This is a genomic window from Mesorhizobium sp. L48C026A00 (genome assembly GCF_000502375.1).
GTDB classification, from domain to species: Bacteria; Pseudomonadota; Alphaproteobacteria; order Rhizobiales; family Rhizobiaceae; genus Mesorhizobium; species Mesorhizobium muleiense.
The window spans coordinates 1-57,671 of the sequence record NZ_AYWU01000026.1; the positions used below are offsets into that span (position 1 = coordinate 1).

At 59.3% G+C, this 57,671-nt stretch carries 49 protein-coding genes and 3 pseudogenes; 29 read left to right on the plus strand and 23 right to left on the minus strand.

Annotation, left to right across the window (positions count from 1 at the left end; translation table 11 throughout):
• The 6 genes from X738_RS86680 to X738_RS72620 all read left to right on the plus strand — a co-directional run.
• A partial coding sequence (locus tag X738_RS86680; protein WP_210163895.1) for a hypothetical protein occupies positions 1-248 on the plus strand: 248 nt, incomplete at its 5' end.
• A 123-nt stretch (positions 249-371) separates the two neighbouring features.
• Positions 372-851, plus strand: coding sequence for a DUF6878 family protein (locus X738_RS0143420; protein WP_023802419.1), 480 nt, complete (start codon positions 372-374; stop codon positions 849-851).
• The gene (locus X738_RS72605) at positions 844-1,488 is read left to right on the plus strand and encodes a hypothetical protein (RefSeq protein WP_023802420.1); all 645 of its coding nucleotides are present in this window, start codon (positions 844-846) and stop codon (positions 1,486-1,488) included. The genes X738_RS0143420 and X738_RS72605 overlap by 8 nt, the downstream gene beginning before the upstream one ends.
• A gap of 84 nt (positions 1,489-1,572) precedes the next feature.
• Positions 1,573-5,928 carry a strawberry notch-like NTP hydrolase domain-containing protein gene (locus X738_RS72610; protein WP_023802421.1) on the plus strand — a complete coding sequence of 1,452 codons (4,356 nt, stop codon included), beginning with the start codon at positions 1,573-1,575 and terminating at the stop codon, positions 5,926-5,928.
• Positions 5,925-6,953 (plus strand): DUF7146 domain-containing protein, encoded by a 1,029-nt coding sequence (locus tag X738_RS72615; RefSeq protein WP_031256304.1) that lies wholly within the window; start codon positions 5,925-5,927, stop codon positions 6,951-6,953. Before X738_RS72610 ends, X738_RS72615 begins: the two co-directional genes overlap by 4 nt.
• 286 nt (positions 6,954-7,239) lie before the next feature.
• On the plus strand, positions 7,240-8,157 hold the full coding sequence (locus X738_RS72620; protein WP_031256306.1) for a DUF2493 domain-containing protein: 918 nt from the start codon (positions 7,240-7,242) through the stop codon (positions 8,155-8,157).
• Between the two features lie 41 nt (positions 8,158-8,198).
• Here the strand turns inward: X738_RS72620 and X738_RS86360 are convergent, their stop codons facing one another.
• Complete coding sequence (locus X738_RS86360) at positions 8,199-8,663, minus strand: hypothetical protein (protein WP_023802424.1); 465 nt, start codon at positions 8,661-8,663, stop codon at positions 8,199-8,201.
• 939 nt (positions 8,664-9,602) lie between these two features.
• Between X738_RS86360 and X738_RS72630 the strand changes: the two genes are divergently transcribed.
• The 4 genes from X738_RS72630 to X738_RS72645 all read left to right on the plus strand — a co-directional run bounded on the left by X738_RS72630 (position 9,603) and on the right by X738_RS72645 (position 12,053).
• Positions 9,603-9,929, plus strand: coding sequence for a DUF736 domain-containing protein (locus tag X738_RS72630; RefSeq protein WP_023802426.1), 327 nt, complete (start codon positions 9,603-9,605; stop codon positions 9,927-9,929).
• Between the two features lie 160 nt (positions 9,930-10,089).
• The gene (locus X738_RS72635) at positions 10,090-10,374 is read left to right on the plus strand and encodes a hypothetical protein (RefSeq protein ID WP_156942693.1); all 285 of its coding nucleotides are present in this window, start codon (positions 10,090-10,092) and stop codon (positions 10,372-10,374) included.
• Between the two features lie 119 nt (positions 10,375-10,493).
• Positions 10,494-11,474 (plus strand): Fic/DOC family protein, encoded by a 981-nt coding sequence (locus X738_RS72640; protein WP_031256311.1) that lies wholly within the window; start codon positions 10,494-10,496, stop codon positions 11,472-11,474.
• A gap of 318 nt (positions 11,475-11,792) precedes the next feature.
• A complete protein-coding gene (locus X738_RS72645) occupies positions 11,793-12,053 on the plus strand; it encodes a hypothetical protein (RefSeq protein WP_023802430.1) in 261 nt (86 codons plus the stop codon).
• Between the two features lie 51 nt (positions 12,054-12,104).
• On the opposite strand, the gene X738_RS81170 is transcribed toward X738_RS72645, so the two are convergent.
• Entirely contained in the window at positions 12,105-12,770 is a 666-nt protein-coding gene (locus X738_RS81170; RefSeq protein WP_023802431.1) for a hypothetical protein, read from the minus strand.
• A 19-nt stretch (positions 12,771-12,789) separates the two neighbouring features.
• Positions 12,790-13,065, minus strand: a complete 276-nt coding sequence (locus tag X738_RS72655) for a hypothetical protein (protein WP_198032892.1) — start codon at positions 13,063-13,065, stop codon at positions 12,790-12,792.
• Positions 13,066-13,515: 450 nt separating this feature from the next.
• Between X738_RS72655 and X738_RS72660 the strand changes: the two genes are divergently transcribed.
• From X738_RS72660 to X738_RS72695, 8 genes are all read left to right on the plus strand, one after another.
• On the plus strand, positions 13,516-14,751 hold the full coding sequence (locus X738_RS72660; RefSeq protein WP_031256312.1) for an MFS transporter: 1,236 nt from the start codon (positions 13,516-13,518) through the stop codon (positions 14,749-14,751).
• Between the two features lie 6 nt (positions 14,752-14,757).
• Positions 14,758-15,195, plus strand: coding sequence for an NUDIX hydrolase (locus X738_RS0143430; RefSeq protein ID WP_198032893.1), 438 nt, complete (start codon positions 14,758-14,760; stop codon positions 15,193-15,195).
• Positions 15,196-15,875: 680 nt separating this feature from the next.
• The gene (locus X738_RS72670; protein WP_156942694.1) at positions 15,876-16,142 is read left to right on the plus strand and encodes a hypothetical protein; all 267 of its coding nucleotides are present in this window, start codon (positions 15,876-15,878) and stop codon (positions 16,140-16,142) included.
• Between the two features lie 1,144 nt (positions 16,143-17,286).
• Positions 17,287-18,054, plus strand: a complete 768-nt coding sequence (locus X738_RS72675; RefSeq protein ID WP_023802438.1) for a ParA family protein — start codon at positions 17,287-17,289, stop codon at positions 18,052-18,054.
• Positions 18,054-18,494 carry a hypothetical protein gene (locus X738_RS72680; protein WP_023802439.1) on the plus strand — a complete coding sequence of 147 codons (441 nt, stop codon included), beginning with the start codon at positions 18,054-18,056 and terminating at the stop codon, positions 18,492-18,494. Before X738_RS72675 ends, X738_RS72680 begins: the two co-directional genes overlap by 1 nt.
• A gap of 4 nt (positions 18,495-18,498) precedes the next feature.
• Positions 18,499-18,894, plus strand: coding sequence for a hypothetical protein (locus X738_RS72685; RefSeq protein WP_023802440.1), 396 nt, complete (start codon positions 18,499-18,501; stop codon positions 18,892-18,894).
• A complete protein-coding gene (locus X738_RS72690) occupies positions 18,860-20,863 on the plus strand; it encodes a relaxase/mobilization nuclease domain-containing protein (protein WP_023802441.1) in 2,004 nt (667 codons plus the stop codon). Before X738_RS72685 ends, X738_RS72690 begins: the two co-directional genes overlap by 35 nt.
• A gap of 426 nt (positions 20,864-21,289) precedes the next feature.
• Positions 21,290-21,568, plus strand: coding sequence for a DNA -binding domain-containing protein (locus X738_RS72695; protein WP_023802443.1), 279 nt, complete (start codon positions 21,290-21,292; stop codon positions 21,566-21,568).
• 493 nt (positions 21,569-22,061) lie between these two features.
• On the opposite strand, the pseudogene X738_RS85300 reads toward X738_RS72695, so the two are convergent.
• Positions 22,062-22,229: pseudogene (locus X738_RS85300) on the minus strand (GTP-binding protein); the annotation flags it as partial.
• 7 nt (positions 22,230-22,236) lie between these two features.
• Positions 22,237-22,863, minus strand: a pseudogene (locus tag X738_RS87575) (helix-turn-helix domain-containing protein); the annotation flags it as partial.
• Between the two features lie 87 nt (positions 22,864-22,950).
• Here X738_RS87575 and X738_RS72705 point away from each other — a divergent pair.
• From X738_RS72705 to X738_RS72745, 9 genes are read left to right on the plus strand one after another with little or no spacing between them, the layout of a single operon-like run.
• Positions 22,951-23,382 carry a ParB N-terminal domain-containing protein gene (locus tag X738_RS72705; protein ID WP_036270231.1) on the plus strand — a complete coding sequence of 144 codons (432 nt, stop codon included), beginning with the start codon at positions 22,951-22,953 and terminating at the stop codon, positions 23,380-23,382.
• On the plus strand, positions 23,379-24,752 hold the full coding sequence (locus X738_RS72710) for a Y4yA family PLP-dependent enzyme (protein WP_031256317.1): 1,374 nt from the start codon (positions 23,379-23,381) through the stop codon (positions 24,750-24,752). Before X738_RS72705 ends, X738_RS72710 begins: the two co-directional genes overlap by 4 nt.
• Complete coding sequence (locus tag X738_RS72715; RefSeq protein WP_023802448.1) at positions 24,753-25,763, plus strand: cysteine synthase family protein; 1,011 nt, start codon at positions 24,753-24,755, stop codon at positions 25,761-25,763.
• Positions 25,760-26,899: an NAD/NADP octopine/nopaline dehydrogenase family protein gene (locus X738_RS72720; protein WP_031256318.1), complete on the plus strand. Its 1,140-nt coding sequence runs from the start codon at positions 25,760-25,762 to the stop codon at positions 26,897-26,899. Before X738_RS72715 ends, X738_RS72720 begins: the two co-directional genes overlap by 4 nt.
• On the plus strand, positions 26,899-28,788 hold the full coding sequence (locus tag X738_RS72725; protein ID WP_023802450.1) for an IucA/IucC family protein: 1,890 nt from the start codon (positions 26,899-26,901) through the stop codon (positions 28,786-28,788). Before X738_RS72720 ends, X738_RS72725 begins: the two co-directional genes overlap by 1 nt.
• Positions 28,785-30,014, plus strand: a complete 1,230-nt coding sequence (locus X738_RS72730; RefSeq protein WP_023802451.1) for an MFS transporter — start codon at positions 28,785-28,787, stop codon at positions 30,012-30,014. The genes X738_RS72725 and X738_RS72730 overlap by 4 nt, the downstream gene beginning before the upstream one ends.
• Positions 30,011-31,183 (plus strand): ABC transporter substrate-binding protein, encoded by a 1,173-nt coding sequence (locus tag X738_RS72735; protein WP_023802452.1) that lies wholly within the window; start codon positions 30,011-30,013, stop codon positions 31,181-31,183. The genes X738_RS72730 and X738_RS72735 overlap by 4 nt, the downstream gene beginning before the upstream one ends.
• Positions 31,180-32,247: a FecCD family ABC transporter permease gene (locus tag X738_RS72740; RefSeq protein WP_198032894.1), complete on the plus strand. Its 1,068-nt coding sequence runs from the start codon at positions 31,180-31,182 to the stop codon at positions 32,245-32,247. The genes X738_RS72735 and X738_RS72740 overlap by 4 nt, the downstream gene beginning before the upstream one ends.
• Complete coding sequence (locus X738_RS72745) at positions 32,241-32,993, plus strand: ABC transporter ATP-binding protein (protein WP_023802454.1); 753 nt, start codon at positions 32,241-32,243, stop codon at positions 32,991-32,993. The genes X738_RS72740 and X738_RS72745 overlap by 7 nt, the downstream gene beginning before the upstream one ends.
• Positions 32,994-33,020: 27 nt before the next feature.
• On the opposite strand, the gene X738_RS72750 is transcribed toward X738_RS72745, so the two are convergent.
• A complete protein-coding gene (locus X738_RS72750; RefSeq protein ID WP_023802455.1) occupies positions 33,021-35,171 on the minus strand; it encodes a TonB-dependent receptor in 2,151 nt (716 codons plus the stop codon).
• A 700-nt stretch (positions 35,172-35,871) separates the two neighbouring features.
• Here X738_RS72750 and X738_RS72755 point away from each other — a divergent pair.
• A complete protein-coding gene (locus X738_RS72755) occupies positions 35,872-36,234 on the plus strand; it encodes a DUF6176 family protein (RefSeq protein ID WP_023802456.1) in 363 nt (120 codons plus the stop codon).
• A 328-nt stretch (positions 36,235-36,562) separates the two neighbouring features.
• On the opposite strand, the pseudogene X738_RS72760 reads toward X738_RS72755, so the two are convergent.
• The 4 genes and pseudogenes from X738_RS72760 to X738_RS86365 form a co-directional block, all read right to left on the minus strand.
• A pseudogene (locus tag X738_RS72760) lies at positions 36,563-37,098 on the minus strand (ISNCY family transposase); the annotation flags it as partial.
• Between the two features lie 389 nt (positions 37,099-37,487).
• Positions 37,488-38,189 carry a hypothetical protein gene (locus X738_RS72765; protein ID WP_156942695.1) on the minus strand — a complete coding sequence of 234 codons (702 nt, stop codon included), beginning with the start codon at positions 38,187-38,189 and terminating at the stop codon, positions 37,488-37,490.
• Positions 38,173-39,642, minus strand: coding sequence for a PIN domain-containing protein (locus X738_RS72770; RefSeq protein ID WP_023802459.1), 1,470 nt, complete (start codon positions 39,640-39,642; stop codon positions 38,173-38,175). Before X738_RS72770 ends, X738_RS72765 begins: the two co-directional genes overlap by 17 nt.
• Positions 39,643-39,751: 109 nt before the next feature.
• Positions 39,752-39,982, minus strand: a complete 231-nt coding sequence (locus X738_RS86365; RefSeq protein ID WP_023802460.1) for a hypothetical protein — start codon at positions 39,980-39,982, stop codon at positions 39,752-39,754.
• Here X738_RS86365 and X738_RS72780 point away from each other — a divergent pair.
• Positions 39,981-41,036, plus strand: coding sequence for an AAA family ATPase (locus X738_RS72780; protein ID WP_023802461.1), 1,056 nt, complete (start codon positions 39,981-39,983; stop codon positions 41,034-41,036). The genes X738_RS86365 and X738_RS72780 overlap by 2 nt on opposite strands.
• A gap of 813 nt (positions 41,037-41,849) precedes the next feature.
• On the opposite strand, the gene X738_RS72785 is transcribed toward X738_RS72780, so the two are convergent.
• The 13 genes from X738_RS72785 to X738_RS81190 all read right to left on the minus strand — a co-directional run bounded on the left by X738_RS72785 (position 41,850) and on the right by X738_RS81190 (position 56,592).
• A complete protein-coding gene (locus X738_RS72785; RefSeq protein WP_031256326.1) occupies positions 41,850-42,113 on the minus strand; it encodes a hypothetical protein in 264 nt (87 codons plus the stop codon).
• A gap of 748 nt (positions 42,114-42,861) precedes the next feature.
• Positions 42,862-45,072, minus strand: coding sequence for a type IV secretory system conjugative DNA transfer family protein (locus X738_RS72790; RefSeq protein ID WP_245277798.1), 2,211 nt, complete (start codon positions 45,070-45,072; stop codon positions 42,862-42,864).
• The gene (virB11, locus tag X738_RS72795; RefSeq protein ID WP_023802466.1) at positions 44,996-46,033 is read right to left on the minus strand and encodes a P-type DNA transfer ATPase VirB11; all 1,038 of its coding nucleotides are present in this window, start codon (positions 46,031-46,033) and stop codon (positions 44,996-44,998) included. Before virB11 ends, X738_RS72790 begins: the two co-directional genes overlap by 77 nt.
• Positions 46,030-47,400: a type IV secretion system protein VirB10 gene (virB10, locus tag X738_RS72800; RefSeq protein ID WP_023802467.1), complete on the minus strand. Its 1,371-nt coding sequence runs from the start codon at positions 47,398-47,400 to the stop codon at positions 46,030-46,032. The genes virB11 and virB10 overlap by 4 nt, the downstream gene beginning before the upstream one ends.
• A gap of 8 nt (positions 47,401-47,408) precedes the next feature.
• Positions 47,409-48,254 (minus strand): TrbG/VirB9 family P-type conjugative transfer protein, encoded by an 846-nt coding sequence (locus X738_RS72805; RefSeq protein ID WP_023802468.1) that lies wholly within the window; start codon positions 48,252-48,254, stop codon positions 47,409-47,411.
• On the minus strand, positions 48,251-48,988 hold the full coding sequence (locus X738_RS72810; protein WP_023802469.1) for a virB8 family protein: 738 nt from the start codon (positions 48,986-48,988) through the stop codon (positions 48,251-48,253). The genes X738_RS72805 and X738_RS72810 overlap by 4 nt, the downstream gene beginning before the upstream one ends.
• 117 nt (positions 48,989-49,105) lie before the next feature.
• Entirely contained in the window at positions 49,106-50,191 is a 1,086-nt protein-coding gene (locus tag X738_RS72815) for a type IV secretion system protein (RefSeq protein ID WP_023802470.1), read from the minus strand.
• Between the two features lie 221 nt (positions 50,192-50,412).
• The gene (locus X738_RS72820) at positions 50,413-51,204 is read right to left on the minus strand and encodes a hypothetical protein (protein WP_023802471.1); all 792 of its coding nucleotides are present in this window, start codon (positions 51,202-51,204) and stop codon (positions 50,413-50,415) included.
• Positions 51,205-51,237: 33 nt separating this feature from the next.
• Positions 51,238-52,404 carry a lytic transglycosylase domain-containing protein gene (locus tag X738_RS72825; RefSeq protein WP_023802472.1) on the minus strand — a complete coding sequence of 389 codons (1,167 nt, stop codon included), beginning with the start codon at positions 52,402-52,404 and terminating at the stop codon, positions 51,238-51,240.
• Complete coding sequence (locus X738_RS72830; protein WP_031256330.1) at positions 52,397-54,901, minus strand: VirB4 family type IV secretion/conjugal transfer ATPase; 2,505 nt, start codon at positions 54,899-54,901, stop codon at positions 52,397-52,399. Before X738_RS72830 ends, X738_RS72825 begins: the two co-directional genes overlap by 8 nt.
• A 3-nt stretch (positions 54,902-54,904) precedes the next feature.
• The gene (locus X738_RS72835) at positions 54,905-55,231 is read right to left on the minus strand and encodes a VirB3 family type IV secretion system protein (protein WP_023802474.1); all 327 of its coding nucleotides are present in this window, start codon (positions 55,229-55,231) and stop codon (positions 54,905-54,907) included.
• 3 nt (positions 55,232-55,234) lie between these two features.
• Entirely contained in the window at positions 55,235-55,525 is a 291-nt protein-coding gene (locus X738_RS72840; protein ID WP_245277799.1) for a TrbC/VirB2 family protein, read from the minus strand.
• A 77-nt stretch (positions 55,526-55,602) separates the two neighbouring features.
• Positions 55,603-56,592 (minus strand): lytic transglycosylase domain-containing protein, encoded by a 990-nt coding sequence (locus tag X738_RS81190; RefSeq protein ID WP_084833873.1) that lies wholly within the window; start codon positions 56,590-56,592, stop codon positions 55,603-55,605.
• Positions 56,593-57,671 lie beyond the last annotated feature (1,079 nt).

The following is a 57,671-nucleotide window of genomic DNA, read 5'->3' on the forward strand; positions in this document are numbered from 1 at the left end:
ATTATGAGGCCGGACACGCGACGGAACTCGACCGCATTGCTCATCGCCAAAGTGAAAGAAATCACTTGCATTCCCGGGGGCGTCCACACACGGCCCGAAGCTGCGAAAAGGGCCAACTCTGCGAGCCCACTAAACTTTACCTTGGCCCGCCTTCTGTCGGAGCGATCACGCAGGCGGCCATCATGGTCGCTTCGCTTGAAGCCACCTATTCCAGACCAGGCGTTACGCCCGACGAAACGGGCGCCTGACGGCGCCCTCCTCCCCACGCGATATCGAGAGCAAGAGGCAGGCCGGAAAGAGGTCGGACCGGCGCGGTCGAAAAGAGAGCGCCCGCCGGTTCCCCTTCATCCCGCTCTCCGGAGGCCTGCCCCATGTCAGCGATAGCCCTGCTACCGCGCGCGCCGGCGCGTGACGCCGCGTTGGACGAAGCGCTTGCCAGATACGATGCAAATTTGGCCGCGTATCGTGTCCTCTCCGCCAAGATGCGTTCCCCAAACCGCGCCGCGCTATTCGAAGCGCTCGCCGCAGCGCGCATCTCTCTCATTATCGTCGCCGTCGACCCAGACGACGATGACGGCCGCATCGAGCAATTAGCGCTCATTTCCGACGATCGATCAACGCGGCTCCCCCAGGGACCCATCACCCTCTCAATTCCGCAATGGGGATTGCCGGACCCTATCCCCCTCGAGCTGTCAATCCCTCATGCGATCGAGCGCATGGCCTATGACTGCCTGGAGCAGGCTTACGGCACTTGCGAGGTCGATCCCTCCAGCCCGGACAAACTCGTTTTCAACGTTGCGGCCCGTTCGATCGTGCTCGTGCCCCGCCATGGAGGAAAAGCCAATGCCTGATGTCATCGAGACCACAGTGTATCGCCTCGACGAACTGTCCGACGCGGCCAAGGAAATCGCGCGCGCCTGGTACAGGGAGAACGGCTTCGATTATGACTGGTTCGAATTCGTCTATGATGATTTCGAGACCATCTGCGCCATCCTCGGCATTCGCCTCAAGACCCGTCCCGTTCAACTGATGAGCGGACAATCGCGATCGGATCCCCGTATCTGGTTCTCTGGCTTCTGGAGCCAGGGCGACGGCGCCTGTTTCGAGGCGTACTACGCCTATGCCAAGGACTGCGTCCACAAAATCCGCGCTCACGCGCCGCTCGACGAAAGACTGCACCGCATCGCCGACACCCTGCAACGCGTGCAGCGTCGAAATTTCTATCAGCTCAAAGCGGAAACTGTGCATCGTGGCCACTATTACCACGAATATTGCATGTCCGTTTCGGTCGAGCGCGACAGCCCGACCTATCAGGACGTCGCCGGCGATGCAGAGGATGTGATTATCGAAGCGTTGCGGGACCTGGCGCGCTGGCTCTACCGCCAGCTCGAGCAGGAATACGACAACATCTCGTCTGATGAAGCCGTGGACGAGACCATCATCGCCAACGGCTACACCTTCACTGCGACAGGCCGACGCTTCGGCTGAGAGTTAGAGGCAGGCCGGGAAGGGCAAGCCTTCCCGCGGCCAAAGAGAGCCGCCGGGAGCTTTCCCTGAAACCCGGAGGCCTTCATGAACGTCCCCTTCAGCCATATCGGCTCCATTCCCCTCAACGCTCAGCTCGCTGCCGCCCCGCTCCTCGCGGCGGCGCGCGCCCTTCTTCCCTTTCTCGAAACCGGCAAGGCCATCACGACGGACATGCTGCGCAATGCCGTCGAATCCGCCTATGGCGACACAGACGCCAATGGTGCATGGGTCTGGAAGGACGCCTACGAAGCGCTCGAATGCGCGCAGATCCTCTTCATGCTCAAATACGGCTCGCGCATTCGCCGTCAGGCAGCCGATCCGGCCGCCGAACTGGCGATGGTTGAGCGGATCTCCGCGCTTGTTCCCACTCAAACCCGCCGTTCCGAGGAATCGCAGCGCCTGCAGCAATTCTCGACGCCGCTGCCCCTTGCCTTCGTCGCTGCCCATGCCGCCGGTCTCTCGGCCGATGATCTCGTCCTCGAGCCGTCCGCCGGCACGGGCACGCTCGCCTGCTTCGCACGCATCGCAGGCTCCGATCTTGCTCTCAACGAACTTGCTGACGATCGCGCGCAGCTCCTCGGCGACATTTTCGAGGCAGATGTCACCCGTCACGACGCCGCCACCATCCATGACCGGCTCGATGCCTCGCTTTCCCCCACAATCGTGCTGATGAACCCGCCGTTTTCGGCCGCGCCGAACGTCGAAGGCCGATTCCGTGCCGCGACCATGCAGCACGTCCGCTCCGCGCTCGCTCGCCTTTCCGTTGGCGGGCGCCTTGTCATGATCTCAGGTTCGAACTTCGCCCCTGGCTCCAGCCAATGGGGTGATTTCTTCCGGTCGATCGAGGACCGCGCCACCATTCACTTCAGCTCTGCGATCTCAGGCCGGGTCTACGCCAGTCACGGCACCACCTTCGAAACCCGTCTCACCGTGATCGACAAGGGGGCCAACTCCGGAGCGGCTGCCGCGCTGCATACGCAGCCAGCCGTTTCGTGCGCTGAGCTGCTGACGCGCGTCGCCAACGGCGTTCCCGCCCGCAGCCTCGCCATCACCCCATCCGCTGTATCGCTCCGGACGACAAAGCCGGCTGTGACCATCATGGCCTTGCGCGACAAGGCACGCGCCCAGGCCCGTGCGGCGGCAGCAGAAGCAGCTCGACACCCTCTCGACAAGGCCGAAGTCGGAGACGTCGTCTATGAGCCTCGCGCCGACAGTTCCGACACACCGACGCAGCCGGCCGGCCTCTACGAGCCCTATCGCGTTCAGGCTATAAATATTGTCGGCGCCGTCGCACATCCGACCGCTCTCGTTCAATCGGCCGCAATGGCGTCGATTGCGCCTCCTCTCCCCTATTATCGGCCGACCTTGCCGAAATCCCTCATTGCAACCGGGGCTCTTTCCGATGCCCAGATCGAGAGCGTGGTCTATGCCGGCGAGGCGCACAGCGCGCACCTGTCGGGCACCTACACAGTCAATGACACATATGACCAGCTGAAGGCCGCGCCCGAAGACGCCGACAACGCCTTCAGGGTCCGCCGTGGCTGGTATCTCGGGGACGGAACCGGGTGCGGCAAGGGTCGCCAGGTCGCCGGCGTGATCATGGACAACTTTCTCAAGGGTCGCCGGCGTGCCGTGTGGATCTCCAAATCCGACAAGCTGATCGAGGATGCCGTCCGCGACTGGACCGCTATTGGCGGCGCTGCATCCGACATCGTGCCGCTCGCCCGCTTTCGCCAGGGCGCGCCCATCAAGCTCGAGCAGGGCATTCTCTTTGTCACCTACGCCACAATGCGGACTGCCGAACGTCAGGACGGCGACGGCAACTTGAAGGCAAGCCGCCTCCAGCAGCTGATCGACTGGCTTGGCCAGGATTTCGACGGCGTGATCGCATTCGATGAAGCCCATGCAATGGCCAATGCCGCCGGCGACAAGGGCGAACGCGGCGAAAAGAAACCCTCCGAGCAGGGCCTTGCCGGCCTTCGCCTACAGAACGCCGTCCCCGACGCTCGCGTCGTTTACGTCTCAGCCACCGGAGCGACAACCGTTTCCAACCTGGCCTATGCCAGCCGCCTCGGCCTTTGGGCCACTGGCGACTTTCCCTTCGCATCCCGTGCCGATTTCGTCGGCGCCATGGAATCTGGCGGTATCGCCGCCATGGAGGTGATCTCGCGCGATCTCAAGGCCCTTGGCCTCTACATCGCCCGCTCAATCTCCTTCGAAGGCGTCGAATATGAAATGCTCGTCCACGAGCTCACGGATGCGCAGCGTGCGATCTATGACGACTATGCCGGTGTATTCCAGGTCATCCACCAGAATCTGGAACAGGCGCTTCTTGCCTCCGGCATCACATCGGATGAAGGCACCCTTAACAGGCAGGCGAAATCAGCGGCTCGCAGCGCCTTCGAAAGCAACAAGCAGCGCTTCTTCAATCATCTTATCACGGCCATGAAGTGCCCGTCACTGATCAAGGCTATCGAAGAGGACCTTGCCTCCGGTCACTCGGCTGTGATCCAGATCGTCTCGACAAGCGAAGCCCTGCTCGATCGTCGGCTTGCAGAAATCCCGGCCTCGGAATGGAACGATTTGTCGCTCGACATCACGCCCCGCGAGTATGTCATCGACTACCTCGCCCATTCCTTCCCGACGCAGCTTTTCGAGCCTTACACTGACGAGGACGGAAATCTCCGCTCAAAGCCTGCTCTCGATGCAGACGGCAACCCCATCCAGTGCCGCGAAGCTCTCGAACGACGCGACCGCCTGATTGAACATCTTTGCGCTCTCCCCCCAGTACACGGCGCGCTCGACCAGGTTCTCTGGCATTTCGGAAAAGACCGCGTCGCCGAGGTAACCGGCCGCACGCGCCGCATCGTCCGGACATCTGATGGTCGTCTCGCCGTCGAACGCCGCCCAGGGTCCGCAAATCTCAGCGAGGCGCGGGTCTTCATGGATGATGCCAAGCGTATCCTCGTCTTCTCCGACGCCGGCGGTACCGGCCGCTCCTATCATGCGGACCTCACCGTAAAAAATCAGCGGTTGCGCGTACACTACCTTCTCGAACCCGGCTGGCGCGCTGACAACGCCATCCAGGGCCTCGGGCGCACTCACCGGACCAATCAGGCGCAACCGCCGCTCTTCCGGCCCTGCGCCACCAACGTCAAGGGTGAGAAGCGCTTCCTTTCCACCATTGCCCGTCGGCTCGATACCCTCGGTGCGATCACCAAGGGTCAGCGCCAGACTGGGGGGCAAGGCATGTTCCGGCCCGAAGACAATCTGGAAAGCCCCTATGCGCGCGCAGCGCTGCGGCAGTTCTTCTCCAATCTCGTTCGCGGCAAGGTCGATGCCTGCTCATTGACCTACTTCATCGACATGACCGCCCTGAACATCGTCGATTCTGCAGGTTGCCTGCTCGACGAGTTGCCGCCGATCTCGCAATTCCTCAATCGTTGCCTCGCGCTCACGATCGACATGCAGAATGCCATCTTTGAGACATTCGAAATGCTGCTCGACAAGATCATCGATGACGCGCTGCGCGCTGGCACTCTCGATGTCGGCCTCGAAACACTCACCGCGGAGCGCTTCGATGTCATCGAACGCCGAGTCATCCATCAGCATGTGGCCAGCGGCGCGACCACACTGGCGCTGAGCATCAACGAGACGACCCGGAACAAGCCGTTCTTGCTCGACACGGTTCGTCAGATCGCCGCTTCGGATCGTTCGGCCAGTTTGCTGGTCAATGCGAAGTCCGGTCGCGCCGCATTGATGCAATCGGCCCCGAGCGTCATGGATGAAGATGGAACGCCAATCCGTCGCGTGCAGCTCACTCGGCCCATGCATCGCGAAAAGCTTTTCGAGGCGGAACTAGAGCTTTCACACTGGAATCCGGCGACCGACGCCGAATTCGAGCACGCCTGGTCGGACGAGGTGTCGCAGATACCTCAGTTTTCGACGCGTCGCCTCACGCTGATCTCCGGCCTTCTGTTGCCAATCTGGAACAGGATTCCCGACGAAAACTGCCGTGTCTATCGCCTCGAAACCAATGAAGGCGAACGCATCCTCGGCCGACTGGTGACGACGGACCAGCTTTCATCGGTCTACCGCTCACTTGGCATCGACGCCACCGTGGATATGACGCCGGCCGAAATGCTCGAAGCCGTCATGGAACGCGGTGCTACGGTCGATATTTCCGGCGGTCTCACCCTGAAACGCTCCCGCGTCATGGGTGAGCTTCGCCTTGAAATCACCGGCCATTCCGCTTCGGCGCTGCCCGCGCTCAAGGCTCTCGGTTGCTTCACTGAGATCATTTCATGGTCAACCCGGCTGTTCATACCCGCCAACAATCCGGGCGTGCTCGACAGACTGCTTGAGCGCTACCGGATGGTCGACCATTCGGAGGTAGCATGATGAACAATGCCTCCGAAATCTCACGCGCCCTCGCCGAGCACGCCGAAGAATTCTGCCGGTCCTGGCTCCCTGCCGGTCGAAAGATCGGCAATTACTGGATCGTCGGCAACAAGCATGGCGATCCCGGGCAAAGCCTTGCCGTGCGACTGAATCAATCGGCCGGCCGCCGCCCCGGCCTTTGGACGGACCACGCCACCGGCGAGTATGGCGATCTTCTCGATATCATCGGGGAGCAACTGCCCTTGCCTACATGGGGAGCCGTCTTTTGCGAAGCCCGGCGCTTTCTCGGACGGCCCGATATCGGTTCAGTGCAGCGCGCCGTTGCGCACAACGGCAACACATCGGACTCGGATCGTTCCCTCGCAGCACGCAAGCTGTTTGCCATCGGGCGCCCGGTGCAAGACACGCTTGCGGAGCGTTATTTGCGCTACCGTGGTATCGCCCGCTTCGGACCGGCACTGCGGTATCATCACGCCGTCTACTTCCGCGACGAAACCGGACAAAGCCGTCAGCTTCCTGCCCTGCTTGCCGCGATCACCGACAATGCAGGCCTGGTCACTGGTTGCTCTCGAACATGGCTGGACCCATTGCAGCCGCGCCTCGCATCGATCGCAGCGCCCAAGCGCGTGATCGGCAACCTTGCAGGCCATGCCGTGCGGTTTCAGCACGGCTCCGGGTCCGTCGATCTCATTGCCGGCGAAGGCATGGAGACGGTGCTTTCCATAGGCACGGCCTTTCCACTCCTTCCCCTCGCTTCCTGCCTGACGGCAACGCATCTCGGCCAGTTCATGCCACCAGCGCACATCAAACGTCTCTGGATCGCCCGCGATAATGATAACGCCGGCGTGCAGGCCGCGCAGCTGCTTCGTCAGCGTTCCGAAGATCTCGGGATCGCTGTTTTCGACCTATTGCCGGTGCGCAACGACTTCAACGACGATCTTCGCGAAGACGGTCTCATCGCACTTCGAGCCCGGCTGCAAGCCGCCTTCGACAATGCCCGTATCCTCGATCTGGCGAAGGTCTGAAAGGAAACAGGCGCGGCGGGAACCGGCCCGGTAAAGCAGTGGGCCGCACGGCCTGGATGAGTTCGCGACATAACCCTCCGGGTCGGGCGCAGAGGCGCCCTCGACCGCCCCGCAACGCCGCCACCTGCAAAAAATTCCCCGCCGGGCAAGCCCGGCTCCTCGCGCAACAATTTTTTGCGTGACGGCGTCCTTCGCTGCGCTGCGGCCCTTCGGGTGCGCGGCGGTCTCCTGAGGGTTGATATCGCCTCATCCCAGGCCGAGCTGGCCACAACAAAAGGACCGAACCATGTCGCAGCACCTTGCTCCCACGTCCAGCCCAACCGCCGCCCTCCTCGACGAACTCGCGCTCTACGGCGTCCGCCCCCACTCCGACGAACCCGACTTCCGTCCCCTCCCCGATGCAGACGCCGTTGAAGGAGGCGTCGCGACCATGGTCGACGCGATCCAGTCGATCTTCTCCGGAACCCGCCTCGAGGACGAAGCCGAAGAAGTGCTCTGGTCCGTCGTCAACCTCTTTCATCGCCGCCTCTCCCACACGCAGAAGCGCCTTGACGACAACGAAGGCCGTCAACGCACCGCGCTTGCCGAACAGGACGGCTCCGAGGTGAAGAGCGTCGAACTGGAAAGGCTGGTCGCGGAAGGCTTCTCGCTCACCGAATGCCGCAACGCCTTCGAGGCGATGCGCGATGTCGCCGCCGAACACTACCGCGTTGAAACCGGTTCCGCTTGGCTGCCTCGCACTGGTTCCAAGGTCTCGCACCGCGCCCTGACCGCCACCGTCATCGATAGCCGCAACTTCATTTCCGCCAAGCGCCGTTCCGAGATCGAAACCCATTGCCCGGCCGGAACGCGCATTGCCTTCACTGGCGGCGACTATCAGGACTATGACGCCATCTGGCAGGTGCTCGACCAGACCCGCGAAAAGTACCCGGACATGATCCTGCTGCACGGCGGCACACCGTCCGGCGCTGAACTCATCGCCGCCAAATGGGCCGACGCCCGTAGCGTCACTCAGGTGGCCTTCAAGCCCGATTGGAAGGCGAATCGCAAGGCTGCCCCCTTCAAGCGCAACGATGCCCTGCTCGACACGATGCCGATCGGCGTCATCGCCTGCCCGGGCACTGGCATCACCGAGAACCTGGTCGACAAGGCTCGCGCCCTCGGTATCCCGGTTAAGCGCATCGGCAACAGGAAGGCGTCGTGATCGACGCCCTCCTACAATCGCCGGGGCTATCAATGCCCCGGCTAAGCCACAGCCAAGCCGTCGATCTCCTGGCCGATGGCCATATCGCCCTCCGGCTCCTCTTTGTCATCGGCGTCTTCATCGGGCGGTGGAGGTTCAAGGTCAAGAACGCATTCCGCACACATCAGCCGGACATTGGGCTTCGCCCACGCATTCAGACCGCATGACGGACAGGTATAGCATGTCTTGCTCGCCGCCTTCTTGCGACGCGCCGCCTGCTTTTTCGCGTCGTCCCACAACTCGACATAGAGCGCGTCGAAGCCTTCCTTCTCCAGCTTGGCAAAAACGGTCCGGAAAGGTCCTCCCTGTGCAATGTAGTGCGTGACACGCTGCCAGGTCTTTTTGCCGCCAGGCTCTCCGGTCGATGACGGAGCGAGCCCCACGGAATGCATTTTCTCCGCCCATTCGCGGTTGTGATAGCCGCCGCGCGACGGCTTGCCGAAATGGTGCTGCCACAGATGCACCATCTCATGCGCGAGTCGAAAGGCTCTGTTCTGTCGTGCGAACGCTGAACTGCGAGGGGTTCAGCGCGATTCAGTCGGTCACGAGCGCGCCGTCCTTCGAGCCGAAACGACCGCCGGCGAAATAGCCGTAGGCCTTTTTCACCCGCGGCATGGTTATGAGGCACGACGGCACGTCCCCGAAATTCCGCATTGAACACCGCATAGGCATGCTCGAGCCCGTTATAGGTTTTCTTCGTCGGATTGATCTTCATCATGAGGCCAAATTGTTTCGTACGATACAATTCGGGCGTTTGAGGTCCCAGCAAGCCCCGCGCTTTCGGCCATATGGTTCAAGCGGACTCCAGTCGCAAGGATCCCAGATCGGGGAGACATCGCCATGCTTCAGGCCATGGCCGTCGCAACGATGCTGGCGAGGCTGATTCACGGGAAACACGGAATGAGCAGGATTCTGCGAACCGGCGCAGGGGCGGAAGGCAGACACAGTCGCGCAGATCGATCGCCAGCGAAATGCGACCCCCTTTGAACCGTGACCTGTGCCCGGACAGCATGGTGCTTCGGCCACACACCGGCCGCTAGCTGAGATCGGCGAAAGCCGGGCCCGTCCTACGGCCCTTCCGTTGAGAGGCAAACACGAGGAGCGGAGACAACGTTCTCCGTGTCTAATCCGAATTCATCCCCAGTGACGCCCCTTATTCGAACCGCCGCCGTCGGCCGGGTCAACCCACGCCTGACCCTAAAGGGCAAGCCAGCGGGGGGTTCCCCATAATCGCTGCGCGATCACGGCGCGCAGGCGCGCCGCCCTTCGGGTGGGTGATCCCCCTCCCCCGCTGGCACAGGCATGGGTCAAGCTCCGGGATAAATCCCGTCGTGACCAGTCCGCCGTCTGGCGCTTTGTCATGGGGCGTTCACGGGAATGATCCCGATCAGCTAAGGAGAACCGCAATGTCCGCCACCATCGCTCGCCTCACCGCCAACGAAAAAGGCTTCACCGGCACCCTCGCCACCCTCGCGATCCGCTGCCCGATTTCGATCGTCGAAAACGCCAAGCGCAGCGACGAAAGCCAGGAACCCGACTACCGCGTGGTCGCATCCCGCAACGGCTTCGAACTCGGCGCAGCCTGGGTCCGCACCTCGCAGCGCACCGGAGCCGAATACATCTCCGTCTCGCTTCGCGCCCCCGAGTTCGGCACCCTCTACGCCAACATCGCACCGGCCCCCGGTGGCAAGGAAGGCGAATACGTCATGATCTGGAACCCGCCGGCGAACTAATCGGCCCGCTCTGTAAAAACCCCCGCCCGCAAGGGCGGGGGTTTCTGCGTCGGTGCCCCTCAAACAACCGAAAGGAGTGCTCGCAATGCCCGTCAACAGGCTGCAAAACGTTGAAAATCATGGCAGAAATGTCTATATTGAGCGCCGAAAGAGAGGCGCCATGCTCGACAATGTTCCCGACATCATCACCACGCGCGAACAAGCCGACGCGGTGATCAATGCCTTCTTCCAGACCGGCGACCTCGACGTGTTTTCGCGTCATCGTCAGGCAATGCTCGATGACGACGATCGCGGCAGCCTCGCCATCATGCGCGGCTCTGGCAACGAACTCGGCCCGTTCGAGGAATTCCTCTCCGCGCTCGAGGAGCACGGCGTCCTGACCTTGGACGACGCCTTCGCCGTCGGCGATCGCTACCTCGCCTACAAACGCTCAAAAGCGGCCTGATCGGCCGCTTTTTCTTTCACGACCAGAATTTCGAGGACGATCCCCACGGCAATATTGACCGCGGGACGTGAAGCGATTCAGATCGCATCTGATTGTTCTAGTTCGATTATTCGGTGACCATGTCCTCTCAAGACCCCTATTGCTATCCCGGCACATCGGTACTGATCAACAAATTCGGCGCGCGCGATCAGGATTCGCTTGATCTGCGTGAGCAGATCACCACGAAGAAAGCTCTCCGCGATCTTGCGAGGAACCCGGTGAAGGGCAATTTCGATACCGAACACCTCATGGAAATTCATCGCCGAATCTTCGCTGATGTCTATCCCTGGGCCGGCCAACAGCGCATTTACAACATGTCAAAGCCAGAAGCGGTACTCGGCGGCCATTCGGTCTCCTATGGTGATCACAAGGACATGAAGCAGCTGCTCGATCGCGATACAAAGGATCTCGGCAGGTTCCGCTGGGACGACAACAACAAGGCTCAATCCGCGGCTCACTTTACCAAGCTGATCAGCAACGTCTGGCAGGCTCACGCCTTTCGAGAAGGCAATACCCGCACGATCGGCGTATTCATGCACCAGTTCGCCAAGGAGCGCGGTTTCGAGCTCGACCGCGAAACGATGTGGCCGGCTGCAAGCGAAACGCGTGATTTCTTGGCCAAGGCGACCGTTGGCGATGGCAAGGACTTCGCGAAACGTCTGCTGCAGGCTCACCAGATCAACAAAGATCGCAATCACCCCGCACTCGGCCGTATCACCAGCATGACCGCGCAGGCGCTCCGGATGCTGGGCAAGCCGGAAATCCAGTTCCCCAAGCAAGGCGACGAAATCAAGGGGCAAGTCCTGACCGTCAGCTACAACACCGCGCTTGTCGCCAATGCTCGCGGTATTCACGCCGTTGACGCGAAAAACTTTCCGAAGACGCCGCAATCCAATGATCGCGTGAACGTGTGGATCGAACATGCGATCCCCGCCAAAAGCAAATCAGACTGTGGCAAAAATCCTAGCGATGACAAAACGCAACGCGTTCAGGAGGACGCACCTGCCAAGACTTTCAAACTCGCTCCTCCGAAATCTTCCGACCGCGACCGCTCGCGCTGATCGATATAGATAAGCCCGGTATTGACGGGGCTACCGGTCATTGCGGCTTGTTGTCGTTGTCGGCCGTCAAAACGATCATAGCTTCATTCACGTCCGCTACAGCAACAGGTCGACGGAGATCGGCCTGGCGGCCAATGGCGATTTGCCGATTGATGTAGCGGCAGGCCACCTCGGGCTACGAAGCCCGCGTTTCCCCGGCATCTCCAAAGTGGCTGTTCGCAATCCTAACGCTGCGCACGATACCCTTGGCCCGTCCAAGCGCAACCCTTCGGGTTCTCCTCTCCGCCGCGCTTCGTTCCGACCGCTGCGCGGTGCTGCTTGGCCGTTCCATCGGTCTTCGAGCTACGCGATTGCGCACAACCACTTTGGAGGATCTACCTCATAAAAACGCTCGTAAGCTTCTGCCAGAAAACCGGTCGCCGTCTTCGCCGCTACATCAATCGGCAAATCGCCAAACTGTCCCGTAAGGGCCAGCTGAAGATTTCCGCCGCACTGTCGCTTCCGTTCATCGCCAAGCTGGAGATCAGCTACCAGCTGGGGTTTGATCGCAAGGCCGACAACGACAACAAGCCGCAATGACCGGCGATGCCTCGCCCTGCACAGGGCGAGGCTTCTTCCTTTCCACCCGCATCAACTGGCTGATCGCTCGCTATGACCGGCCTGCCGGCCGGATATGCACACGCCCGCTTGTCGCGGGCGTGCTTCCCCTCTCTCCATGATGTTCCAGTGTACTTCCCTCTCCTTGCGCCTCAAGGATGAGCGGTTCCCCCGATTTTCCGCCGCCTGCCCTCGCCTCGGCTCGGGCCGCTTCGCGAAGGCGCCAGAAAATCGGCTCCCTCGCTCCCCGCACAGCGGGAACCGCAGATACATTCGCAGGGAGCCGCACATCTGCTGGGCGCCGACGCGCGACACGGATTTCAGCTTCTCAAGCATCACCCGGTTGATCAGCGCCGCATCGTAGCCTGCGGGATCGTTGCCGAGTTGCTGCCGCAGTCGGGTGACTGCCCGGACATGGTCAAGGATAGTGCTTTCTCCGATGCCACGGTGCCGACGCAGCCAACCACGAAAGTCCCGCAGATCATCGGCTCCGGCGGCATTCTTGGATGCCACGCTCGAGAGCACGCCATTCGTGATGAGGAAGCGCACGAAGCGCTCGATCCGGAACTGGTAGTCGCGATTGCGTTCCGCTTTGTGCACGAACGTGCCGGGACAGATGCACTCGTGCGTGGCGAACCGCCGAAGGACCGTTTCGTCGATGGCGGCGAGCGGTATTCGATGCTGATGAAGCCAGATCACGAAGTGGCGGCAGCCATATTCATATGTCCTGAGGGTTGTCGATCCGGCCGCTTACTTCCAGAAACTGCACGAAGTGGAAGATGCGGCCGTTGAACGCCGGCTTGTGCAAATGGCGCGTTTGATAATGCTCGCCGGCCGGTCGCGGACCTTCGCAGCTATGTGTCAGGAACCGGCGCACCACGTCGCCGTCGATCGCTTCGAGACCTATATCGTTATTGTCGAGCCAGATCAGCAAGTGCTTTACCGGCCCGGGGAACTCCTGAAGGTAGCCTTCAGCAACGCCCGTCTTGCGCAAATGGTCCAAGAACTCCGTGACCAGCGGCCAGGATCGCCTGTTGCCGCTGTCTTCCGTAGAATCCGTAGAACATGTGTATGAGCCCGCTCAACCATTGTCATGCTCCTTTTGTGGTGAGGCGGTAGGAGCATTGTGGATTTGGGCCATGAAGGGAAACGGAGGCGCTGCTTTGCGCTGTTGAGATCAGCAATCAGACGGAACGATTTTCAACAGACATCTCTGCGGTCAGGAATCAACCAAGTTGACCGCAAGCCGGTTCCCAGCTAGCAATATCGCCATGAACATTCAGACGGTTGTTGTCGTGGTAGGAAGGCGCATGGGCAGGGCGGCATAGCTGCCCGGCGAAAGCACCCATGCGCGGTAAGCAGGCTCCTGACGGGGCCTTTTTTTATGCCCGCGTTGCGGCGTCCCCCGTCAGTCTCCCAAATTCTTACCGACCAAGGACCGACGATGACCCGCGACGAGCGCTCCCTGTCTTCAAAGCCACAAACAACCCAAGAAGACCCAGCCTGCAGGACTACCTCATCGCGCTTTGCCATTCTGGTCGCGCTGTCGGCGCTCTCAGTGCTTCCTGTGAACGTCATCTCGCCCTCGCTGCCGAACATCGCAGGCGAATTCAAAGCCGATCCCGCGCTGATCAATCTCGCTGTCGCTGGCTATGCTATCGTCACCGCTCTGGTCGAACTTATCTCCGGCGCCATTTCGGATCGCTTTCGGCGCAGGCCTGTTGCGCTGGTCTCGATCGTCCTGTTCATCGTCGCTTCGGTCGGATGCGCGCTTGCGCCCAATATCACGGTCTTTCTTGTCTTCCGCGCAGCGCAAGCTGGAATCGCCGCCTGCTTTTCGGTTGCGCTCGTGGCGATCAAGGAAACATCCGCCGACCATGAAGGCGCAAGCAGAATGGGGTATGCAGCGATGGCATGGGCACTCGCGCCGATGCTCGGCCCGACCTTTGGCGGAGTTGTGGATGAGCTACTCGGCTGGCGAATGATCTTCGTCGTTCTCGCGCTCCTTGGCGTAGCCGTCCTGTTTCATTCGATGCGGGAGCTGAAAGAAACTGGGTCGCTATCGTCCAAGCCGACCGGGACATATCTCAGTGCGTACCGACAACTTCTAGGGTCGATCCGCTTTTGGGCCTACGTCCTTTGCATGGGGTTCTCGACCGGAACACTGTACATATTGGCTGGCGCGCCTATCGCCATTGGCGGGCCAAACGCAATACTTGGTCTCTATATGGGTATGGTTCCCGCAGGCTTCATTTGCGGAAGCTACCTTACCGGCCGCATCGGGTCCAAAATACCACGCGGCGCGCTCTTGATATCGGCTCGCCTCCTGACTTGCGCCGGATTGTCGGTTGGCCTCATTCTGGCGACAACGGGCGTCACGCATGCGCTCGCATTCTTTGGTCCCTGCATGTTCATCGGCATCGGCAACGGCTTGACCATGCCTGCCGCAAACATGGGCGCGATGTCGGTGCGCGAGCGTCTTGCCGGCACTGCCGCCGGACTCGCCGCCGCCATGTCCATTGGCGGCGGCGCGGTGATTGTGTCGGTTGCAGGCCTGTTTCTGGACGGGGCGGACGCGGTCGAAACGCTCTTAAGCGTGATGCTCGGGGCCGCGCTGCTTGCATTGTTGACCGCGATACTTGCCGCCGTCACCGAGCGGCGCTCCAAGTCAGGTATATAGCAACGCTTGAAGGCCATCGATATCGAAGTGGAGACGACGATGACCCGCAAAAATGCCATCTTGGCGGCGAGCGCCGTGGTCCTTGATGAAGACACGCGCTTCCTGCTGGTCCAGCGCGCTCATCCACCCGACCAGGGGTGCTGGACACTCCCCGGCGGCCGCGTGGAGCCCGGGGAGACCCTGGAACAAGCCGTCATACGCGAAGTCCCTGAAGAGACAGGACTGGCTGTCCGCGTTGTGAGGGAGTTGGAGCAACTTGATGTGCCGGACGGCGACGGTGGCGTCTATGAGATCCATGATTTCCTTGCCGAGAGGATCGGCGGCGAGGCGATCGCTGGCGACGATGCCGCAGACATTGGCTGGTTCGCTCAGGAGCAGCTTGGGAACCTTGTTCTTACACCGGACTTGCTGCTCTATCTGAGGCGGTATGGCGTTTATCCTTAGCGCTCGCCTCGCTACAGCCCGTCAGTGACGATCATCGACGGGGCTAACTATACCGTCGGCTTTCCACACCCCTCGTCGATTTTGCCGCAGGCTCTCTGCACATTTGAAAAATGCATGCGACCAGGCCGGATTGGCAGGACGAATGCATTGCCGATCCAATCGCCGTCCTGGCGCGACTCGGCCTGACCCCGGAGGATTATCTTGCGGCGTCATTATTACAGGGCTTCTGCTCGCCCCGAGCAGAGGCCCTTTTTCTTATGTCGCCTCCTCGAGACGGGTCTTCCCTCGTCATTGCCGGCCTGCCGGCCATTTCTTTCCTTTCGCTTCGCTCAAGTAAAAGGGGGGCGGGCTCGCGGACCCCGCGCCTCCGGCGCGGCCTCCCCTCAGCCACGCAGCCCGCCCCCCTGACCGGCCTACCGGCCGGATACGGACACGCCCGCTTGGCGCGGGCGTGGTTCTCTCTCTATGACGGCCTATTCTACTGGCCCTCCTCCCGCCTCAAGGACATCGCGGTTCCCCCGATTTTCAGCCGCCTGCCCTCGCTTTGCTCGGGCCGCTTCGCGCCGGCGTCAGAAAATCGGCTCCCCCGCTCGCCGGCTCCGCCGGTCGCTGCGCGATCCTTGACCCGCTCGTCGGTTCTGCGTCGACGACTTGCGTCATAGACAAAGAAGGAGATCATCATGACTAGAGTGTACGGCGGCTGCATCGAGCCTGGTGGCATCGACCTCGACGATGACGTGGAGGTCATCGAATGCCCGCATTGCGGTGGAGATGCCTTCGAGCGCTACTGGGAGACTTGCGAGGCAGGCTCCATCGATCGCAACCACACAATCATCTGCACTGCTTGCGATCACGCCGAGGGCGATCTTCCCGACAGCTACTTCGAGCCTCACGAGGCTGAACGGTCGCCCGAAATCGAAGCGCTTCTTGATGAGTTGGGTCTGTAAGGAGTCTTCAGGTGAGAGGGCAATGTCCTCTCACCATCTTTTGCGTCCCTTCTATCGCCCCTTGCCATCGAGGCTGCGGGACGATTTGAGAGGAGAGACTAGCCGCCTCTCCCCTCAAACTCCCCTCTCCTATCGGGTGCGGGTAAACACCCGCCCGGCCTTTCGGGCCGTTAGATTGACGCTGCCGCGACTTCCCAAAACAATACGGAGAGCGAGCCTGAGCCTCCGCTTCGCCCTCATTTTTCGGGCTACGCTTCGTCGGCTCTTGCTCTCCTGCGGTGTGCTCGCCGTCTCATCCTTCGTGCGCTCCATCGGTGTCCTTTCCCTCCGGTTCAGGTCCACCTCAACGCACTCACGAGGACGGCTCGCTTCAGCATTATAGGCCGTGCGGAACGATCCGACGTGCTGTTCCTGCGCCCCGGATCACAGGCTGCGCCGTGTGATCGCTATTGCTATGTCCGAGGACTCGCAACAGCATTGGGGGCTTGGGCACGACGGATCGTTCCGCACGGCCTATAATGGCAGGATAGGCTGGCGGNATACCGCCAGCCGTTTCGCCCGAGGGGCGAGTGCGCTTCGCTGTTTTGAGTTAGCTGGAAATCGGAATGGCCTCTCATTCGGGCCAGACCGCTGAGGCACGTCGCGCGGCCTGCTCCTTCCGCGCTGTACGGGCGTTTATTGGCCGGTAAGGGAAAGGTGGAGTGCGGTGCTAAAACTAGCCGAAGTCGGAGCCAAAACAGCCGGCACTACTGGCAGACGTAGCGTCGTCCATAATGCACATCGCTACGTCGCTACGACTGCCATTCTGCCTCCTTGTCATACTGTCATAATGCCACTCTGACATATTGCCACAATGCCACTCTGACATATTGGCACAATGGACAACGCTACGACGCGATAACTGCCAGAATGGCAGTCGCCACAACGCTACAACGCCGCGATTGCACAACTGGCATACGTGCATTATGGACGACGCTACGCCTTTACGACTGCCATCCTGCCACAATGGCAGTCGCTACGACGCGACATCTGGCAATCGTCGCGACTGCCACTTTGCCACTTGTTAATCGTTGAGGGGTAGGGTGAAGCTAGGCTCATTATCCATGAGCGGGATCAAACCAGAGCGTGAACACAAGGATCAGCGATGCAACCTCTTTCACTCGCCATATCGACTTTCAAGGGTGGAGCCGGCAAGACAACGTTGTGCATCAACCTGGCCGCTGAATTTGCCCAGCAGGGACACCGCACTCAACTGGTTGATTGCGACGACCAGCAGACGGCGACCCGTTGGTACGAAGTGTCAAAAAAGCGGAAGATGCTTCCTGATGATGGACGGATCTCACATGTGCAGATTTCGTCCGAGGATGACTTCCATGTGAAAATAAAATCGGCCCCGACCGCCGACATTCGTGTGTTTGACGTTGGTGGCTACGTGCACGGCCGCGCCGTCGACGTCTATGAAGAATGCGACGCCGTCATCATCCCGATCATTCTGGAGCCCACCTCAGCGACCCAGGCGATCAACGTGGCAAATATCCTTGAAGAGATATCAAAGAAACGAGGCGGTCGCCGCATCCCGTATGCGGCAATGTGGAACAACGTCGACATGATCGCCCTAAAATCGAATCGGTCGTTAGGGGAGGTGATCAAAATCCTGAACTACGGCAAGATTCCGATAGTCAAGTCAATGGTCAAGAAGAGCAACCATTATAGTGACGTCGTGGCTGGGTATGGTTCGCTCTATACCAAGCTGGAAACTATCCAGAACAATCCTAAACTCACACCTTCGGCACGTATCCGCGCGTCGGAAAGCGTTCTGGACTCAATCGACTCGATCAAAATGGTCAACAACGAATTCATCAACCTTCTTGCTTCCGAGGAACCGGACCAGAAGAAAGCGAGTAACGCCTGATGTCCAAAGCACCCAAGGAACGCGAACCCGTTGTAGGCAACATCGTTAGCATGGCTTCATCAAGGTTTCAGGCGGCAGAACCCGTTGCCGACGATGACGCCGCTGTCGCTTTCATGCCGACCGATGTCACGATCGAAAAGGCGAGGCGCGCTACGCCGGCGCCTGCGCCCGCCGAAAAAGCTGAGCCCACCGATCAGGCTATGAGTTCGCCAGATGGGTCATCGAAAACGACGCCGAAACCAAAAGCCGCAAGCACGCCGCCGCCACGAAAGACGCAGTCGCCGACGCCCAAGTCCAAAGCCGTAACGCGCCGCGTTTCATTATTCTTTGATGATGAAATGATGCTCCGCGTTTTCAAATACGCTGTCGATGCGGGGAAGGATCCCAATAAGGCACTCCACCGCCTGATCGATGAAGCCTTGTCGGAGAGGGGGTTCTGACTTCATGCGGCAGCCAGCCGTTATGTTTCGGCTGCCAGAGCATGTGTTGGCAAATGTCGACGCATTGGCGAGCCGACTGAATTTGTCCATCAACTTGGTCGCAAAGTTGATCGTGATCAGAGAGATCATGAATGTACCAGCCATGCTTGACGAACACGACAAGCAATTGGCGAACATGCATCAGTTTCTGCGTGAGTTGGCATTTCACAATGAAGACTTTTTAGCCGAGAATGAAGATAGGCAGGATGAAGCGGCGAAAGCCATAATGGCGAAACTCAATGAAGTGATGAGCGCACTCGACTCTATTCGTGACACCGCTTTTGTGAGACCATCGACGTATATCGAGGAACTAATTCGACAGCACGATGAACGACCTGTTCAAGAGTCGCCAGGGGTCTAGACCGGAAGAGCGACGGCTACCGACATATTTCGAGCTGATAGACGACGAGCTCCGCCGCCGCGGTGGCGGGGGAGGGGGCGGAGCGCGCCGCGCTCCCAAGGCACCGAACGCGCACAGCGCCGCCGCTACCGCCCTCAGCCGAGCAACTGGCAACAATGCCGTCGTCGTCAAGGTTCTGTCCTACGGTGCTGGCTCTGGATCGGCCCGGAACGTTCTTGCCTATCAAAGCAAAGAAGAACGTGCCCACGACCAGGACGGCCGTGAAGTTTCGGATCTGAACCGAGCTGTCAGGGAGTGGGAGCGAGAATTCGGCAACCGAAAAGGCAGCAAGGATATCGTCCGCTTCAGCTATGAGCTTGAAAACACGGATTGCGAAAGTGTCGCTCGAGCCCTGGACTCATTGGCAGGGGAGGGGTTCCGTCACGCCGGCGACACCGATCGAACATACGCATTCAGTGTGAGCGCCGGCGTCAACGGACAGACCCGGCTCCACCTGGCCCTTGTCATCGCTCATGAAAAGAAAAGCCGAGCCGACCGGACCAGCGACAATCGGATCCCGGCCGAGCTCAACGACATTCACGCCATCGATGCCCGTCTAGACAGTGCCTTGCGCAAGAAGGGCATCAATCCGATTTCCCGTTATCCCGTCGACTTTGCATCAGGTCCCAAAGGACTGACGGCAACCTTGCATGCCATGCAGCGCGACGGCGCAGAAGTCACCCTGTCGACCAAAACCCATATCCAGCGGCGCGTGGGAAAAAGCGGGACCTATGAGCGATCAAACGAGCGTCGCCAAATCACGACCAAGGATCACAAGGAAATCACGACCGAAGGGAAAACTGTTGCCGCGCTCATGCAAACGCGCCAGCCTCGTGATTTCATGCACTTGTTGCTGTCCGGCCCCGCCAATGTCGATCGGGATCAATTCATCCTGGCCGGCCGGGATTTCTTGAAAGAGCAATTCGCAGGGCACCGATACGCCTATGCCGTTCACAACCGGCACGACATGCAAAAGCACCCGCACCTCCATGTCATCGTCTCATTGCGCAACGCCGGCGGGAAGATGCTCAACCCTAACATCCGAGATTTTACCGAATGGCGGCTCCGTTTTGCTGACAAGGCCCGCGATCGGGGAATTGCGATCGACAGACAAAAGCGCATCGAGAGGGCAGGGCCTCCTCCCGTCAAAAGATGGGAATGGGAAATGTTCCGGCGGATGGGTGCGACTGCACCGGGCAACGTTATTGAAAAGGTCATGTCAAAGGTCCGCGACACGCCGACAGCCCCAAAACTGGAAATGGCGAGAGAAAAATTCGACCAGACTAAAAGATCTATCACCCGGGTTATTGATATGCTCGAGGGGCTGGCGAAGGACAAAACAGCGCCGAGTACAGCCCGGGAGCTTAGCCAAGACCTGTCCGTCGCACTTCGACGGGAGTATAATCGGCTAGAAGTTGCAATTCGCGAGGGCAGGGATCCCACTCAAGAGAAAGGTCAAGACCACATGTTGCGATCCACACCCATCAACACTGGACAGGCAAAGGCCGCCAAGGAGGCTTTGGCGCAAACGGCGATCAGCGTTGCCGCAAAAATCGCGAACCCTGCCGATCGGATCATCTTTGAGCAGGCCACCAAGGTTATTGGCAAAGTTGTCGGCCTGCAGCTGGATGCGCGCGTGGCGAAGGAGAAGGATCGCGGCCAGGACAATCGGAAATCAACGGCCCTCGAGACAAAGTCCGCTGCCGGCCGCGACCACGTTGCGGAGCAGGGGACCCTCAACAAAACCTCGAACAATCGAACCATCGACGCAGCGCGCGTAGCCAGCGCCAACACCGGCCGCGATGTTGGCGAGAACGACCGCGAGGAACGCGGCCGCGATCGGCAGAAAGAGCAGCAGCGCGATCGCGAAGTCGCGAAAACCATTAAGCTTCGCCCGCCACAGGAAAAGGATCGCGACCGGAGCCGGTGAGGGGAGGGCGGTGGCGTTGAACTTAGCATGTGGGGTAGCCTGGCCCACTTCGCCATCACGTTCGTCATAGCGTTCCTGCTCTCTTTCTCAGAAGCTCTGTTTAATCCGCAATTCTCCATACCCTGCTGGCTCGATATGACCATTGACCCAATTTGAGGTCGCCGGCGCAATTGCGGTGGCACTGCTTTTCTACCGCCGCGACAGATCACGCGCAGAAGAAGAGTGTAGTAGATCAGGAGAAAACTAGAATGACTGGAATCCACCGACGGGAAGCTTCGTCATGCTTCCTTCAAAGGCGTAAAAGAGCGAGCTGACGACGTAACGGTGTATTCTCTGCTCTGAGAGGGTAGCGCGTACCTGACGCGGTAGCCGGGAGACTTCCAATCGGCTTTGGGTGCTATAAAGGCACTCAGGAGAGGACAGCTAATGCCTGAGCTAGACTCGGATGTCGCTGACGAAGTGCCGTGGTCCGACAGGATCACCCCTTACGATGAACAGCACTATGTCACCTATATGCGCCTTCCCGATGCCGAGGCGGAGGGCGCTGACTGGCAGGAAGTCGCTCGGATTGTCCTTCACCGTGACCCCGTGGCCGAACCTGAGCGCACCCGCCATTGTTGGGAAGATCATCTGAGGCGAGCAAAGTGGATGACGGAAACCGGCTACCGAAAAATCCTCACCGGTGACCACGACATCCTGCTGTGAAACCTCTGACCATCGAAACTAGGACCGGCCGACAGCCAAACTACTCAAAGCGTGGCCGGTCGGTCTGCGCAACGGTCTAGCTGGTCGCGATGGAGCCCCCTGGACTTGTGGCGTTGCCATCTGGCGGAGAAGGGTGACGATTATCTCAGGCAGGTAGGGTTGGTGATGAAGGCTGCGGTTTCCGGCAGATCATCTTGCCCTTGGGGTATCGGCCGGACGTGATAAGCACAGCAATATGGCCAGAGAGAACAAAAGCAGGCATGCACCGGCCGCGGTGAGGATTGCGGCAGTGACACCTTGCAAGCGTTCGGCAACCGAGCGGCGTGCTGCCAGACACTCCCCCTTAGACGATAACTTTTGGATATGGCTCCAATAACGCATAACATTTAGACATGCCCCCTGCAATAAATCTACCTGCGAGGGCATTGGTGTCTGGTTACAAGGGTGGCTGGCTCAGAAATACTTCGTCTCGACTTACAAGGCCGCCATACAGGAGGGGCTCAGCGATACCGGTTGACTCGATCAGCAAGTAGTCGAAACGGTCCTGCTCGGCGAGCGCCCGCACTTCCTTCAAGAGATCGTCGCGAAGCGTGCAACAGATGCAGCCATTGGTCATTTCGACAAGCTGCTCTGGCGTATGAGAGAGGTTGGCATCGCCGTCGCCGATTGCCCCAGTCCCGCAAATACGCCTTGGCCGCGTGGAAATAATCGAACGTGTTCTCCGACCCCGCAAAGCGCAGATGCAGGAGCTTGCCGGTCGCATCCTCGATAAAAACGAGCAGGGCGCATTTGGGACCGCGGTTCTCGAACCACCAGTGATGCGAGTCGTCGATCTGCACCATCTCGCCGAGACAGTCGCGCCGACCGCGCGGCGGTGCAATCGGCGCTTGCGCTCACGACGCGACCGTCCAGATCCCGGCCTCCGTCATCCACTTGCGCAGTGTCTCCTTGCTGACCGCAAGCTGATGCCGTTCGAGCAGCTTCTCGCGGGCCAAGGTCGGCACAAGGTCGATGTAGTGTTCGCGGATCAGTTCCAAGGCGAAGTCGCGGACGCCATCGATGATGCGATTGTTGGAGCGGCGGCCACGCGCCTTGTGCCTGAGAGCCGCCGAGCCGTATGCCTGGAACGTCTTCAATAGCCGCTGGACTTGACGGGCTGTAACGCCGAGCACGCTTGCAGCCTCAGCGCTGGCCATTGTGCTGCGTAGACCTCGCAATTCGTTTACGGAGTTCAACCGCGAGTGTTCGGCTACACGCTTTAGGCGCTTTGGGCGCGTTGACGGCCAACATTCAATCGACTATAGAGCCTCCGCCAGCTAATCATGACTTAAATAGTCAAGAAAGCCAGCCCGTCCCGTTTTTCGTGAAGCAGGCTGGCCAAGATGCAATATTGCCTCCTCTCTCCAACATGTTTGATTCCCACGGAAGAGGTCGACCCGGACAGGGTTGCGGAGCTGCAGGCCCAGATCCTGCAGGCCGGTTGCTGGACTGTTCCGATCGCCGCAGAGAGGGGCGCCCGCTTCGTGATGGACGGCCATCACCGGCTCACCGTTGCTCATCGTCTGCAACTCGCGTTGGTACCGGTGATCCCGCTGGATTACAGCACCGTAAGGGTGGAGAGCTGGCGTCCGGCCGAGACGATCACGCCCGCGTGCATTTTCGCGATGGCCCGCAGCGGCCGAAAATTTCCCTGCAAGACGACGCGGCATATTTTTGAGCAAAGCCTGCCCACCTGCACCCTGCCTCTGGAAAGCTTGCGCCACCCGGCTCCGGCAGCGCGCCCGGCAACAGATATGCAAGGGGCATGGGCATGACCCTTCACTGCCACAAGCTTGGCGCGGGTCTGCCCCCGGTTCTGCGGCCGTCGACGGCTGAACTGTTGGCCCGCGATGCACAGCGTCTTGCGGAATGGGTCGCGCGACATGGCTCGACGCTTAATCTGATCTGGCCCGATGAGCTGCGGAAGAATCTCGCGGCACTGAGGGGCGTGTTGACAGAAAGCGATGTGGCGCACGCAGTCTATTACGGGGCGAAAGTCAACAAGTCGCCGGGGTTGATGGAGGCGGCGCTCCGCGCCGGCGCCGGTATTGACGTCTCGAGCCTTTACGAATTGCGCGACGCCAGGCGGCTTGGCGCCGATGGTGCACGGCTTGTGGCGACAGGCCCGGCAAAGACGACGGGATTCCATAGCGAACTCGTTGGCTGCAACGCTCTGATATCGGTGGACTCGCCGGAAGAGCTTGAGGATCTTGTGAGCTGCTTGCCAGGGGGCCAAGTGGTCCAACCGATCCTGCTCCGCTTGCGCCCGACGGAACAGGGCATGAGCCGCTTCGGCATGCCAGCGGACGCTATACAGCATTGTCTGTCGCGCATTGCCGGCGAAGGCAGGCTGCGCTTCGACGGATTGCATTTCCACGTAAGCGGCTATCGCTGGGAGTCCCGCGCGGCAGCGTTGAGGGAAGCCGCCAGCTTGATTGCCGAAAGCCGGGCAAGGGGATTTGCTCCGCGCATGATCGACATCGGCGGCGGGCTGCCAGTCCAGTATGTCGATCAGCTGGCCTATCAGGCGCATCTGAAGGCACAGGTCCCCGAGGACTACCGGACCGGAAAGGTGCCGGGCTCCTTCTACCCCTATGGCGGCGCGCTTTCGGCGACTGACTGGCTGCGCCAGTTCTTGCATGCGCCGATGCCCAAAGGCCGCAGCATCGCCGGGTATTTTGCGGATGAGGGATTGGTGTTGGGAATGGAGCCGGGGCGTGCATTGGCAGATCAGACGGCCATTTCCATCTTCCGGGTCTCAAGAGTGAAGGCCCTCAGTTCCGACACTTGCGTCATTTTTGTCGAAGGCAGCAGTTTTAGCGCCTGCGAAACCTGGTTCGCATCCGAATTCCTGGTCGACCCAATCCTGGTGCCCGCCACACCGCCGTCCGCCCTGTCAAAATCCGTGCGAGGCTATCTGGCCGGTCATAGCTGCCTGGACGAAGACGTCCTTTGTAACCGGTGGCTCACCTTCCCCATCGCGCCGCGGGCAGGTGACCTTCTGGTATATGCCAACACCGGCGGCTACCAGATGGACCTCCTTGAAAACGAATTCCACCGCCACCCGATGCCGAGCCGCCTCTGCGTGGTTCAGGACGCAAATGGGCAGCCAACTCTCGTCCCCGACACACTTGGAGAGGCATGAATGCTCTGCACGACCGTAACTCAGATGATCGGTCAGACGCCGGTGATGTCGATCACCGTCCCCAACCACGATGCCATGCTGGTGCTGAAAATCGAGAAGAACAATCCCGGCGGCTCCATGAAGGACCGCATGGCACGCAGCATGGTGCTTGCCGCGCTCGAGGACGGGCGGCTCGCACCGGGCGGCACAATCGTCGAATCATCGTCCGGCAACACCGGCATAGGGCTGGCGCTGGCCGCGCTGGAGTTCGGCCTGCGCTTCATCGCCGTAGTCGATCATCATGCCGCGCCGGACAAGATCCGCATGATGCGCGCGCTCGGTGCCGAAATCCGCTATGTCGAAGGCGATTTCCGCGAGGACGAAGTGGCCGTGGTCGAACGGCAGCGGCTGGGCGCGCAGCTTGGTGCCCAACTTCCCGGCGCGCTTTTCATGAACCAGTCCGACAATCCGGCAAATCCGGAAGGCTATGCCGGTTTTGTCGACGAGCTTCTGGCGCAGCTCCCGAACGGCATCGACGCCTTTGTCGGCTGTGTCGGGACCGGCGGTTCGATGACGGGGATCGCTCAGCGGCTCAAGCGCCATAATCCTACCGTGCGCACGATCGCGGTGGAGCCGGCCGGTTCGATCGTCTTCGGCAAGCCCGGACATCCCTATTACCAGTCGGGAACGGGAACACCGGCCGGTGATGAAGTCGGCAAGGTGCTCGACTATGCATGCATCGACGAAGGTGTGCAGGTCACCGACACCCAGGCCTTTGAGACAGCGCGCTATTTCGCCCGGCGCAAGGGCTTGCTGGTGGGTGGCTCCACCGGCGGCACCATTTACAAGGCGCTGGAGTTCATTGCCGCAGGCAAGTTGTACGGCACGGTCGTCACGCCGGTGGCCGACGGCGGCGAAAAATATCTCGGTTCGGTTTTCGACGATGAATGGATGGCAAAGCGCGGCTTGCTGGATCCGATAATTGCCGACCAGCTGGATGCGTGGCTGGCCGCAAGGGCATGCGCGGCATGAAGGTGACGATCTGCGGCGCGGGCCGCACCGGGCATTTGAACGCAGTGCTCTTCAAGCAGCGTCCGGGCATCGCGGTTTCCGTCCTTACCGCCTCCGCCGCGGTCGCCGAAACATGGGCAGATAGCAACAGCGGCTGGCACGCACACACGCCTGACGGTAACGTCCTGAGCGCGCGGCCCGACCATGTCGGCACCGATCCGGGCAACGCGCTGGACGACGCGGACATGGTTATCATGACGCAGCCGGCCCAGGCGCGGCCCGCGCTTCTTCGCCAGATCGCTCCCCACCTTCCACAGAACAAAAAGGTGTTTCTCGGCGCGATCCCCGGCTTTTGCGGTTTTGACTGGCTCGCAGCCAAGGCCCTTTCGGGGCGCGACAATGTGGTGATCTGGGGCATGAAAGACGTGCCCCATACGGCCTTTGACCTGGTTCCGGGCAGGCGCGTGCGTATGGGTGGCGCCAAGGCGCAGCTCTTTGCCGCACTTCATCAGCGCGAAAGCAGCGCCGACCGCGCTGTGCTCGCCGAGATGCTCGCCCGGCTTTTCGACGCGCCCGTCGCTATGCTGCAGAATTATCTCGAAATCACGCTGACGCCGGGCAACGCTCTGATGCACCCAGCCGTGCTCTACGGCCTGATTGGCCCGGGCGCACGTTGGCAGGACAAGCCCTTTGACGAACCCATATGTTGGTGGAGCGACTGCCCGCGCGTGGGCGCCGAATTGCTGGAGGCGTGTGACGCGGAAAACCAGGCGATCCGTGGTGCGATCGAGGCGCGTCTCGGCATTGATCTAAGCACTGTAAAGGCTCTCCGGCAGGAACTGATCGAGGCTTATGGCAGCCAGATCGAGGACGACCGCACCATGTATACGCTTCTGCGGACGAATCGCGCCTATGCCGGCATTCGCGCGCCGCTCGTACCCAATCCGCACGGGCCCGGTCTTCTCATCGATCGCGAGAGCCGCGCCTTCCACGAAGATATCGCCGTTGGTCAGGCGTTGCTCGTGGAGATGGCCGCGCGGCTGAATGTGGCAATCCCAGCCATTGCGAAAACCTATCACTGGGCGCGCCACTATCACGGCGGACTGACGGAAGGCGCGCCGGCCTATATACCCGCCGGCTGGCCGGAGGCTGCCTGATGGACCAGAGGATTTCTTCAGCGACAGATGCCGAAACCCAGGCACGCGATACGCAGCTTTGGAAGAACGCATCGCGCAATGCACTCAGCCGGCTGGTTCGCTGCCTGTTCGCCGAGCGTCTTCTTGAACCGAATGCATTGCTGTGGGCGCCGGATGGCAGCCAGGCATGGTTTCCTCTCTGGTCCTCGCGCCGGGTCCTGCACTTTACCAACATGCGCCGTGCGCCTGCCGGAACATTGCAAAATCGCGGGCACATTGAAGTGCTGGACGAAACCGGCGCCCGGCGCCGGCTCGATGATCCGTCCGCCCTGATAACGGAGGTTTCGCCCGCACTGGCGGTTTCGCCCGCACCGGACGGCTTTGAGCATCTGTTGCGCGACGTCGACAACAGCATGCAAAACGAAGTCCTCGCGCGACATCACAGGGAAGGCTGGAGTGCCGAACTGCGCCAGAAGATAGCCGAAACAGGCGCGCCCGGCTTCCTCGCCTATCTCGAACAGAGTTTGCCGCCGCATTTGGCGGCCATGACCCTCGATCAATGGGGTGCGCTCGAAGGCCATCCCTTCTATCCGACATGGAAGGCCAAACCTGGCCTGCCGCCACAAGAGGTGACCGCGTTATCGCCCGAATTCGGCGCCCGCGTGCGCCTGCGCATCACGGCGCTGCGCAAGGAATGGGCCTATGTCGAGAAGATGCCGCATGTCGGCAGCTATTCGGAATGGTTTTCGCAAAACTTTCCTGACCTCTGGCGCGACTGGGCCGAAGGTTTGAAAGAGCGCGGAAAGTCGCCCGGGGACTGGCTTCCTCTCCCCGTCCACGGGTGGCATCTGGACAATTTCGTGCGCCGGCAATTCGAGTCCGAGATTACTTCCGGCGTTTTGGACCCAGAAGGCCCCGAGATCGTGACGCTGCCGTCGATGTCGTTCCGCACGATGCTGCCGGACACACAGGAGCCCAGACCCTTCATTAAACTGCCGGTGGCGATCTGGCTGACCAGTGAGCAGCGCACCCTCCAGGCCAAGTCGATCCATATGGGGCCCCGCCTCAGCACCCTCATTTCCGACATTCTGGCAAAGGAGGAGGATCTCCGCGACACGCTGGAGATTTTCACCGAAGAGTTAGGTGCAATCCTGCGCCATCCCGACACCGGTGACGAGCATCCGGGCCGTTTTCTGTCGGTGGTCTTCCGCAATACGGGCGCTCTGGCACGCAGCGACGGACTGTTGCCGGTGACTGTCGCGGCGCTTCTGACGGCAAGTCCGCTCGATGAGCGCCCGCTCATTTGCGAATTGATCGCCAGAAACGGCCAAGAGAGCGAGGCGGCGGTAGCGGCATTTTTCCGTGGCTATGCGCGCACCGTCATCCGGCCAACCCTGGCCATGTATCTGCTCTACGGGATCGCCTTTGAGGCGCATCAGCAAAACAGCCTAGTATTGTTCGACCATTCCGGCCAGCCACGAAAGTTGCTGATCCGCGATTTCGGCGACGGCCGCAGTTTTGCGCCCTTGTTCGAGGAACGCGGGCACTGCCTAAAGCCCTTCACCCAGAGAGGGATTTTGCCCACGACGTTCGATGAAGACATCAGCCTCGTGCGCTCGTTCGTGATCGATGCCTGCTTCGTCTGCCACCTCCATGAGATCGCCCTCTGCTTGACGGAGCAATATGGACTGGCGGGCAACAGCCTGTGGCGCATCCTGAGGGAGGAAACCGAAGAGGCATTCGACACGCTTCGGCCGCGCGTGCCGTCCGATGAGTTCTGGCTGCGGGAACGCGCGGCCTTTCCCGAAAATCCGTGGCCGACACGCTCGGTGCTGCGAATGCATCTGGAGCGGTATCGCGACTATCGCGTCGAACACCAACTGCCCAATCCGTTGACGGACGCGGAATGACAAACGCCTCTGCCGCCCTTCGCGGTTTCGGGCCCGTTTTCGCGCTCCTGTTCGCCCTGCAATTCGTTTCCATGGGCGCGATGGAGATGAGTGGCCCTTTCTGGCCAATCCATATCAAGGCGTTGAGCCCCTCCGACAGTGTCTTCGGCCTCGCCGGAATCGGCGTCTATATCTGTCCGATGCTCGGCGTATCGCTCACCAGCGCCTTTTGGGGACGCATGGGGGATCGCCACGGCAACCGGCTGATGATGGTTCGCGCATTAGCCGGTTTGGCGATCACGCAACTGCTCATCGCCTTTGCGCAAGATGTCTGGACAATTTTGGCTCTGCGCTTTCTGCAGGGCGCCTTTGCCGGTTACATTGCCCCGGCGCAGGCTTATGGCGTGCAGGTCACCGGTGGACGCGATCGCGCCGGCCTGTTCGCGTGGCTTCAGGTGGCGACCAATGTCGGCTCGCTTGGCGGGGCGTTTTTGGGCGGGCTGATCCTGGATGAATTGCCCTTTGCCGCCATCAATCTGACGGCCGGCGTGATCTGTGCCCTGTGCGCCGCCACCGCCTGGACAAGTCTGCCCGTGCCGCCAAACGGGATTGTTCCCGTACGGTCAGCAACGGCGACATTTACTGCCCATGCGCCCTCGGGGAGTGCGCCGGTGTCGGGGCTTCTTGTGCTGATGGGCATGCTGCTCGCAAGCCGCATGGTGCTGCAGGTTCCGTTTTCTCTTTACATGACGCAAGTTTTTGGCACCCAGCACTGGGTCACCGGCTTGAGCTACGGGCTTCTCGCGCTGGGCTTTGTCGTGGGCGCGCCTTTGTGGGTGCGGTTCTTTGGGGGGCGCACGAAATCCTATGTGCTCGGCTGGAGTGTGTTGATTTCAGCCAGTTGCCTTGCAATCACCCATTTGGCCGGGATCACCGGGTCCATAGCCTTTTTCGCAACGCTGTATTTTGTCTGGGGCGCTCTCCTGGGAGGAACAACGCCGGCTCTCCTGTCACTCATTTCGACGGCAACGCAAAACGACCGGCAGGGTTCGGTTCTGGGTCTTGCGCAAACCTGCCAGCAGGGCGCCTCGATTATCGGTATCGTCGCCGGCGTTGCGGTCACTCAGTCTTTTGGTCTCGAAGCCGCGTTCCCGCTCGTCTCAACCCTCTACGCCTTATCATTTTTAGTGGCGCTCGGCATATGGCTCAAAGCGCGCCATTCACCCGGCGAAGGAGCTCAACCATGAAGTGGTATCAGTCGCTGTTGCATGCCGCGATCACAGCTCTTGCACTGATCGTGGCTGGCTCCGCGCCGGGATTTGCCGGGGAAACGGCGATGATAGAAGCGCAATCGCCGCTTACTGTCACTGATATTGCCGGACGCAAGGTAAAGCTGAAAGCGCCCGTCAAGCGCATTCTTCTTGGCGAAGGCCGCCAGCTCTATCTGATCGCCTCGCTGGCGCCCGAAGACCCGCTGGCTCATATCGTTGCGTGGCGCAACGATATGATCGAGGCCGATCCGGCCACTTACGCGCAATACCTTGAAGCCTTTCCCGAACTGGCGAAGCTGCCTGCCTTCAAGGGCCAGGAGGACAGTCTGATCGACATTGAGTCGGCCATCATCCAGAAGCCGGATGTGGTTCTGCTAAACCTCGAAGCCATGAGGGCCAATGAGGATGCCCAATATATTGAGAAGCTAGCTGAGCTGAACATCCCCGTCCTCTATATCGACTTCCGCCATCACCCCTTGGAAAATACCGAGCCCACAATTCGCCTCCTGGGCCGGATAATGGGGCGTGATGCGCGCGCACAAGAAATCATCGCGTTCCGCCGTGAAGCTATCAAGCAGGTCACCGAAATCCTTGCCGACGCCAAGCCGGAACGCCCCAAAGTGTTTATCGAGCGTATCGGTGGTTATTCCGACGATTGCTGCCTGTCTTTCGGCGCCGAGAATTTCGGCAAATATGTCGAGCTTGCCGGCGGCCAAAATGTCGGCAGCGGCATCATTCCGGCGACTTTCGGGCAGCTCAATCCCGAACAAGTGATCACCGCCAACCCCGATCACGTGGTCATTACCAGCGCCGACTGGGAGGCCTATGTCCCCGGCGGCCATTGGATTCCCCTCGGTCCCGGCGCGGACCCGCAGGTGACGCGCAAAAAGCTCGAATGGTTCCCAACCCGCAACGCCTATACCGGCATTGCAGCACAAGAGACGCGAAATTTTCACGGCATCTGGCACCAGTTCTACAACAGCCCGTATGAATTCGTAGCAATGCAGCAATTGGCGAAGTGGCTCCATCCAGACCTGTTTGACGATCTGGATCCCGACGCGACATTTGCGGAATACCACCGCCGTTTCCTGCCCATCAAATATCAGCCTGGCTACAGCGTCAGCTTGTCCGATAGCCCGTCATGACGGATGTCCGGTCCGAGACAATGTCCCCGTCGGGACGCGGCGCTTATAAATCGCTCAGCTTCAGGCGGCAGATAATTCTCCTCATGTTGGTCGCCGGGCTTTGCGCTGCCTTTGTCGGCGACATTGCAATCGGACCGGCCAGCTATGGGCTCGGAGAGGTTTTGCGCACCCTCGTTGCGCCGGTTGAAGCGGATGCGCAAATGCGAGTCATTGTCTGGTCGATCCGCCTACCGTCGGCTCTTATGGCGATCGTGGTCGGGATGGCGCTGGCCATCGGCGGCGCGCAGATGCAGACGATACTGAACAACCCGCTGGCGAGCCCTTTCACACTGGGTATTTCGTCCGGTGCAAGCTTTGGAGCCGCACTGGCGCTCGCATTCGGCGTCGCGCTGGTTCCCATGGCGGGCGACTATATCGTCGCCGCCAACGCCTTTGTGATGGCCATGGCCACCGCCTTCCTTATCCATTTGGTCAGCCTCAGACGCGGCGCCTCCGTCCAGACCATCGTGCTCTTGGGCATCGCGCTGGTTTTCAGCTTCAACACGGCACTTGCCATCACCCAATATTTCGCCGCCGAACAGGCGGTTGCCGCCATCGTCTTCTGGACGATGGGAAGTCTGACCAAGGCGACATGGCCGAAACTGGCCATCACCGCGCTCGCCGTGGGGGTGACCCTGCCGATCTTTCTGCACCGCCGGTGGCAATTGACCGCATTGCGGCTCGGCGAGGCTCGTGCAGCGAGCTTCGGCATCCCCGTGCGCCGCCTGCGGCTCGAGACCCTGATCCTCGTCTCACTTCTTTCGGCTATTCCCGTCGCCTTTGTCGGCACCATCGGCTTTATCGGCCTGGTCGGCCCGCATATCGCCCGCATGATGGTCGGCGAAGACCAGCGCTTCCTGCTGCCCGCAAGCGCGCTGACAGGTGCGTTGATCATGTCCCTGAGCTCGGTGCTTGCCAAAATTGCCGTGCCCGGCGCGGTCCTTCCCATAGGCATCGTCACCGCGGCAATCGGCCTGCCGGTTTTCCTTTATCTGATCCTGAAAAGCGGAAGAGAGATATGGTAGTGCTGAGCACCCATCGCCTCGGCGCCCGGTTCGGATCGCGCCAGGTGCTGCGCGATGTGACTCTTCCGCCATGCCATGGCGGCGAGGTGGTGGCCGTCATCGGGCCTAATGCCGCGGGCAAATCCACGCTGTTCCGCCGTATCGCCGCTATCCTTCCGGGCCCCGGCGATTGCCGGCTGGAAGGCGTGCGCGATATCGATGGAGCCATCGCCTACATGCCGCAGGACCAAATGGGCGGCGCGGTGCTGACCGTGTTCGAATCCGTTCTTCTTGCACGCAAGCAGGTCAGCGGCTGGCGTTTGGAGCAGCATGATCTGGTGGCGGTGGACCGGACGCTTACCGCGCTGGACATCGGCGGGCTTGCCAATGAGATCCTTTCTGAGCTGAGCGGCGGCCAGCGCCAGCTCGTCGGGCTTGCCCAGTGTCTCGTACGCGAACCGCAAGTACTGCTTCTGGACGAACCGACCAGCGCCCTCGACATGCACCGCCAGTTGGAGGCCATGCGCCGTGTGCGCAGCCTGGCGCGCGACAGTGGCATGCTGGTTCTGATCGCGCTGCACGACCTCAATCTGGCGCTGAAATTCGCCGACAAGGTCGCCATCCTGTCAGGTGGAACCCTGCATGATTTCGGTCCGGCGGCCAGCGTCCTGACGCCGGAGAATCTCGCCGCAACCTTCCGCATCAGGGCACGTGTCGAACCTTGCTCGCAGGGCAATCTCCATCTGATCGTCGACGATGCGATCTGAAGTCGGACGCTTCACGCGGCTCCCGGCTCAGAAATCGGTGGTCATTGAAAGCTTCACCGTCAGCGGCGCGCCCTGCGCCAGCGTGCCGTAGCTGGCGACGCCTGCCCAGTAGTCATTGTCAAAAACATTCTCGACGGCGGCCCGGAAGGTGACCGGACGATCCTGAATGTCCGTGTGATAGCGGGCACCCAGGTCGAGCCTTGTCCAGGAAGGAATCTTCTGCGTATTCGCCGTGTCGACATATTGCCTGCCCGTGTGAATGACGTTGGCCGCCAGTGTGAGCCCCTGCAGGAAGGGCGTATCCCATTCCGCGCCAAGATTGAACTGGACCGACGGCACGCCGATAGGCGTGTTGCCGAGGGTTGCCGCACTGTTTGTCTTCGTCAACTCGCCTTCGAGCAGCGTAACGCCGCCAAGCAGCCGCGCACCCGGCGTCACTTCCCCGAAGACGTTGAATTCCAGGCCGCGGTTGCGTTGCTCGCCGCCTTCTACGAACACGAGATCGCTCCCGCGGGTTTCAAGCTGCCCAAAAGGCTTTTCTATCTGGAACGCGCTGACCGTCACGGCCAGGCGGCCCAGATCGATCTTGGTTCCAATCTCGATCTGCCTGGACCTGTAAGGCGCCAACGTTTCGCCCGCATTCACGGCCGTCGTCGGCGCCGTATCGCCTATGCTCAGCCCTTCGACATAGTTGGCATAAAGCGACACGTTCTCCCACGGCTTGACGACTAGGCCGACCAGCGGTGTGAATGCGCCTTCGTCGGAGGACGATGTGACGGCGCCGGTGGTCGAGTTGAAATTTTCCGACGCGATATGCTGCCACCGCGCTCCGACGGTTAGCTGCACCCGCTCATCAAGCATCGACAAGGTGTCGGCGATGGCAAATCCGTATAACTCGCTCTCCGATACCTTCGGCACCGAAGCCGGTGCCGGTATGTCCTGCCAGGGCCGGGCGACAGGATTGTAGATATTGGTGAGTTGAGCCGTCCCCGAATTGAAGCCCCGGCCGAGACTCTGATTGAAATGACTTGCCTGGAGCGTGACGGAATGGGCGATTGCGGCAGTGTCAAAGCTGGCGCGCAGGCCCGTTTCCGCAGTGGTCCTGTCAATATCGAAGACGTAATTCTGCGGCGTTATGCTGACGTCCCCGGCCGAGTTCAAGATGACTGGCGTCCCGAAGAGTCGCTCGATGCGCGAGTTGCCCCCGCCGGCAGCGGCAAACACCGTCACCTGGTCGGTGAGATCATATTCGACGCGTCCCAGCAATGACAGATCTTCACTCTTGGACCACTCCCACGGCTGCTGGACGTTAAGCCGGCCATCGGGCGCCTCTGGTATTGCGAAACCGGAAAGCGGAAAGAACGGGCGTTGCGGCGCCTGGAAGTCTTCCCGCTGTCCGATGACGTCGAGCGTCGCCCTGAGCCTCTCGCCCTGATAATCGAGTGCCAGGGCCCCGACCGCCACGTCGCGCGTTTGGTCGTCGATCGGCGTGTCGCCGCCGTGATAGCTGCCGTTGAAGCGGACCCCGAACTGACGCTCAGCGCCGAAGCGTCGGCTCACATCGAGATGCCCGCCGCCCTGCAGGCTCGAGGCATAATCGGCCGTAAACCGTGTTAGATCGACCTCGGCCGCGCGCTTGGGAACGATATTGATGGTGCCGCCGACACTGCTGTTCGGCGCGATGCCGTAAAGCAGCGCCGCGGGTCCTTTGAGAACCTCGATACGCTCGGCATAGTCCGTGAACAGACGATAGGCCGGCGCGACTCCGAACACACCATCGAACGCGACCTCGCCAAAATTGCCTTCGTTGATCGGAAAGCCGCGAATGTAGAAGGAATCCACTATCCCGCCGGTGGAATGGGTGCTCCGCACGGAAGGATCATTGATCATCACGTCGGCCACCGTGCGTGCACCCTGATCCTCGATGGTTTGCGCCGTGTAGCTGCCTATGTTGAACGGCGTATCCATGATGTCGCGATTGCCGAGCAGGCCCAGGCGCCCGCCTCGCGCGACTTGTCCGCCCGGATACGCTTCCGGCAGATTGCCGATCGTTGCGGTCAGGGGCACACCACCCAGCCCCTCCACCACAATGGGCTCAAGCACCGTCGTCTCCTGCGCAGCGGCGTCCTGACCCACAACCACGGCCAGCGCAGCGAACAGCCCAACAGATTTCCTCATGCAAGTCCCCTCATGCCATGGACCAAGAACGTTTTGCCTTGCCTGGCGGGGAGCTGGGTGAGGGTGGTCAGGTGGTCTTGCTAAATAACATGATTATTGCTGTCAACAATGAAACGGACATTCCACGTCGCTGAGCTCAGATGCTATGGGGGGTGAGCGACGAGGGCGCGACAACCTTTGGCGCTGTTGAAAACGACCATAAGGAGTTCCCCTATGTCGCAAGACGTGAACCTACCCGCTGGTGTGTTCCGGCCACTCGGCACCCCCAATCCTGAAGATGGCTTACGTCGAGATGAAGTAGGCGGTCCCCATCCGCGGATCCCCATACCGGCCAGCGGCAACTGAAAGGCCGTATTCAAAGGCCTGACAGAAGGCCGCACTCGATCACACGTTCATAGGTCGGAAGCTCCTTGCATAACGGGCGGCAACCACAGAAGAAATGTCGCATCGGTGCTGCCGTCATCGACGTGAGCACCCGATCGGGCGTCAGCTGGTCGGGGTTGCGCAGCCGCGGGTGCGGTCCAGCGGACACCCTGGGCTTTAACTTTCTCAGCCCGTCAGCGACATGGTGGAGAACCGGAATAACCGACCCATTGCGGCCGTTGGAATCCGTCGCGAAACCGGCCTTCTGCGACGTTGCAAAAACCAGACGCAAATCCAAAATCGAAACTTTAATCGAGATTTTTACGACAGACTGCCGATGAACTATGAAGCGAAGAAAATCCGTCTGACCTGCGGCGAGAACATCGTTCGAAAGTGGGCAGCGTTCATGCTTGCTCACCTCGATGAAGTGTCATCGGCACTCCGGCAGGAAGGCGTGCGGCATGAGATGTGGTTTATGGGAGTCGATGGCACATCGCTGTTTATTATTGGCGTCATGGATGTAGACGACAAAGCCGCTTCGGTTGCCGTTTCTGAGAAGTCGCACCTTTCCGTGGATAACGTTCATAGGCAATTCAAGGCTCATTGGGATCGATCAACCATCGAAGATTTGAAGGTCGATCCGCTTCATGCCCCAACCTTTGGTGACTGCGAATTGCTCTTTGAAGCGCGCGCGAGTTGAACGGGTCGACTTGACTTATGTCGCAAAAATCCTGATTTTCCGAGCTGCCGCACCGCCTCAGTTCAATCAAGGGCTTGGCTGTCGCAAATTCACGCGCGCTAAAGTCGGCGCTGTGCGACCGATTTTTGCAACGGCCCCGAAGGCTGGTATTCAACTCGTTGCCAGATTCTGATCTTCACGGCTCGAACTCTGCTGTGGTCATCGAGGTCGTGGCAGTCAGGATGTTGCCGCATGATCTGCCGCCTGTGATGGATATGGAGGGCGGCGGATCTCGGTCAACAGTGCAAGGACATCGCCGATCCTTCCTTTGTCAAAATCCGCCCCCTTACTTCGCGCCGCGCTTCACATAGCCGTTGTCCTGGCTACGCGTCAGCTCACGTCCGGCCTGCATCTCGGCCACCATCGCAAGCGCTTCGTCCAGGCGCTTGTTCTCGACAATTTCCGGTCTTGCCTTCTTGCCGGCTAGGCTCTTCGCAAACGGGCTCGGATCGAGGATGAACAGCACCTTGTCGTATCGAAGCGTCAAGGCCTGCGACAGTGTGCGGAACTCTTTGCGGCACATGGCGCCGTCCAGGTTCTCATGATTGGCGAGGGGACGGTGCATGTCCTTCGGATTGCGCGGCTCATTGCCGAAACGGGCATTAAAGTCGGCGGCGAACTCGGCGGCATAGGCATTCGCCGCCTCGATCGTGCTGATGCTACGCAGGCGCAACTCCTTCACAAGCCGGTCCTGCAGCGTCTAGTCGGCCCGCTCGACGCGGCCCTCGGCCTGCGGGGTGTTGGGGCGCAGATGATGTCGATGTTCAGCTCGTAGAGCGCACGGCCGAACTGCGTCAGGCCGGTCGTTCGATCCTTCGTAACCGCCCGGTTGTCACCGCCTGCCGGCTATCATCGTGGTGGCCTAAGACACGTGTTTAACGACGTCGTTTGCGACCTGTCTTAGGCGAGGTTTGCGATTGCATTCTGACTCATAAGTCTGCAATCCCCGACCATTGTTTTCAGCTACTTGGCGGGTCACCGCGACTCATAAGTTGAGCCCAATTTCGACCCGTAAGCGTGCAAAAAGAGGAAATTCGACTCGTAAGTCCGACGCGGTTCAGTCCGACCTTCCGATGCCACCTCTGTGGCTATGCCCGATCACTATGGCGGCGGGCAATCCAGCCACGAGGACATCTCACGCGTCCTGCGACCGCCGGTCTCAAGAACGAGTTCCACGTCTTCCACATAAGCGCCTGGAAGTGCTTTCCTGAACATCAGGCAGGCATCCACCCTGAAGCTTCGCTCGCCCGGCCTGTGAATTTCCCAAGCCCACGCTCGAAGCAGTTCTCTGACAAGGTTCGGGTACCCATCTTGGGCGCGCACCCAATCGATCGGAAAGAACGGGTGCATCCATCGAGGGCCTCGTCGCCGGGGATCACGAGCCTGACGAGCCGGGATTCGCCGCGAGACCTGAGGACGTTCACAAGTTCCGGATGGCCGCCGAACTGCAGCAGGCGCCGATCGAACTCCGAGCCTTCGAAGAGGTAGTCTCCTCTGAGCATCTCGGCGCGCGAGATGGCGGCGTGGACCTGGTTCTCGCGATGCCGGAGTTGGCCCTTGTGCATGGCTGCTGTCACGACCGCCTCCGTGAGGGTATCCCGAAGGTCCGGGAACGTTGATCGCAGCCACCCGATGCGATCGCCAATGGACAAGGGACGCAGCCCGTCTCGCTTCAACAGCCGGGCCTCTTCGTCGGTCAGCCTCGTCCCGTGGTATATCGAGTTCGCCCTGATCCAGTCGAGAACGTCGTCGACGACCTGGCTCAGGGATGCGTCGTCGATCAAGGCGTCGAGCGCGTCCTCGTAATACGTTACGCTGGCGGATGGTAGGGATCGCCGGGCGCTCTCGGGAACCGAACAGCGCAGCGCCTCGCCGAGCGGCGCCATCCAGTTGTTGCTGTCAAAGTTGATGATCAAGATCGGCCGTCCGGCTATCACTGAGCGAAGCTTCATCCGCATTCTCGCTGGTTTCGAGCGCGGCCAACGCCCGCCCAACCAAGCTTCGCAGCTCCTCTGCCATCAATCCGTGCGGGTCTTTCAGGAGCGCGACAACGTCTTCCTTGCCGAATTTCGACAAGACGACGGCGGATTTAACTCTGCGCACGATGGTCTGCGACAGATGGCGAGATCGCACCGACACCTCAACGACCGCCATCTGTTCGTCCTGAGGGACAAACGGGACCACGAATTCTTCCTCGGTGCCGTGCTGAAACTGTTTACACAAAAAGCGCTTCGACCGTTCCGCGGACTCGTCGGATACCTCGATGAACCGATGGTCATGCGCGTGCCGAGCCGCCAGCTGTTCCGCGAGATTCGGTATAGCGATATCGAGAGGTTTAGGCGGCGAGGGCAGATCAATGCCAAAGTCGGTCAGAGCATGAAACGTCTCTGGATCGATGAATTGTGCACGCGAACGGATGTCCAGCTCGACAACTACAGCCTCGTCGGGCTTCGTACCAACGTTTTCAACGCGTAATGCGACCGTGCTAACCATAGAAAGCGTCTCCAGGAGGCGCATTAGATCGTCAACGCGCAGAGCTTCGATTTCCCGATCGAACGTCTCCAGCTCTTCAGCGTATCGATCAATTTGCCTACCAGTCACACGCCCAAAGCCGCCGATTTCGAAGTCCAGACCAAACGGCTGTCGGACGACCTGGTGCCGCTGCGCGACCTCACGAGGTGTCGGGAGGTCGTGGCACGCCAGCAAGTTCCGTTTGAGGGCTTCAAAAAAGCCAACAGCGTCAAAAGTTTCGTCGAAACCATCGAATATCCTCTGCTCCGAGATCTCATCAATCCGGGAGATGACCGTGGAAGGATGAGCGCCAAGCCTGGCCTGCAGCTCTCTATTTTCGGCTCTCAGCCGCGCTAGTTCCGGAGTGTCTGGTTCCGCCCGGTCTTGCTCCCATGCATCGGGACGAATGCCCTGCATGCCATGTTGGCGGGCAACTCTCAGTGGCCTCGCGTCGTTCGCCACAAGCGACATACTGACCCGGCGAGCCGTTGCCGCGTGCATCAGCTGCGCAACGATCCTCGAGTCATCTTCTGTCAGGTCGAAGGCTTCGCCGTCGAGTTCTGAATCCCTCGGACGATCAAGGAACACGAATTCGACCTCCGTCGCCCCGGATCGGGAACGATGGACATAACCGTCGTCGGCTTCAGCGGATCGCAGGACTTGCTGATATTGCCTTGTCCGTTTGCGCATGTAGCCTGAGGAAGTGTCTTTGTGGTTGTCCAGTTCCTTCTGGACCTGTGCGCACACATAAACGGTTACGGCCGAGACGCCGGGGAAAAGCTTCTCCCACTTCAGGTCCTCGACGTTCCCGAAATGGAGAAAGATGTTCGTATCCGTGCCGACATGTACGTGCCCCATTAAACCGCCCATTCCCGTCATAGCAACGGTGGATGGTATACACGAAACGAGCTAACACCAAGACGGGTAGGCGTATCCGACAGCTGCGGTAAGAGCGTCCGCTTCTCTGCTAGATCTGCCAACGCAGCAGGGTCAAAGTCGCCGCTGCGTCGGCATCGATGCGAATCCTCGAAAGGCCCAGCGCCTTGGGAGACGTCCCGGCCACTCGAAGGCGCCCGTCGAGGATCGCGCTGATGAGTCCCGCGACGGGAACATCGAGCTCGCGAGCGGCAATCGGCAGCGATAACGACCGCGTGCTCGCCGCCTCGCCACCGTCGAAACGTTTCAGAAGCCTCCGCATGAGCCGGTCGGCTTCGTCTGGCGAGAAGAAGCTGTATGCCGCCCCCGTCGCCTGGGGCAGCGAGCTGGCGACCGATCTCGCGGATTGGAAAGCCGGGAAGATCGACTGGGCTGACGTCGACCGCGGCGTCCTGTTGAGCGGGCCGCGGGGCACGGGCAAGACCACGTTCGCGGGGGCGTTGGCGAGGACTTGCAAGGCTCATCTCGTCCTCGGATCGCTCGGACGCTGGCAGGCGAGGGGGCATCTCGGGGATATGCTGAAGGCCATGCGTGCAGCCTTCGACGAAGCCAACAATAATGCTCCCTCGATCCTCTTTCTCGATGAGATCGACGCGGTGGGCGATCGCGAGAAATTCAGCGGTCACAACGCACAGTATTCCACCGAAGTAGTGGCAGCACTGCTCGAATGCATCAACGGGGCGGAGGGGCGCGAAGGTGTTGTGGTCGTTGGAGCCTGCAATCATCCAAGCCGGCTCGACGCGGCTATCGTCCGGGCTGGCCGCCTCGACAGGCATGTCAGGATTTCCTTGCCCGATCTGAAGGGCCGCGAGGGGATTCTTCGCTGGCATCTGCAAGGTTTGCTTGTCGGCGCCGATCTCTCCAGCGTGGTGAGAAGGACAGAGGGCTGGAGCGGCGCGGCGCTCGAGCAGCTAGTGCGTCAGGGCAGGCGACGGGCAAGGCGGGAGCGCCGGAGCCTGCTGCTCGAAATCGCGGCCGAGCTGCCTGCTCTGGTTTCTCTGCCGGAGAAAATGCGGCGCAGGTTCGCCGTCCACGAAGCCCGGGCATGCGGTGGTCTGTCTTGCCATCGGCGTGGCCGAGATCGTCCGCGTGTCGATCATCGAGACGTTCGACGTCTCAGGCGGACGGGTGCAGGACGGCGGCGGAGTTGTTTCAGCGAACCGGGCCTGCGCGAACGGACGCCGTCGCAGTTCCTTGACCGTATCGCCATGGTTCTGGGCGGGCTTGCCGCCGAGGAGGTTCTGCTCGGAGCGAAATCCGCAGGGGGAGGCGGCACGCGCGGTTCGGACTGCACAACGCAACGCTGTCCGCGCTGACGTTCGAGGCTTCGTACGGGCTTGGTGAGAGCTTGGCTTACATTGCCGCCGACAACGAGGAGGACCTGTTCACGGCCATGCGGTTCGACCGTGGGCTTCAGGAGCGTGTCGACAAGGTGCTGATGGAGCAGTTCGAGAGAGCGAAGCGCATCATCGGAGAGCATCGGAGGGAGGTCGAGGGCATCGCCGAAGCCTTGCTTGCCAAAAGGGGAACTGTCGGCGGCGGTGGTCGAGGAGATCATCGCGCAGCAGCCTCGGCTCAAGCTGGTCGACGAGCCAGACAAGAGGGCGGGTTAGTCATGGCTCGCCCTGCATCTCAGAGCGCGCAGCGGTATCCGCTCACCGCGATGCTCGGGGCCGAAGCCAACGTCCGCGTATCCGATGGTCATCGCCGGGGCGAAGCTCTGCCTCGGCGTCACGGTCACGCCGGAACAGGCGGAGTTCATCGTCGCGCAGCTGCCGGCAACTCTTCGCCTAGGGGCAAAAAACCTGACTGTCTCGAGGGCCGAATCCTTTCGGCGTCCTTCAGGAATCCTGTACACCCGTAACTCTGCCGCGCGGCGACTGTTCGCCGGAGTTCCCACCACGAGCCGAAGCGGCTTAGTCCGCTTCGGCTTTTTTCGTGCCGTTTCAAGCCACGCCAGTTTTATCGCCGCAGTTTGTGCATCGACGGCTTCCGGAGAGGTGTGCGGACTTTCGAGTCGAAATACAAGACTTATGAGTCAAGATACAGCCGGACATTTTAGAACTTAGCTGCTACATGCTAAAGTTGCATAAGATAGATTATGGAACTTAAGCTATTGATATCGCTAACTAATTCGGTTTCGGACTCTCTATCCAGTGAGTTGCCGTTGACCCAACATCCAGATACCGACCAAGCGAACGCAAATAGGCAACGATCTCCAGCTTCAGAAAATCGCGATCGCCGTAAGCTTCATCTATGCGCTGCAGCTCGATCTCCGCGTCGACCATCTCCTCGACGTCTCCGAGCACGTAGGCGTCATGTCCTACGGCACAAATGTCGCATCCGGCCTGGATGATTTCATCTACGAAGGCCGGGATCTCGCTCGCCTGCATTAGTCTCATCCTCGTCTCCTTTGGGCGCGGCCCGATCTAGGTTTCCTCGGCCAATGGATCACGCGCCTTCTCAGCGTATTCCTCGAGATAAACACGCGATGTTTTGTCGGACATTCTTTCCGACAGCTTTTGGACCATCAGATCAACGTCAGCGTTCAAGTCCGTGGCTTCGACTTCACTGGCCGCGTTGACGCTGTCGAAAATCACCTGATTAAAGGCGGCGACGTCGGAATCGAAAGCGTCGCGGATCTCCTGGCGCCGAAGGACCGGCGAACGAATGACCTGCATGTCAGGCTCACCCTCGCGCGCTATAAGCCGTTCCCGCTCTGGATCCTTTTTCTTAAGGATGCCGGCATACTTGTTCCGATCGAGCTTCTCCAGGTCGACCTCTAGATCGTCCTCGTCGGCCTTGCCCTTCTCACCAATTTTCTGGGTTGCGCGCTGTGCGGTGGCTTTATACACTTCGCGTCGATCATCGGAATTCATCTCACTAATTGATCTTTTCCGGCTTGGTTTTGCATCGGATTCCGATTCATCGTCGAGTTTAGGGCGCTCGTCGTTATGACTAAGGGATGCCCTGTTGACTTTAGCGAACTGCTGAGGCCGCTGTTCCTTCTGCCGCTCTCGCCGCAAATCCTCTTCCGTCACGCCGGCCGAACGCTTCTCATCCACATCAAGGCGATGGCGCAGCTCATCGAGGGACGAGATATACACCTGGCGCACGCCATCCTTAAACGAGAAACGAACCTCATGAGCGTTCTGCGGCCGCTCCACGGAAGCGAAATCCNGCATTGCCTGTCGCCTCCTTCGCGGTAGGCCGAGAGCCGTTGAATTTGTCGGTATCCGCAACGGTCCATTCGACCGGTTCCATGCGCGGCTTGGGTAGAGGCTTGAATTTACGAACCTTCGAGAACATGCGCTCGCCGCCCGAATCCAGCTTCATAATCCGCATGAGCGGCATGCCGGTCACCTGCAGGATGGCTTCTTCAGGCTTCATCATCATCAGCGTGTTGACCGGGAGAAGGTCAACGGATACCGGCACCTTAGAAACCGAGCGATCGCGCCGGCCATGACGATGCGTGTATGACGACTGCTCAATCCATCCCGTCGTCTTGCCGGCTGCCGTGGAGACCGCCGTTGCGTCCTCCTGGTTCTGGAAGTTCATATAGAGCTTGATGGTTGAAGCCCCCATGAGGATCTTCTGGCCAGCTTTCTGGTACAGCCGCTCGAGCTGCGCGCCGTCCTGAAGAATAAAGACGAAGCGCGCGCCGTTTTTGCGGATCAATGGCGCAAGGGTCAGAGCCGTATCGATGCGGCCGCCATTGCCGAACTCGTCGAGCATCATCAGAACTTCATGCTCACCGTTCCGCAACTTCCCCATCTGCACCAGCTCGTCCGCCATCTGCTGGATGAAGATCGAGATCAGCCGCTCATAGATCTGGATCGCATTCCAGTCCGCCTGCACGTAGATCACCATCTTGCGCTTCCGGATGGCATCAACCGGGATCGTCGTAATAGAGGTCAAGGCCTCGACGAGAGGGTTCTGCAGGAAATTGAGTTTAGCGACGATCTCGGCCGCGATGCCCTCCCCGAGCTTTTCATGCCGGCCCGCGAATTTGGTCAGCTGCATACGGGTCTGGTCGGAGAGAACGTCTTCGTAGTTCTCGAGCAGCTGCACGATCGCCTTGCGCTCGTCCGACATCGAGTTGAGGATGCGATAGAGCTCACTCAATGATTTTCGCGTATCCGGGCATTCGAGGACGAAACCCAACATGGCTGTCATCAGGATACGGGCGCTTTCCTCCCAAAAATCCGATGAATCGGAGCGAAGACGCTCCGGAAGCAACATTTGCGTCAGCTTCTGAAGGTCGGTGATCCGCTGATTTGGGTCCTTGCTGATCAGATCGAGCGGATTGTAGCCGTCAGTGAGCTTTGAGCCTGGCGCCAGCAAATAGACATCGTACCCCTTGTCTTTCATGTAGCCGGAGGTTTCCTCGAACAGTTCGCCACTCATATCGAGAACGAACTGGGAGCCCTGAAAGCTCATCATCGTCGGGATCACGAAACTGCGCGACTTACCCTGCCCTGGCGAGCCGATGACCATGACATGCTGATCCCCGTCATTGCGCAACAACAGCCCCTGCTTCAGCCCAAGCACGATCCCGCGCTTGTCGCGCAGCCGGAAATCCGCCGCATCCTTCAACGTCGCGAGACGGGCCTTGCCCATGATCATGCGTTGACGCTTCTGCACCGCCGCTCCGATTGGAAAGCCTACAAGAGCGCCGGCCGCTGCAAGCCCCGCTAGTGCAGCCAATACCGTTTGACGCGATGGCCGCTGATAGGCGCCGGCGGCATCAATCGCGCCAAAGGGCGCCTGGTACATGGCCGCGAGATGATTGCCAAAATATTCGGCCGCGGCAGCGTTATTGCCAAACTTCGTCGCGACCAGATAAAAACCGATGCCATAGGCGATCACGCCGACATAGGCGGCCGCGAAAACTAGCGCCGTGTTGGCGATCAGGCTGAACATCGATCGCACATGCACGAGATAAAGAATCTTGCGCGAAAGCGCCCTTCCACCCTTCAGCATCCACAGGCAAAGCCACGCGAAGAGAAAGGGCGCTGCCAGCACAAACGCAAGAACCGACAAGCCAAAGGTGTTACGGATGCCGATGATCGACCAGGTGTATCGGACGCCGTCCAGAAATGGCGCTTTAGAGAGGTAGTCGTAGAAGGAGGCCGTGCCGAACGACGTCACATAGAGATCATAGATGAGCGTGAAAAAGGCAAGCCACAACAAGATCGCCGCGACGATCGCCACCGGGAAAGTGAAGAAGGAAACTTTCTGAAGGCCCGTCCACTTCGGGCGGACAATCTCCACGTCAGTGTACACGCTTGCCATCTTCGTCAACCTCATCGGCAAAATAAACTTCGCTGACGCCGCGGCCGCCGGCAGCATCGCTCTTCTTCAACTGCACTACGATCGGAATGATGGACCGGATGTAACGAATGATATCATCACGCTCCATGCGAACATTGCTGTTCAAAACCAGCGTCGACAACCGATTAAAAGCATGATGGGGCGAATTGGCGTGAATGGTCGACATCGACCCCGGATGACCAGTATTGATCGCATTCAGGAAGTCGAATGCCTCTTCGCCACGCAACTCGCCCATAAAAATCCGATCCGGCCGCAAACGCAGCGCGGTCGCCAGCAGATCCGTCATTGTCACGCGCGCTTCGCCCTGCCCCCCTTTCGAGACAAGCAGTGAGACGACATTCTCCTGGCGTGGTTCGAGCTCGGGCGTGTCCTGCATCAACACGAAGCGTTCGCTATTCGGAATCGCGGTCAGCATGGTGTTGAGAAACGTCGTTTTACCCGTTGAGGTGCCGCCGGAGATCAGCATGCTGCGATGGTTGATGGCCGCCATTTCAAGAAAGGCCCTCACCTTTCCGGCGCGCAAAAGCTTGGACAATTCGACATCGACATCATCGATGTAGTCGTCGCCTGTCACCTTGGTGAATCGGAAGGCGCCCGCCTTCTCATAGTCGTCAAGGTCGAAGTGACGGATGAACTGCTTTCTTATAGAGAAGGCATGTCCGGTCGCAGAAGTTGGGTTCAAGACAAACTGCACACGCTCTCCATCGACGAGCGTTGCCGACAACAGGGGTTTTTCAGCGTTGATGTTCTGCTTGGTGAAGGATGCGGCACGAGACGCCATATGGCGGATGGCCTCCTGTTCGAGGCCTTCAACACTGACCTTTTCCATCGCCAGCTTGCCAATACGCTCAAGCCACACTTCGTTGCGACGCTGGCACGAAATCTCGACGATGCTCGGATCATCGAGAAAAGTCTTAATTGGCTCCAGCGCCTCCGAGAGAAAGTGCTGCTCAGCCGAAATGGACGGACGCGCATTCATTTGTAGACGGGCTCATCTGGTGCGTGGATAGCGCTCTGCCGCGGTTTCTTTTTGTGCAGAAGCCGCTCGTACTCTTCCCGCACCGGGTCGGGATAGAGGTCCGCAAAGTCCAAATCACGGGTGACGAAAACAGTGATATCAGATCCTTGGGCAATATGGATCGTCGGGCGGATGTTGCGGGTGTCTTCGAACGCTTCAGAGGCCATCTGCTGAATCCCTGACGCGATCGTTTCAGCCGCGATTTCTCGCGCCCGGTCTTGGGAACTGTCGCCGTTATCCTGCGGGATGCGCGTGACTGAACCGTCCGAGTTGACGATCGTAATGTACTGCGTTTCCTGCCGGCCAAGTGAGGCAACGTATTGCGCCGCGCCGCCGATCATCGTCATCAATGCTGGCGGGCCGAAGCGTTCCCAATATTTTTTGTTCACTTTGCCCGTCATGCCCGAGCGGCCGAGCCGATCAGTACCATACGAGCCCAACTGCACAGACACGCCGTCGCCACGGATCATGCGGGTCCACACAATGAAAACCCGCTCCTGCCCGCGTTCAACGCCAGACTTGTAGTCGCCGATCAGTGACGAGCCTGCCGGGATCAGAATGCGGCGACCATCGAACGAATAGACGTCCTCACGCACGATGCCCTTCACCATGCCGGCCAGGTCCGAATTGATGGCCGTCTCAAGCGTGCCACGAATCATCGCTCCCTGCGGGATCCACGCATCGGTGCGGCGATTTTCCGTCGCCGTCGAGACTTCAACACCCTGCCCGCCCATGGCCTTCAGGAAAGCTCGATCATTGTCGACAGCGCCACCGCCACCGCCTGCAGCTTGTCCTTCAGCAGCAGACGGCTCGCCACCGCCAAAGCCACCCTGCCCGTTTGCTGTCGCCTGAGTTGCTCCGTTGGTTTGATCGGACTGATCGAAAACCATGGATGACGAACGCACACGCTCAAGCAACTTCGCTTGACGAGCAAGTTCGACGCATTTCGGATGTTCAGGATTGTTGCCGTTGGAGCAATCGACGTCTGCCGGCGTCGCTACCGGCATAGCTGCCGGAACCACGGCGGCCGGTGGAGGCGGCGGTGGCGGAGGTGGGGCCTCTGGAACCTGCACCGTCGGCAACGGTGGAGGCGCTGGCGTGGTAAACCCGTCATTCCTCGGGGCCTGGATCGGCTGAAACTCCTCTCGCGGCGTTGTATCGACGATCGGCGCTTCCTCGCCACCGGACAAAAGGAAATAAAGCACGACACCTACGCCCGCGATCGCGGCAACTACCGCAACCGGCCGCATGATGCCAATGCCAGCTTTTCTGACTGGACCGCCGATCGCTGAATCGCCTTCGATCGAATGATAGTGAGAATCGGACATCTTGCCCCCTACCTTGATCGAGTTTCCGGTTGGAGAGGGCCGCTGCGCGATCCGCCTTTGCCAATCCTCTTAGGACCCACTACGCCTTCGATAGGCGCTGGCGCGTCGGCCGGTGCGGTCCGCAAATTGAAGAGGCAAGTTTCTTCCTCCGTGCCGTAGCGCAGCGTCCATTGCCGCGAAACTGTATCAATGACGATGTAGTCCGCTTCCCTCCGGTAATTTACGAGGCTTTCGCGTCGCTTCCGGTCAACGACAAAAATCGCTGGAACGTCACCAGTGAACTTCATGAAGGTTTTCAGCCCATCATCGAACACCCACAAAGGCTTGGCTGCATCATTGCCTTTGAAACCGTAGTCGTAGTTGACCTTATCCCGGCGGATGTTCTTGATATTAGGGTTTTTTTGGGCGTCCTGTGCCTGCTTCCATAGCTCCGCCGTGCCTTTCAGTCCTGCGTCCTCGGGGTAGGTGAAGCGCAGCTTGTAAGTCTGATTGTGCATCGAGCGGGTGTCGTTAACGCGAAGATCAAAGGAGTAGGTCCGCTTGGATGTGACCACCGACAAATTCGTCGGCGCATCTTTTTCCATCGGCTTCAACGTCAGCGACCGCCGGTCTGCTGATGTCAGTATCTGCCATGACACTGTGTCGCCGGCGACGACCTGGGTGATTTCCTCATCAGCACCGAACAGGATGGTCGTCACTATCCCGTAGGTTCCCATCACCAAAAAAACCTGCTCTGACGAATAGGGCAATGTCCGCACACGCGGATCGAGGCGGCCGGGGCGAGCAACCAGTTCTGCATGAGCCATTGATGTCGTCAAAAGCAGGCTCAAGAGGATAGTGGTCGTTCTCTTCATTGACCCACCAACCCGGAAGGCATGTTTTCAGGTACCTTCACGTACTCGGTCACGACAAAACCGAGCGGGTTGTAAAGCCGCACCCTGTTGCTTGCCTGCAAATTGATCTGCTTGTAGCGAACCGTGGCAGACCACCTGTTCACCACCTCGCCATCACGCTGGCGCTCTCTCGTCTCGAAGCGCACATTCATGGTGTTGGCGTTTAGAGGATTGACTGAAAGGATCTCCGGGCGAATTTCACCGGTTGATCCCAAAGTCTTCACCGGCCCCCGCGGGTTGGATGGATTCATCGACTCCTCATAGTCCTCAAAAGCCTTCGAGCCCGGCTCGGACCAGAGAGCAATCATGTCGAAGTTGTCCGAAAGATAACGTGGGTCGTAGGTCTCACGCCGGATGACATAATTGCCAACAAAGGCGGCTCGGACAGCCTGCATTTCAGCGACGTTTGTCCGGTCCTTCTCGAGCGTCGTCACGGTTTCCATATAGCCGGTGTTCTTATCGACGATGAGGGGCACGACCTCGGTGCGCACCAATGGAAATAGCTGTGCAACCGAGAAGGACAAAATTCCCGCTACTGCCCATCCAGCCACGGAGAAGAACAGCAAAATGAGGCCGATCAGCGTCCTCAGTGATTTGTTCTTCTCGCCCCATGAAAGATGCTGACTATAAGTCTCTTGCGGACCTGGCACCTGGTCGCTTGGCCCCTCGTTCTGCCGCCTCCTAAAGAACGCCACCTTCCAACCTCATATGTCCCAATCGACGCAAACTTTGAGCGTGTGAATTAATCACAATGCACCCTAAAATTACACTCCAGTGCAAGAAAAGGTGATGCCCAACGGCAACAACGCGAATTAGCCGCCGCTGCGCCGTCTGTTTGTCAACATCCGCCCTAACGCACCCGCACCTACGCCCATGCCTCGGCCCATAGCCCCTCCGGCAGCCATTGTTGCCAAGAGGGCACCCTTTGGCCCGCCGGCCATGGCGAGCGCCGCCCCTGCGGCTTGTGCCCCTCTGCTGTTACCCTTGGAAAGTCTGCTCTGAGCACCACGATAGAGTTCTGGCACATACCCGCCGCCTGAAACGCCGCTCATAGCCGCACCAAACGCAAAGGACTTCGCGAAATCCGGCACCTGCAGAATGAAATAGGAAATGATCGCAAGATACAGAACTATGGCGATCGCGATCGCAAGTGCATTCTCCTTAGTTGCCATGCTATCGTTCACCGTCTCCATCATTCCAGCAAGAAAGCCGAAAGCCAGGCCCGCCATGATGTAAGTGAAGAGGAGCATGAACATGCCATAGGCAATTCCTCTCACCCAGGCACCAAAGACGAAATTCGTGATCTGAAAAAAGTAGCAAAGGATCGCAATAGGACCGACAGCTAACATGATAGCCGTAATCATCTTGGCGAAAAGCGTCACTCCCGTCAGGATCAGCAGCATTGGCAACAGACCAAAGCAGAACACGATAAATACAATAACAGCGCCCGTCACATTCGGCATGATGCCAGACTCGAACGAATTAAATAGCTTCATCGTGAAATTGTAGATCTTCAAACACATACTGGCGACTTGCTGCGCCAAATTCGCACCAGCTACGTCTCCTCCCATCTTAGACGATATTGCAGACCCCAACTGCTGAGGAGTTTCCAAGACAAACTGCGCGATGTTGTCGTAAAATATCGCCCACGACATGATTAACGCATATGCTAATGCAACCTTGAATCCAGTTATGGCCATGTCCTGCAAGGTCACGCTGGAAAGCCCGAGCGCTCCCCACAGAAAATACAGGATCAAGAAGAGCGCCAAGATGGCAGAGATCAAATTGCCGTTCTCGGCGAACAATCCCCAGGCTCTCTCCAGGGAGGCAACATTGATCTTGTCGAAATAGCTTAGCGCGTCGCCATAAAAATTGACTGCATAGCTGACCGCGTCCATCGGCCCCCCTTAGAATGGATTCATCGGCCTCATGGGACCGCAATCATCTTCATTTGTCACAGCCAAAAACACGTCACCAGCCTCAGTGCTCTCTTTAGCTTCCGAGACATAGGTCGTACTCGGCACGGGGTTTTCATCGGCCGAACACTTTGCCAACTGCTCATATTTGCCCGCGCAACCGCTTGTGGCCGCGTAGGCCAGTATCAAAAAACCCACAACCCTCACTGATTCTGATCCTCGAAAGCCTTCAATTGATCACGTACCGACGATCCTTGCGGCTGTTGACTGCCACCTCGGATGACACTGTCCGGAAGCGGGGCAAATACCTTCATATTCTGTGACGACGTTGCCAACCCTGCCTTGTACTGCTGATTGAGCAGCATGACTTGGTTGTTGAGCGATCCGACTGCCTCGTTGGCGGTCTGATTGCCCTGCAGCACCATTTGCGTGTTCTGCTCAAGCGCGCCCTTGAGGTCTTTCGCAGTGCCGATCTCCTGTGTTGCCTGCTGGAACGAATTCTGACGATCCTTTGATGCAGCATTCATCGCGTCTGTCAGCGCCGTCATCGTCGTTAGAGCGTTGATACTTTGCGAGTAAGCTTGATTGGCGCCTGACAGGCTCCCGCCATTCACGGTGTCGGTGACCATCTTCACCAAATTGAGCCCATTGATGAGCTTCGCCGCAGCATTCTGGAACTGGCCACCAATTCCCCCGAAAACTGCCGAATTACCCGACAGGATGCTGTCGAATCCAGGCGCCTGTCCCATGCTAAAACCGTTGCCGGTGGCAAGTGATGCGAACTGGCTGGCGTCCTGGGTACGGTCGCCGGTAATGGCCTGCAGGGTCTTTGTTGTGTTGTCCTTGACGACTGACGTATCCTGCTGGATCTGCGCCGATAGCCTCCGAATTTCTTGGTTGATTTTGATATTTGCGGCGTCCGTAACAGGGACCTGCGCATATGCCGACGACATCGTCAGAACGCTCAATGCGCCTGCTATGATGAATTTCTTCATTTTGCCTATCCTCTTTGCCAACTTGCTACTGCGCTACGGCCGGTTATCGACCACGGTTACAAGCCCCAACGCGGGATCTTCCATCACCGCGAAGGTTGCCGCTTCCCCCTTCAAACGGGCTTGCTCCTGCAAACTCGTCAACCAGCCCTGAATTTCCTTCGTAGATGCAGTCGATGGGACCACATAGCAGGCCGTACCTCCCGTATTAAAAACTGACGGCGGGCACTGCACTTGCGCCATAACCAGCGATCCGTCCTGTGCTTGGCTGTTTCCACCGCCGCTACCACGCAGAGCCGCGGAAGACGCCATCAAGCCCGCCTGCAAGCGCTGAAGGTACTGCTGATTTGCTTCCGTCGACTTCTGCACAAACTCGTTCCAGACCTGCCCACGCTCGACTTGCGCTTCTGTGTTCCGGTCGACCGCCTTTTTCAGCTGCTCTCCGCACCCCTGATTATAGCCAACGGTCTCCGGGTCGGGCGTGCTTCCACCCTGTGGTGTCCGATCGCCGTTCTGCGCTTTGTTTCGATTGTAGTAGCCAGAGACCGTTTTGACGTAGTCCTGGGTTTCAGGAATGTTCGGGACCCTGCCGTTCCTGAGCGACTGGCGATATGGTCCCGCATTATAGCCGGCGGCCACAAGATCTGTTCGGTTGCCGAACATGCCCTGCAGCTTCTTGATGTACTTCACGCCGCCGCGGATGTTGTCTCGCGTATCGTACGCGTTGACGCCCAACTCTGCGGCCGTACCCGGCATCAGCTGCATGACGCCAATGGCACCTACACCGGACCTAGCAGATTGCCTGAAACGTGATTCCTGTTCGGCAATCGCCATCGCGAAATTAGGATCGACACCCTGACGGATGGCTTCCTCCTCCACCATGCGCGCAATTTCTTGCTGACTATGCGTGCGCTTTGCTGGTGGCGCCTGTCTCGTATCGCCCGACATGCCCTCCGCCGAGCAGTCCATTGGCGAGCCAGATCCCTGTCCTGGCGCAAAGCTGTCGGTCGTGCCACCTGACGCGCCCTTCACCTTCTTGGTGTCGGCCTCATAGGTCGTATACCAGCCCATCGTCTGCGTCTGGATTTTCACTCGCGCGCCGTCGATAACCGGGACCTGTGCCAGCGCGGCCGAGGACGACAATGCAGTAGCCATTGCCAACGCAACGGCCAATGCCCTGTTCGGTGACATTGCGCTATTCATCCCCTTCTCCATCATTCCAATCACAGAATTTCGACAGCCAGTTCTTCGGATCGTCTCCATATTCGTCGCGAAGAATCTCGACCTCGCGCACGGTTTCCTCGCGACCCGACAGAACCTTGATGAATTGCGGCATGTGAGACATGTCCACTCGGGCGATCACGCTGTCCTTCGCGTGCTTGATAAGCATGAATCGCGACTTTGGATCGCCGTTCTTCACCCAATCAAATTCGGCCTGAGAAAGGCCGAAATGATTCATGTAGGAGCTTTCGTCAGCCTTTGGGTTTGCAAAGAAAATGTTGGTAGATGTCTGCTCGATAATGGTCCGGCTCACGCTCGACCGCACGACGTCGTCGGCCGACTGCGTTCCGAAGATGACAAGACCATTCCGCTTACGGATGGTCTTGAAGTAGTCCTTCATGGTGCGCTTGAATTCATCGTCGTCAAGCAGCTTCCACGCCTCGTCCATAAGGTTGATGATCGGCGATTTGCCGTCATAAATGGCATCCAGCCGATGGAACATGTACAAAAGCGCTGCCGTGCGGACTGTCGGATCATCAAGGATTGACGTCATGTCGAACCCGATCATCGGCTTCGTGACGTCCAGATTGTCCTCCGCATTGTCGAAGAGCCAGGCATACGGGCCTTGATCAACCCACTTGTCCAGCCGGGCAATAAGGCTTCCTTCGGTGCGCTCGCTACCAGCCAGCAGAGCGCGCAGCGACGACAACCGCCGATACGACTTATCCTTGGTCTTCAAGACCGACCTGATCGCATTGCGGATGATGGACTCTTCCTGAGGCGTGAGGTTTTCGCCCTCCTTCGCCGGCTTGAGCATGAAGCTCAAAAGCCGGTATAGAAACACCCGGTTCCCCTCCGTATCCTTCAGAAGAAGCGGGTTCCAGCCCGACGGCTCACCCGGTTCCAACGTCAGATACGTCCCGCCGGCAGCGCGGACCATAATGTCAAGGCCGCGATCCTTGTCGAACACCACAGTCTTGAGCCGTGGATTGACCCGGTAGGCTTGCAGGATCATGAACGCCATGATCACCGTCTTACCGGAACCGGTAGGACCGAACACGGTCGTGTGCCCGACATCGCCCTGATGGAAGTTGAAGAAGAACGGCGTGCCTGATGTCGTTTCGAAGATCGTGATTGCCGGCCCCCAGTGGTTACCGTCCGGCTTGCCATAAGGATAGGCGTGGAAGCTGCTCAATCCGGCAAAATTGAGCGTGGAGATCAACGCCCGCCGCGCGATATAGGCCTGATTGCCCGGGAGCTGAGCCCAATAGGCCGGTTCGGCATTGAGATCCTCTCGCACGTAAGAAGCGCCAAGGGCGCCCAACTCGTTACCGACAAGTGCAACGGCATCGTCAAGTTGCGCTGTGGTCTTCGCGATCGGCATGACCGTCAAATGATGTTCAGCAAAAGCCACCCGCTTTCGCGCCAACTCATCACGGGCGATATCGAGATTTGCCTGCACACTGGACCCTCCCTCGTCCGCCTTGGAGAGCTGCCGGTCCAACCGCTCAATCCGGTAGCGTGCGGCCATGTCGTCGACGAACGACATCGACTGTGTGACAACCATCTCGAAGGGCAGCTTCAAGATGTAATCGAGCATGCCCGCGCCAGTCTCCGGAGGGTACTCCTTAAGCGAGACTATACCGGCGTACCGATCATCTTCGGGCGTGTCGCCCTGCAGATGAATTATGCGATTGCCGATCGATGTGCGCCGTGCGGGCAGCAATTCATCAATCGGAATATTGCCCAGGCGGATCGGCCTTACCCGACCGCCGTTCAGCAGTGTGTAGAAGAACTCGCACTGCTCCGAGAACCAAACCTTCCTCGCGTCCTCTTCAAGAACCATGTCCTCGGAGATATCGCGGTAAATCCGCTTGCCGTTGCCAAGATCGACCTCGACGCGCTCCACGTCGTGCAGCACCTTCGGCCCATAGGCATCTAATGACTTCTCTATCGCGCGTGTGGCCTCGACGAGCTTGTCCCGCATCAGACGGAACTGCTCTTTCCGAACGACATTGCCGCCCACGCCCATGACGCGCGAAAGCGCAGATCCCTTCTTGAAGAAAGGACGCACGACTAACGATACATAGGTGTCGTTCACAAACATTTCGTTCTTCGAAATGCTCGCCTGATAGATGTCGTCCATTCTTTTCATGAACGGATCGGCGAAATTCGACGGTAACGACGGCGCAACCTTGTGCCGAATGACATGCGTATAGAGTGAAAAATTCCCAATCGACGAGATCGCGCGGAACGCAGAATTGCGTTGCCGCTGAAGCATGTTGATCGTCTCGATATCAGCGGTCTCGAACGAAAAACCGTTCAGTCGCAGCGTCGAGACAAGGCAGTCATTTTTCAGCCGAATGATGCCGTTTTCAATCGGCACGTAGAAGGGGATGTGGGTGGAGATGCTCTTGTCGGCGAAGATCTCCCAACCCTTCGTCAAGGATCCCTTCAAGGAACGCGCCATCGTATTCATCGATCAAACCCCGTAGGTCCGAACGCCGCCCCCAAGCTTGCGGCCCAATGGGTTCACGCCGCACATGCTGAGACGACCGACAATGTCAAAAAACCAAAGATCGAGCTTCACTGTCAGCACATACAGAATGCTGTGGCAGACAATGAAAGAAACCGGGAACCATAAAATTGAACCCAGGATCATGAAAACCATCAGCGAGATGAAGCATTCCGCAAGAAAATATGTGTACGGAATGCCCATCACTGTCGGGGGTCGGGTCAGCGCCAAAATGACGGGGTAAGACTCAATATATTCGTCTTCCCCGCCGTGGCTGTTGCTTCCAGCCGCCATGGATCAGTTACCGCCACCGGCCAGGAAATCGACCAATTCAGCGGCTGCAAACATGCCAGCAAGGCAGCCTGCAACGCGAAGGAGCGCACCCCAGTTCCAGTAGCCGAAGGCGGCCGCAAGGAACATGCCGATGAAGGCGATCGCGCCGACCGAACGGCCAAACGGACCAACAAAGAACTGCACCAGACGATCCGCCGCCTGCTGCAGAGCATCAAGGTTCTGTGCAGCTGCCGGCTCGAACTGGCTAACCAGCAGGACCATGCTGGATACGACAAGCATCGCGCCGTTGACCATCCACTTGCGTCCCTTGGCCGAGTACCAGGCGGACCGGCCATATACGGCAAGCGCCTGCAACGTCCCCACAATCACACTCATTGAAGCACCTCTTCCTTTTTGATCTTCACAGGGCCACTGACGGGAACCTGTCCACTCTCCTGTTCCACACGGTCGCTTGCATCGCCCGTGCTACCAACCGAAAAGACGAGCATTGGCGACTTCGCCCGCTCTGCCCGTCCCGATCTTCCACCCGCTTTCCTTGCCGTCAGCGCAGCCCTAGCACCGCGACCGATCGTTAAAACCTCGTCCGCCGAGCTCGTATTTGCATAGAGCCCCAACACGCGCGTTGCGTAATCCGCCGTTTCCTGGATCAGCGGCAAAGACCGACGAACATCTACCCTCGGTTCACCGGCGTTATAGGCTGACGCGATCAGCACGGGATTGCGGTACTTGTCGACCAGAATGCGAAGAAACCGCGCTCCCGCTCGTATATTCTCAGAGGGCTCCGTGAGGTCCGTTGCGCCAAAGGCCTCTCCAACCTTAGGCATAACCTGCATAAGCCCAATCGCACCTGCGGAGCTGACAGCCTGCGGATCGAACCCGACATTCTCAACCCGCATGATCGACAACATCAAATTCGGATCGACGCCCTCTTCCGCGGATATCGTCGTCACCAATTTTGCATACTCGGCCGGAACGCCCTCCAGCAAATCCGGCCTTGGCTCCTTCCATGATGAAGTCACGGCGTCTTTCAACAGGGTGACTTCGTCAACGGATGGCCCGTTCGCCATTTCCTCTTGCAACGCACCATATGAGAAGACTTCTATGGAGGAGCGCACGGCCTGCTCACGCCCAATCGCCGGTTCAGCTTCCGGTGCATAGGCAACGACCATGCTGCCATCAACCGCCTCCGGCGCCTCTTTAGCTGGCGCAGTATTGTCAACTATATCGACGCTGCTCCATCCCTCGCCAAATCGCTCACTAAAGCGATCTCCCTCAAGCGGCAAAGCCGTTATATCGTCGGCTCGTGCAACCTTTCCGAGAGAGCTAGGCGCGGCTTCCTCCGGTGGAATCTTCACCTTCATCGGTTGGTAGGCAGTCGCCTTAACCGGCTTTAAAGCCTCATCGCCGCCCCGTGCAGCCAATGCCGACTCGCCGACATTCGACACTGTGGCGAAGCTTGTCAGGACAAAAGCTGAGGTAGCGGCAGCCAGCTTAGTGCTCCGCGACCATCCTTTCCCCGATCTTTCCACATGCACTAACGAGTTGCGACCCATCGACTGTGCTATCGTAAGTTCTTATAGTGTAGTAGAACAATCTGAATCTCATTCCAAGCCAAAAATCAACGAGAATCCTTCGTACCCCTAGGCTTTAATGCACTAGGCTGGTCAATGCCAACATTCTAATCTTCTAATGGATTCAGCCACGTAGGCGTGACCAGACGTCCGGTTGCCAACGATATCGAAGCTGCTCGCGGTCCCCCAGGACCTTTGCCAGACGCACGGCAGTCCTTCCCTTTATGAACACCGATCCCGCGTCCGCGCCCGACCGAACTCCATGAATTTCGCACAGATAAATCGGCAGTTGCCGCTGCACTCTTTGCATCGGCAAACACGACGACAGCTGGTATTGATAATCCCCGCTGCTCGCCACATACGGCCGCGACTTTTGCTGCACAGGCCCCAGGCGCTGCCATCCATAACTGCTCCCGTATTCCAACTGACATTCAATAATATTGCTGCCATAGGCCTTGCAGGAATCGAGCCGAAGATAGGCGTAAGGTGCAACTGGCAGTGGTCGCATATGCTGAACCCCGCTTGCGCAACCTGCCAAAAACAGTGCCGCTCCAACCCCGTTGATGAGAGTCTTTCTAATAATCAACGGAATACCACTCCCTATTCATCTTGCTGATACCCCGCGCGGCTCAACGCGCTGAGAAATAAACTTCGGGCAAGCTCGCAATACGGCGATTCGTCTTGCGCCAGATGTAATTGGGTCAACACGAGCCCCAACCCCGTCACATCAGCCACAACCTGTTCCAGATCATCGCTGAAGCCACGGCGCAGCATCTCGCGATCGCCCTGCCCCTTGATAACAACAGCGTAGTCGTTGCGCTCGACGCTGTGCCACAACTCGACCACGCCTTCCCCGCCACTCGTATTTT

Coding starts and splice junctions, on each gene's coding strand:
- X738_RS0143420 (WP_023802419.1), top strand. CDS start 372: ATGTCAGCGATAGCCCTGCTACCGCGCGCGCCGGCGCGTGACGCCGCG.
- X738_RS72605 (WP_023802420.1), top strand. CDS start 844: ATGCCTGATGTCATCGAGACCACAGTGTATCGCCTCGACGAACTGTCC.
- X738_RS72610 (WP_023802421.1), top strand. CDS start 1,573: ATGAACGTCCCCTTCAGCCATATCGGCTCCATTCCCCTCAACGCTCAG.
- X738_RS72615 (WP_031256304.1), top strand. CDS start 5,925: ATGATGAACAATGCCTCCGAAATCTCACGCGCCCTCGCCGAGCACGCC.
- X738_RS72620 (WP_031256306.1), top strand. CDS start 7,240: ATGTCGCAGCACCTTGCTCCCACGTCCAGCCCAACCGCCGCCCTCCTC.
- X738_RS86360 (WP_023802424.1), bottom strand. CDS start 8,663: ATGGTGCATCTGTGGCAGCACCATTTCGGCAAGCCGTCGCGCGGCGGC.
- X738_RS72630 (WP_023802426.1), top strand. CDS start 9,603: ATGTCCGCCACCATCGCTCGCCTCACCGCCAACGAAAAAGGCTTCACC.
- X738_RS72635 (WP_156942693.1), top strand. CDS start 10,090: ATGCTCGACAATGTTCCCGACATCATCACCACGCGCGAACAAGCCGAC.
- X738_RS72640 (WP_031256311.1), top strand. CDS start 10,494: ATGTCCTCTCAAGACCCCTATTGCTATCCCGGCACATCGGTACTGATC.
- X738_RS72660 (WP_031256312.1), top strand. CDS start 13,516: ATGACCCGCGACGAGCGCTCCCTGTCTTCAAAGCCACAAACAACCCAA.
- X738_RS72670 (WP_156942694.1), top strand. CDS start 15,876: ATGACTAGAGTGTACGGCGGCTGCATCGAGCCTGGTGGCATCGACCTC.
- X738_RS72675 (WP_023802438.1), top strand. CDS start 17,287: ATGCAACCTCTTTCACTCGCCATATCGACTTTCAAGGGTGGAGCCGGC.
- X738_RS72680 (WP_023802439.1), top strand. CDS start 18,054: ATGTCCAAAGCACCCAAGGAACGCGAACCCGTTGTAGGCAACATCGTT.
- X738_RS72685 (WP_023802440.1), top strand. CDS start 18,499: ATGCGGCAGCCAGCCGTTATGTTTCGGCTGCCAGAGCATGTGTTGGCA.
- X738_RS72690 (WP_023802441.1), top strand. CDS start 18,860: ATGAACGACCTGTTCAAGAGTCGCCAGGGGTCTAGACCGGAAGAGCGA.
- X738_RS72695 (WP_023802443.1), top strand. CDS start 21,290: ATGCCTGAGCTAGACTCGGATGTCGCTGACGAAGTGCCGTGGTCCGAC.
- X738_RS72705 (WP_036270231.1), top strand. CDS start 22,951: ATGCAATATTGCCTCCTCTCTCCAACATGTTTGATTCCCACGGAAGAG.
- X738_RS72710 (WP_031256317.1), top strand. CDS start 23,379: ATGACCCTTCACTGCCACAAGCTTGGCGCGGGTCTGCCCCCGGTTCTG.
- X738_RS72715 (WP_023802448.1), top strand. CDS start 24,753: ATGCTCTGCACGACCGTAACTCAGATGATCGGTCAGACGCCGGTGATG.
- X738_RS72720 (WP_031256318.1), top strand. CDS start 25,760: ATGAAGGTGACGATCTGCGGCGCGGGCCGCACCGGGCATTTGAACGCA.
- X738_RS72725 (WP_023802450.1), top strand. CDS start 26,899: ATGGACCAGAGGATTTCTTCAGCGACAGATGCCGAAACCCAGGCACGC.
- X738_RS72730 (WP_023802451.1), top strand. CDS start 28,785: ATGACAAACGCCTCTGCCGCCCTTCGCGGTTTCGGGCCCGTTTTCGCG.
- X738_RS72735 (WP_023802452.1), top strand. CDS start 30,011: ATGAAGTGGTATCAGTCGCTGTTGCATGCCGCGATCACAGCTCTTGCA.
- X738_RS72740 (WP_198032894.1), top strand. CDS start 31,180: ATGACGGATGTCCGGTCCGAGACAATGTCCCCGTCGGGACGCGGCGCT.
- X738_RS72745 (WP_023802454.1), top strand. CDS start 32,241: ATGGTAGTGCTGAGCACCCATCGCCTCGGCGCCCGGTTCGGATCGCGC.
- X738_RS72750 (WP_023802455.1), bottom strand. CDS start 35,171: ATGAGGAAATCTGTTGGGCTGTTCGCTGCGCTGGCCGTGGTTGTGGGT.
- X738_RS72755 (WP_023802456.1), top strand. CDS start 35,872: ATGAACTATGAAGCGAAGAAAATCCGTCTGACCTGCGGCGAGAACATC.
- X738_RS72770 (WP_023802459.1), bottom strand. CDS start 39,642: ATGGGGCACGTACATGTCGGCACGGATACGAACATCTTTCTCCATTTC.
- X738_RS72780 (WP_023802461.1), top strand. CDS start 39,981: ATGAGCCGGTCGGCTTCGTCTGGCGAGAAGAAGCTGTATGCCGCCCCC.
- X738_RS86365 (WP_023802460.1), bottom strand. CDS start 39,982: ATGCGGAGGCTTCTGAAACGTTTCGACGGTGGCGAGGCGGCGAGCACG.
- X738_RS72785 (WP_031256326.1), bottom strand. CDS start 42,113: ATGCAGGCGAGCGAGATCCCGGCCTTCGTAGATGAAATCATCCAGGCC.
- virB11 (WP_023802466.1), bottom strand. CDS start 46,033: ATGAATGCGCGTCCGTCCATTTCGGCTGAGCAGCACTTTCTCTCGGAG.
- virB10 (WP_023802467.1), bottom strand. CDS start 47,400: ATGTCCGATTCTCACTATCATTCGATCGAAGGCGATTCAGCGATCGGC.
- X738_RS72805 (WP_023802468.1), bottom strand. CDS start 48,254: ATGAAGAGAACGACCACTATCCTCTTGAGCCTGCTTTTGACGACATCA.
- X738_RS72815 (WP_023802470.1), bottom strand. CDS start 50,191: ATGGACGCGGTCAGCTATGCAGTCAATTTTTATGGCGACGCGCTAAGC.
- X738_RS72820 (WP_023802471.1), bottom strand. CDS start 51,204: ATGAAGAAATTCATCATAGCAGGCGCATTGAGCGTTCTGACGATGTCG.
- X738_RS72825 (WP_023802472.1), bottom strand. CDS start 52,404: ATGAATAGCGCAATGTCACCGAACAGGGCATTGGCCGTTGCGTTGGCA.
- X738_RS72830 (WP_031256330.1), bottom strand. CDS start 54,901: ATGAATACGATGGCGCGTTCCTTGAAGGGATCCTTGACGAAGGGTTGG.
- X738_RS72835 (WP_023802474.1), bottom strand. CDS start 55,231: ATGGCGGCTGGAAGCAACAGCCACGGCGGGGAAGACGAATATATTGAG.
- X738_RS72840 (WP_245277799.1), bottom strand. CDS start 55,525: ATGGTCAACGGCGCGATGCTTGTCGTATCCAGCATGGTCCTGCTGGTT.
- X738_RS81190 (WP_084833873.1), bottom strand. CDS start 56,592: ATGAAGGTGAAGATTCCACCGGAGGAAGCCGCGCCTAGCTCTCTCGGA.